62 protein-coding genes and 1 tRNA gene (2 of these 63 cut by a window edge) are annotated in these 56,936 nt (G+C 45.0%); 50 read left to right on the forward strand and 13 right to left on the reverse strand.

Features of this window, described 5'->3' with window-relative positions; genetic code table 11:
- From WH43_RS09925 to WH43_RS09940, 4 genes are all read right to left on the reverse strand, one after another.
- Window positions 1-885: the beginning of a transglycosylase domain-containing protein gene (locus WH43_RS09925; RefSeq protein ID WP_286049648.1), read on the reverse strand. The gene continues 2,178 nt to the left of window position 1, outside the view; the window shows 885 of its 3,063 coding nt (coding positions 1-885); it begins with the start codon at window positions 883-885; the stop codon falls past the left edge of the window.
- Window positions 886-1,001: 116 nt separating this feature from the next.
- On the reverse strand, window positions 1,002-1,844 hold the full coding sequence (locus tag WH43_RS09930; protein ID WP_053424456.1) for a transporter substrate-binding domain-containing protein: 843 nt from the start codon (window positions 1,842-1,844) through the stop codon (window positions 1,002-1,004).
- Window positions 1,845-1,965: 121 nt separating this feature from the next.
- Window positions 1,966-2,448 carry an FKBP-type peptidyl-prolyl cis-trans isomerase gene (locus WH43_RS09935; RefSeq protein ID WP_053424704.1) on the reverse strand — a complete coding sequence of 161 codons (483 nt, stop codon included), beginning with the start codon at window positions 2,446-2,448 and terminating at the stop codon, window positions 1,966-1,968.
- A 168-nt stretch (window positions 2,449-2,616) separates the two neighbouring features.
- Window positions 2,617-3,327 (reverse strand): M90 family metallopeptidase, encoded by a 711-nt coding sequence (locus tag WH43_RS09940; RefSeq protein WP_286049649.1) that lies wholly within the window; start codon window positions 3,325-3,327, stop codon window positions 2,617-2,619.
- A gap of 280 nt (window positions 3,328-3,607) precedes the next feature.
- Here WH43_RS09940 and upp point away from each other — a divergent pair, with 280 nt between their 5' ends.
- Window positions 3,608-4,261, forward strand: coding sequence for a uracil phosphoribosyltransferase (upp, locus tag WH43_RS09945; RefSeq protein ID WP_053424457.1), 654 nt, complete (start codon window positions 3,608-3,610; stop codon window positions 4,259-4,261).
- Between the two features lie 27 nt (window positions 4,262-4,288).
- Here the strand turns inward: upp and torT are convergent, their stop codons facing one another.
- Together torT and WH43_RS09955 are read right to left on the reverse strand one after the other, a co-directional pair.
- Entirely contained in the window at window positions 4,289-5,323 is a 1,035-nt protein-coding gene (gene torT, locus WH43_RS09950) for a TMAO reductase system periplasmic protein TorT (RefSeq protein WP_053424458.1), read from the reverse strand.
- 59 nt (window positions 5,324-5,382) lie between these two features.
- A complete protein-coding gene (locus tag WH43_RS09955; RefSeq protein WP_053424459.1) occupies window positions 5,383-6,654 on the reverse strand; it encodes a DUF3422 family protein in 1,272 nt (423 codons plus the stop codon).
- A 257-nt stretch (window positions 6,655-6,911) separates the two neighbouring features.
- On the opposite strand from WH43_RS09955, the gene WH43_RS09960 reads away from it, so the two are divergent.
- Window positions 6,912-7,745: a DNA ligase gene (locus WH43_RS09960; RefSeq protein WP_082335740.1), complete on the forward strand. Its 834-nt coding sequence runs from the start codon at window positions 6,912-6,914 to the stop codon at window positions 7,743-7,745.
- A 72-nt stretch (window positions 7,746-7,817) separates the two neighbouring features.
- Complete coding sequence (locus tag WH43_RS09965; protein ID WP_053424460.1) at window positions 7,818-8,441, forward strand: LysE family translocator; 624 nt, start codon at window positions 7,818-7,820, stop codon at window positions 8,439-8,441.
- A gap of 12 nt (window positions 8,442-8,453) precedes the next feature.
- Here WH43_RS09965 and WH43_RS09970 read toward each other — a convergent pair whose 3' ends face one another.
- A complete protein-coding gene (locus WH43_RS09970; protein WP_053424461.1) occupies window positions 8,454-9,701 on the reverse strand; it encodes a hypothetical protein in 1,248 nt (415 codons plus the stop codon).
- Between the two features lie 173 nt (window positions 9,702-9,874).
- Here WH43_RS09970 and WH43_RS09975 point away from each other — a divergent pair, with 173 nt between their 5' ends.
- The 12 genes from WH43_RS09975 (at window position 9,875) to WH43_RS10025 (ending at window position 19,383) form a co-directional block, all read left to right on the forward strand.
- The gene (locus WH43_RS09975; RefSeq protein WP_053424462.1) at window positions 9,875-10,507 is read left to right on the forward strand and encodes a methylamine utilization protein; all 633 of its coding nucleotides are present in this window, start codon (window positions 9,875-9,877) and stop codon (window positions 10,505-10,507) included.
- Between the two features lie 41 nt (window positions 10,508-10,548).
- Window positions 10,549-11,046, forward strand: a complete 498-nt coding sequence (gene tpx / locus WH43_RS09980) for a thiol peroxidase (protein WP_053424463.1) — start codon at window positions 10,549-10,551, stop codon at window positions 11,044-11,046.
- Window positions 11,047-11,098: 52 nt separating this feature from the next.
- Window positions 11,099-11,824: a transporter substrate-binding domain-containing protein gene (locus WH43_RS09985; protein ID WP_053424464.1), complete on the forward strand. Its 726-nt coding sequence runs from the start codon at window positions 11,099-11,101 to the stop codon at window positions 11,822-11,824.
- 110 nt (window positions 11,825-11,934) lie between these two features.
- Window positions 11,935-12,390 (forward strand): GNAT family N-acetyltransferase, encoded by a 456-nt coding sequence (locus tag WH43_RS09990; RefSeq protein ID WP_053424465.1) that lies wholly within the window; start codon window positions 11,935-11,937, stop codon window positions 12,388-12,390.
- 138 nt (window positions 12,391-12,528) lie between these two features.
- Window positions 12,529-13,107: a hypothetical protein gene (locus WH43_RS09995; RefSeq protein WP_053424466.1), complete on the forward strand. Its 579-nt coding sequence runs from the start codon at window positions 12,529-12,531 to the stop codon at window positions 13,105-13,107.
- A 96-nt stretch (window positions 13,108-13,203) separates the two neighbouring features.
- Complete coding sequence (locus WH43_RS10000; RefSeq protein WP_053424467.1) at window positions 13,204-13,485, forward strand: VOC family protein; 282 nt, start codon at window positions 13,204-13,206, stop codon at window positions 13,483-13,485.
- Window positions 13,486-13,776: 291 nt separating this feature from the next.
- Complete coding sequence (locus WH43_RS10005) at window positions 13,777-14,886, forward strand: flavin reductase family protein (protein ID WP_053424468.1); 1,110 nt, start codon at window positions 13,777-13,779, stop codon at window positions 14,884-14,886.
- Window positions 14,887-14,893: 7 nt separating this feature from the next.
- On the forward strand, window positions 14,894-15,547 hold the full coding sequence (locus WH43_RS20645) for a fatty acid desaturase family protein (RefSeq protein ID WP_286049650.1): 654 nt from the start codon (window positions 14,894-14,896) through the stop codon (window positions 15,545-15,547).
- Window positions 15,517-15,972: a fatty acid desaturase gene (locus WH43_RS20650; protein ID WP_286049651.1), complete on the forward strand. Its 456-nt coding sequence runs from the start codon at window positions 15,517-15,519 to the stop codon at window positions 15,970-15,972. The genes WH43_RS20645 and WH43_RS20650 overlap by 31 nt, the downstream gene beginning before the upstream one ends.
- A 41-nt stretch (window positions 15,973-16,013) precedes the next feature.
- Window positions 16,014-16,817 carry an acyl-CoA thioesterase gene (locus WH43_RS10015; RefSeq protein WP_053424469.1) on the forward strand — a complete coding sequence of 268 codons (804 nt, stop codon included), beginning with the start codon at window positions 16,014-16,016 and terminating at the stop codon, window positions 16,815-16,817.
- A gap of 185 nt (window positions 16,818-17,002) precedes the next feature.
- Complete coding sequence (dbpA, locus tag WH43_RS10020) at window positions 17,003-18,379, forward strand: ATP-dependent RNA helicase DbpA (RefSeq protein ID WP_053424706.1); 1,377 nt, start codon at window positions 17,003-17,005, stop codon at window positions 18,377-18,379.
- 161 nt (window positions 18,380-18,540) lie between these two features.
- Complete coding sequence (locus WH43_RS10025) at window positions 18,541-19,383, forward strand: substrate-binding periplasmic protein (protein WP_053424470.1); 843 nt, start codon at window positions 18,541-18,543, stop codon at window positions 19,381-19,383.
- On the opposite strand, the gene mutH is transcribed toward WH43_RS10025, so the two are convergent.
- The gene (gene mutH / locus WH43_RS10030) at window positions 19,380-20,048 is read right to left on the reverse strand and encodes a DNA mismatch repair endonuclease MutH (RefSeq protein WP_053424707.1); all 669 of its coding nucleotides are present in this window, start codon (window positions 20,046-20,048) and stop codon (window positions 19,380-19,382) included. The two genes, WH43_RS10025 and mutH, sit on opposite strands and share 4 nt — an antisense overlap.
- A 381-nt stretch (window positions 20,049-20,429) precedes the next feature.
- On the opposite strand from mutH, the gene rppH reads away from it, so the two are divergent.
- The 8 genes from rppH to WH43_RS10065 all read left to right on the forward strand — a co-directional run bounded on the left by rppH (window position 20,430) and on the right by WH43_RS10065 (window position 27,354).
- On the forward strand, window positions 20,430-20,948 hold the full coding sequence (rppH, locus tag WH43_RS10035) for an RNA pyrophosphohydrolase (RefSeq protein WP_053424471.1): 519 nt from the start codon (window positions 20,430-20,432) through the stop codon (window positions 20,946-20,948).
- A 2-nt stretch (window positions 20,949-20,950) separates the two neighbouring features.
- Window positions 20,951-21,868: a phosphoenolpyruvate-utilizing N-terminal domain-containing protein gene (locus WH43_RS20655; RefSeq protein ID WP_286049652.1), complete on the forward strand. Its 918-nt coding sequence runs from the start codon at window positions 20,951-20,953 to the stop codon at window positions 21,866-21,868.
- A 20-nt stretch (window positions 21,869-21,888) separates the two neighbouring features.
- Entirely contained in the window at window positions 21,889-23,217 is a 1,329-nt protein-coding gene (gene ptsP / locus WH43_RS20660) for a phosphoenolpyruvate--protein phosphotransferase (RefSeq protein WP_286049653.1), read from the forward strand.
- A gap of 96 nt (window positions 23,218-23,313) precedes the next feature.
- Complete coding sequence (gene lgt / locus WH43_RS10045; protein WP_053424472.1) at window positions 23,314-24,129, forward strand: prolipoprotein diacylglyceryl transferase; 816 nt, start codon at window positions 23,314-23,316, stop codon at window positions 24,127-24,129.
- Window positions 24,126-24,959, forward strand: coding sequence for a thymidylate synthase (locus WH43_RS10050; RefSeq protein WP_053424473.1), 834 nt, complete (start codon window positions 24,126-24,128; stop codon window positions 24,957-24,959). The genes lgt and WH43_RS10050 overlap by 4 nt, the downstream gene beginning before the upstream one ends.
- A 168-nt stretch (window positions 24,960-25,127) precedes the next feature.
- On the forward strand, window positions 25,128-25,670 hold the full coding sequence (locus tag WH43_RS10055) for a FlgO family outer membrane protein (protein WP_147905251.1): 543 nt from the start codon (window positions 25,128-25,130) through the stop codon (window positions 25,668-25,670).
- A 3-nt stretch (window positions 25,671-25,673) separates the two neighbouring features.
- Entirely contained in the window at window positions 25,674-26,420 is a 747-nt protein-coding gene (locus WH43_RS10060; protein WP_053424475.1) for a FlgO family outer membrane protein, read from the forward strand.
- Between the two features lie 22 nt (window positions 26,421-26,442).
- On the forward strand, window positions 26,443-27,354 hold the full coding sequence (locus WH43_RS10065; protein ID WP_053424476.1) for a FlgO family outer membrane protein: 912 nt from the start codon (window positions 26,443-26,445) through the stop codon (window positions 27,352-27,354).
- A gap of 45 nt (window positions 27,355-27,399) precedes the next feature.
- Here the strand turns inward: WH43_RS10065 and WH43_RS10070 are convergent.
- Both WH43_RS10070 and WH43_RS10075 read right to left on the reverse strand, forming a co-directional pair.
- A tRNA-Arg gene (locus tag WH43_RS10070) sits at window positions 27,400-27,474 on the reverse strand.
- A gap of 98 nt (window positions 27,475-27,572) precedes the next feature.
- A complete protein-coding gene (locus tag WH43_RS10075) occupies window positions 27,573-28,736 on the reverse strand; it encodes a flagellar assembly protein T N-terminal domain-containing protein (protein WP_053424477.1) in 1,164 nt (387 codons plus the stop codon).
- Window positions 28,737-28,890: 154 nt separating this feature from the next.
- On the opposite strand from WH43_RS10075, the gene WH43_RS10080 reads away from it, so the two are divergent.
- On the forward strand, window positions 28,891-29,346 hold the full coding sequence (locus WH43_RS10080) for an LPP20 family lipoprotein (protein WP_053424478.1): 456 nt from the start codon (window positions 28,891-28,893) through the stop codon (window positions 29,344-29,346).
- A 62-nt stretch (window positions 29,347-29,408) separates the two neighbouring features.
- Here WH43_RS10080 and flgN read toward each other — a convergent pair whose 3' ends face one another.
- The 3 genes from flgN to flgA form a co-directional block, all read right to left on the reverse strand.
- Window positions 29,409-29,843, reverse strand: a complete 435-nt coding sequence (gene flgN, locus WH43_RS10085; RefSeq protein WP_053424479.1) for a flagellar export chaperone FlgN — start codon at window positions 29,841-29,843, stop codon at window positions 29,409-29,411.
- Entirely contained in the window at window positions 29,840-30,181 is a 342-nt protein-coding gene (gene flgM, locus WH43_RS10090) for a flagellar biosynthesis anti-sigma factor FlgM (RefSeq protein WP_053424480.1), read from the reverse strand. The genes flgN and flgM overlap by 4 nt, the downstream gene beginning before the upstream one ends.
- Before the next feature lie 76 nt (window positions 30,182-30,257).
- Window positions 30,258-30,953 carry a flagellar basal body P-ring formation chaperone FlgA gene (flgA, locus tag WH43_RS10095; protein WP_286049654.1) on the reverse strand — a complete coding sequence of 232 codons (696 nt, stop codon included), beginning with the start codon at window positions 30,951-30,953 and terminating at the stop codon, window positions 30,258-30,260.
- Between the two features lie 151 nt (window positions 30,954-31,104).
- Between flgA and WH43_RS10100 the strand changes: the two genes are divergently transcribed.
- From WH43_RS10100 to WH43_RS10225, 26 genes are all read left to right on the forward strand, one after another.
- Window positions 31,105-32,034, forward strand: a complete 930-nt coding sequence (locus WH43_RS10100) for a chemotaxis protein CheV (protein WP_053424482.1) — start codon at window positions 31,105-31,107, stop codon at window positions 32,032-32,034.
- Between the two features lie 7 nt (window positions 32,035-32,041).
- Window positions 32,042-32,881, forward strand: coding sequence for a CheR family methyltransferase (locus tag WH43_RS10105; protein WP_221411454.1), 840 nt, complete (start codon window positions 32,042-32,044; stop codon window positions 32,879-32,881).
- A 62-nt stretch (window positions 32,882-32,943) separates the two neighbouring features.
- Complete coding sequence (gene flgB, locus WH43_RS10110; protein WP_053424483.1) at window positions 32,944-33,345, forward strand: flagellar basal body rod protein FlgB; 402 nt, start codon at window positions 32,944-32,946, stop codon at window positions 33,343-33,345.
- Entirely contained in the window at window positions 33,345-33,761 is a 417-nt protein-coding gene (gene flgC / locus WH43_RS10115; protein ID WP_053424484.1) for a flagellar basal body rod protein FlgC, read from the forward strand. Before flgB ends, flgC begins: the two co-directional genes overlap by 1 nt.
- 10 nt (window positions 33,762-33,771) lie before the next feature.
- Window positions 33,772-34,518, forward strand: coding sequence for a flagellar hook assembly protein FlgD (locus tag WH43_RS10120; RefSeq protein ID WP_053424485.1), 747 nt, complete (start codon window positions 33,772-33,774; stop codon window positions 34,516-34,518).
- Window positions 34,519-34,538: 20 nt separating this feature from the next.
- Window positions 34,539-35,840, forward strand: coding sequence for a flagellar hook protein FlgE (gene flgE / locus WH43_RS10125; protein ID WP_053424486.1), 1,302 nt, complete (start codon window positions 34,539-34,541; stop codon window positions 35,838-35,840).
- Window positions 35,841-36,041: 201 nt separating this feature from the next.
- Window positions 36,042-36,371, forward strand: coding sequence for a hypothetical protein (locus WH43_RS10130; protein WP_152342823.1), 330 nt, complete (start codon window positions 36,042-36,044; stop codon window positions 36,369-36,371).
- 159 nt (window positions 36,372-36,530) lie between these two features.
- Entirely contained in the window at window positions 36,531-37,274 is a 744-nt protein-coding gene (locus tag WH43_RS10135) for a flagellar basal body rod protein FlgF (RefSeq protein ID WP_053424488.1), read from the forward strand.
- Between the two features lie 22 nt (window positions 37,275-37,296).
- Complete coding sequence (gene flgG / locus WH43_RS10140) at window positions 37,297-38,085, forward strand: flagellar basal-body rod protein FlgG (protein WP_053424489.1); 789 nt, start codon at window positions 37,297-37,299, stop codon at window positions 38,083-38,085.
- Window positions 38,086-38,095: 10 nt separating this feature from the next.
- On the forward strand, window positions 38,096-38,776 hold the full coding sequence (gene flgH, locus WH43_RS10145) for a flagellar basal body L-ring protein FlgH (protein ID WP_053424490.1): 681 nt from the start codon (window positions 38,096-38,098) through the stop codon (window positions 38,774-38,776).
- A gap of 13 nt (window positions 38,777-38,789) precedes the next feature.
- The gene (locus WH43_RS10150) at window positions 38,790-39,887 is read left to right on the forward strand and encodes a flagellar basal body P-ring protein FlgI (protein WP_053424709.1); all 1,098 of its coding nucleotides are present in this window, start codon (window positions 38,790-38,792) and stop codon (window positions 39,885-39,887) included.
- Window positions 39,888-40,892, forward strand: a complete 1,005-nt coding sequence (gene flgJ, locus WH43_RS10155) for a flagellar assembly peptidoglycan hydrolase FlgJ (protein ID WP_053424491.1) — start codon at window positions 39,888-39,890, stop codon at window positions 40,890-40,892. It abuts the gene before it with no gap.
- Between the two features lie 86 nt (window positions 40,893-40,978).
- Window positions 40,979-43,006 (forward strand): flagellar hook-associated protein FlgK, encoded by a 2,028-nt coding sequence (flgK, locus tag WH43_RS10160; protein ID WP_053424492.1) that lies wholly within the window; start codon window positions 40,979-40,981, stop codon window positions 43,004-43,006.
- 2 nt (window positions 43,007-43,008) lie between these two features.
- Window positions 43,009-44,235: a flagellar hook-associated protein FlgL gene (flgL, locus tag WH43_RS10165; RefSeq protein WP_053424493.1), complete on the forward strand. Its 1,227-nt coding sequence runs from the start codon at window positions 43,009-43,011 to the stop codon at window positions 44,233-44,235.
- A 17-nt stretch (window positions 44,236-44,252) separates the two neighbouring features.
- Entirely contained in the window at window positions 44,253-45,824 is a 1,572-nt protein-coding gene (locus WH43_RS10170; RefSeq protein WP_152342824.1) for a glycosyltransferase, read from the forward strand.
- A gap of 251 nt (window positions 45,825-46,075) precedes the next feature.
- The gene (locus WH43_RS10175) at window positions 46,076-46,903 is read left to right on the forward strand and encodes a flagellin N-terminal helical domain-containing protein (RefSeq protein ID WP_053424495.1); all 828 of its coding nucleotides are present in this window, start codon (window positions 46,076-46,078) and stop codon (window positions 46,901-46,903) included.
- A gap of 169 nt (window positions 46,904-47,072) precedes the next feature.
- Window positions 47,073-47,897, forward strand: coding sequence for a flagellin N-terminal helical domain-containing protein (locus tag WH43_RS10180; protein WP_053424496.1), 825 nt, complete (start codon window positions 47,073-47,075; stop codon window positions 47,895-47,897).
- 315 nt (window positions 47,898-48,212) lie between these two features.
- Entirely contained in the window at window positions 48,213-49,037 is an 825-nt protein-coding gene (locus WH43_RS10185) for a flagellin N-terminal helical domain-containing protein (protein ID WP_053424497.1), read from the forward strand.
- A 64-nt stretch (window positions 49,038-49,101) separates the two neighbouring features.
- Window positions 49,102-49,509, forward strand: coding sequence for a flagellar protein FlaG (locus WH43_RS10190; protein ID WP_053424498.1), 408 nt, complete (start codon window positions 49,102-49,104; stop codon window positions 49,507-49,509).
- Between the two features lie 13 nt (window positions 49,510-49,522).
- The gene (gene fliD, locus WH43_RS10195) at window positions 49,523-50,980 is read left to right on the forward strand and encodes a flagellar filament capping protein FliD (RefSeq protein ID WP_053424499.1); all 1,458 of its coding nucleotides are present in this window, start codon (window positions 49,523-49,525) and stop codon (window positions 50,978-50,980) included.
- Between the two features lie 12 nt (window positions 50,981-50,992).
- Window positions 50,993-51,433: a flagellar export chaperone FliS gene (fliS, locus tag WH43_RS10200; protein ID WP_053424500.1), complete on the forward strand. Its 441-nt coding sequence runs from the start codon at window positions 50,993-50,995 to the stop codon at window positions 51,431-51,433.
- Window positions 51,433-51,732, forward strand: a complete 300-nt coding sequence (locus tag WH43_RS10205) for a hypothetical protein (RefSeq protein WP_053424501.1) — start codon at window positions 51,433-51,435, stop codon at window positions 51,730-51,732. The genes fliS and WH43_RS10205 overlap by 1 nt, the downstream gene beginning before the upstream one ends.
- A 17-nt stretch (window positions 51,733-51,749) precedes the next feature.
- The gene (locus WH43_RS10210; protein WP_053424502.1) at window positions 51,750-54,581 is read left to right on the forward strand and encodes a 6-hydroxymethylpterin diphosphokinase MptE-like protein; all 2,832 of its coding nucleotides are present in this window, start codon (window positions 51,750-51,752) and stop codon (window positions 54,579-54,581) included.
- Window positions 54,582-54,630: 49 nt separating this feature from the next.
- Window positions 54,631-55,581: a glycosyltransferase family 2 protein gene (locus WH43_RS10215; RefSeq protein ID WP_053424503.1), complete on the forward strand. Its 951-nt coding sequence runs from the start codon at window positions 54,631-54,633 to the stop codon at window positions 55,579-55,581.
- Entirely contained in the window at window positions 55,578-56,756 is a 1,179-nt protein-coding gene (gene glf / locus WH43_RS10220; protein WP_053424504.1) for a UDP-galactopyranose mutase, read from the forward strand. The genes WH43_RS10215 and glf overlap by 4 nt, the downstream gene beginning before the upstream one ends.
- On the forward strand, window positions 56,746-56,936 hold the start of the coding sequence (locus WH43_RS10225) for an O-methyltransferase (RefSeq protein WP_286049656.1). 673 nt of this gene lie beyond the right edge of the window; the window shows 191 of its 864 coding nt (coding positions 1-191); its start codon is at window positions 56,746-56,748; its stop codon lies off the right edge, out of view. The genes glf and WH43_RS10225 overlap by 11 nt, the downstream gene beginning before the upstream one ends.

Below are 56,936 nucleotides of genomic sequence, written 5' to 3' on the forward strand. Positions count from 1 at the left end.
TACACCGTGTACTTCACCAAAACCAGGAGCTGAAGACAGGGGGACTGAATTTAAGTAGTCCAGTATAACTTCGTGCCGGGTTAAGGATGTATCAGCGCCGTAGCGATAAGCACGGACCGAACCAGAAACCATTTGTAGAAACTTATCGGTAAAACTTTGAGTTAAGCCCTGAGGTGAGTGGCGGTATTTCTCAATCTGAGTCGCGAGGGTACTGCCGCCTGCGGACTGCCCTTCCAGATTTAATACCTTAGTCACCTGAGAAACCGCGGCCATAATAAAACGTGGCCAGTCAACAGCGGGGTTGGCGCGGGAAGGCGAGGTTAACAGTTTACGGTTTTCTATAAATAATAAGCTGTTACGCACTACAGCTGGGACGTCAGCCGGATGGCTGTAGACGCGTTGTGGATGAGAGAAGGAAAACAACTCTTCGTTGCGGCAATCACCAATTAGTAATCCGCCCTGAGCTTTTTCACGATAAGGCGGAAAAAAACCGAGCTGGGTATAAAACAGCAATTCAGGTGAGAAGGCGGCTTGTTGTTCAATCACAAAGTTATTTTGAGTCAAACGTGGAATAAATTTGGATAACTTCGAATACCCTAATCGTTGGTCAAAAGGTCCGGCTATAGGATAAGACACCTGTTCAGTCGCACCTGACTGCAGTTGGTAGGTCAGTTTTTTGGCATAAAGACTAATTTCTGTCGACTGATAATGAGCTGTATGCAGCTCATAGGCCACCAATGCAGCGCCAGAAAGCACAAGCAGAACTAACAGCGATGGGATAAGGCTGCGACGGCGAGGTTTACCCTCTGGTGCTGGTTGTGCTGACGGTCGTTCGCCACGGTAGTTATCAAATTGCATTTGATTCAAATCTGATGGGGATGACAAGTTCTTATCCATGAGTTCAGGCATCTGCCATGTGGCACGATTTTAACTGGTCTAAGAGGGATTTGCAGCTGAATTTTGTTGAACTTTGTTGAGCAAACATACTGATTTGTTTCCATTTAATGCTTTTTCTCTGCTTTGACCTCTGTATCAGGCAACAAGACCTGGCTATCAAACCATAGTTCAAGACTTTTTCTAAACTCCGGGTCAGCTTTCACTTTGGGCAATATTGTATTGATAAGTTCAACCTGTTGTTGTCCCCATTTGCTGTTACTACAGCCGACAGCTCCGGCAACAGGCTGCTTTAGCTCAGCTAAAGGCACGTGAACTAAACCTTTTGCCTGCTCTGGTGCGGTTTTTTTCAGGTAGGTCAGAATAATGTCGTAATCAAGAGTGAAATCAATTCGGCCACTTTGGATCATTTTCAGCAATGCCACAGGGCCATCATCGCCAGAGCGCACTAAACCATTGTTGCGGTAAGGCTCCAGTATAGATTCCAGCTCGCCGTATCGGCGACCTGCGGCTAAACCCAATTTAAAAGTTTCATTTTCCAACAACCTCGCCAGCACCAGCGGGCTGCCAAATTGTTCAGAAAAATGATTCGCTAAGGCTTTACGGGTGATCACACCCTGTGGTCTGTACCAATGGGTCGGCTGACTGAATACTGCTGTATCGGTCGGGGTATTTCTGTGGATCATACAAGGAAAACACAGAGGCTCTTTATTGTTCAGTGCCTGATGGATGCGGGTTTGTGGCATCAGAAAAACTTGATGTCTGACCTGAGGCAAGTGTCTTTGAATGCTATGTACCAGTGCATCACAGATCCCCTGCTGGTCAAAGGCTCCACCGACAATATGAAAAGGAGGCGCTGTATTCGTTGCCCAGTTCAACAAAGGTTGGGTTGTACTTGCTAAGCTGTTACTGCTCAACAGCAGCACCAGCAGCGCCAACACAAATCGCATCCGCACTATGCCTTGGTTTCTTTAACATATTGTTAATCTAACCAATGCATCGTGTCAGAACAAGGTTTAATTCAGTTCAGCCTCAAATCGGCTGAACTGAATTTATTAGCGCAAAGCCTGATTAATGGTGGTGATGACCACCGACACCATGGGCATGACCGTGTTCAATTTCTTCTGCAGAGGCTGCACGAACATCTATCACATCGATATCAAAACTTAAGGTTTTACCTGCTAATGGGTGGTTAGTGTCTACTTCTGCTTTAAACATACCGACTTTAACTACAGTGACCTGACGCTGACCTTGTTCTGTGTTCACCACAGCCACCATACCTGGTTTCCACTTTTTAGCGCCCATCAGGTGTTTAACCTGAACACTTTGAATTGCATCTTCAGTGCGTTCACCATAGGCGTCTGCCGGAGCTAAAGTCACCTGAAATTTATCACCAGCCTGATGACCTTCCATCGCCTTTTCTAAACCTTCAATCAGGTTGCCATGACCTTGCAGATATAAAACCGGGTCCTGACTTCTGGAGTTTTCTAACACAGCTGTTTCGTCTGATAAGGTGTAGTGGAACTGAACCACGGTATCTTTAGTGATTTGCATTGTTTGTTTATCCGCTGCTTGCTCAAAAATGGCCGTCATTATTACGCAATGGCGCTATCGGGTCGACTTTTTTATGTCAATAAGGGGCTGTTATGCCCAAAGTCAGAGGCGTTGCAGGCAAACGCCAGTTGAGTAAGCCCAGAGCATGTAGTCAACAAAGCCACTACTTCAGGGACGAGGTGCATTGACAGGATGAGTCTGAGCCCAGCTTAACGGGTCCAATGCGTAGAAAGATCGTAACTGCTGGTACAAGGCTGCATGCTGTGCGGCAAATAAATCAGGTTGTTCAAAAAACACCTCGGAAATTACCGCAAAAAATTCGGCCGGATTGGTCGCTGCGTACGCATCAAACAAGGTTGGTAAGCCCAGCGCCAGTTGTTTTTGTAATTGCTCATATTCGCGGGATAACACCAAAGACCACTCTTTATAAGCCTGAGCGCTGCTGAGTTGAGGTGCTCCGGTCGCTTGACCTTTGAGTTGATCCAATTGATGCGCAAATTCATGGATCACCAGATTATGTCCATCGTTGCAAATAGCGGCAGATTTTAAGGTATCAACCCAGGACAAAATAATCTGACCCGTTTGCCAGGACTCCCCCAATCGCACTTGTGTCATTTCACTGACGACACCAGCGTTATCAGCCTGCTGTGTTGGTACCACAAAAGCGGCGGGATAAATCAGAATTTGCTTGAGTTTAGGGTAATAATGAGCGGGTTTATTTAATAACAACAAACAAGCCTGGGCCGCAATGGTCACTCTCATCTCGTCAGTAACAGTGAGGCCGGCACAACCGACAAATTGCTTCTCCGCGACAAAAACCTGGATCAACTTTTTCAGTTGCAGCTGCAAGTCAGCGGGTAAAGCACGAAAATAAGGCATGCGGTGTTTTAAAATTTGTCGCCATGCAGCAGGAAAGGGCTGCTGCTGAATTTTTTCCGGCGATATTGCCTCCAGACAGGCGGTAAAAATATCGCTGCTAACACTATTAACGTCAGCACAATTAATAACAATAAAGGCACCGCTGCTGCTCCAGTCGCTTTGTCATTGAGCAGTTATGGCGCCACTATTAATAAATTCAAGGCCAGACTGGCAGAACAGGTTGCGTCCTGGCGGAAAAAAACTATACCCTTTGCAGACGAATCAACGATCGGGTCTGCGAATGAATCTGTTTCAACTGAATTTATATCCTGGGTTAGTGCACAGCATTTTATTACAACTGCGTGATCCGCACGTACAAAAGGACAGACTGCGTTTTAAGTTTAATTTAGAACGCCTGGGTTTTTTACTGGCTGCAGAACTGGCAAAAACTTTGCCTGTGCATCAGGTTGAAGTTCACACTGTGCTGGGCTCAACCCAGATAGAGGTGCCAACCCAGTCTCCTGTACTGGTGACTGTGCTAAGGGCTGGTTTGGCTTTTTATCAGGGCTTTGCCAACGCTTTTGATGAGGCGGACAGCGGTTTTATCGGTGCTTATCGGGTTGAGGGCGACAATGCAGAACACCTGGAGATCCGCATGAACTACGCTGCTTTGCCGGATTTAACTGGCCGGGATCTGATTTTAATAGACCCTATGCTGGCGACAGGCGGATCGTTACTTAAGGTCTGGCAACTGATCGCAAGTCAGGCCAGTCCTCGCTCAGTTCATGTAGTTGCAGCTATTGCTGCGCCCGAAGGGGTGGATGCCTTGCGTCAGCATTTACCGCAAAACAGTTATCTGTGGTTAGGTGCCCTGGACCAGTGTCTGAACGAGCAAGCTTATATAGTGCCGGGCCTGGGCGATGCGGGCGATCTGTGTTTTGGACCCAAACTCTGAGTTGAGCACTTCAGTCAAACCCTGGCATCATGGCGTTTTAGCTGCGAGTGGCTGGCGGATCATCCATTGTTGTTTGGGGGCAATGATCTGCTGCAGTGGTAACTGACTGATACTGTGCTGGTCTAAAATTCGTATAAGTGGACTCACCTGGCGGGCATAAGGTTGTTTTTCCAGCACACGCAGCGCCAAATCAATACTGATGCGAGCCTGGATCACCGGTGAATCCGTCACTGCTGCCAGTAATTGGCCACTTTGGATAAGCTGTACTACTTGTGGATTGGCGTAGTAAGCCATCACTTGGGTTTGTGTCAGATTTTCGGCGGCAATAAAGTGCTGAGTCACATCTGCAGCCACAGCGTTGGCCAGCACATAGTGGGGCTGTTGCCGGCCAAAGAGTTGCCTGACTAAGGTTGCTTGCGAAAAATTGTCGGTAGCAGCGTAACCGCCATGTAAAAGCCGCATCTGACTTCCAATTAATTGCTGATTTAAACCCCGTTCAGCATCCTGTACCCACGCGGCTTGAGCCGGGCCCGGAAACCAGGCCAGAGTGACAGCTTGGTGTTGACTGTGTTTGAGCAGATAGCGAACGCTTGTCGCAGCCATATCGGCAAAAGAGACTGAAGAGCGGGCTGCTATCGCGTCACTTTTCATCCCATTGATCAGATCGATGACCGGAATACCCGAAGCTTTTAACTGCAGAATTAAGTCGTTTAAATCTTCGCTGGATATTGCACCTATAATCAGAGCGTCCGCTTTATTCTTCACGCAATCCTGCAGCTGTTGGCGTTGGCGAGGTAAGTTCTCATAACCCCCGGCTTCATAAATTCCAAGTTGGACCCCCTGGCGTTTTGCCTCTTCTGCCAAGCCCCAGGACACGCCCCACCAGTAATGATCTTTACCATGAGGCAACAGAGCACAAAGCCGCCAGGCTTTACTGACCTTTTGTAGCGGCTGATACTGTATCGTCTTGCCATCGGCTTGCACGTCAACAGGAAACCAATATGGTTGCGCAGAGAGTGAATTACTGATAAGCAGACTGATGGCGAGCAACACTTTTGGCATGAAATCTCCTTTTTAACTCGTTAAAATTAGAGGAGATTTCAAAAATATGCGACCTCTGTTTAATGCTGATCGAACTTTTTTCGTAAATGCCAGAAATACCATAGCACCATAGCCACCACCAGCGGGATACTAATGGACTCTATGGTTTTAGCTGGCCATTGTGGCAACCAGTGCAGTATGGCTTGCTGAGCTTTGGTTAATAGTTGCAATGAGTAGTAGCTGATGGCAACCACTGACAAACGTTCAACCGCACTTTGTAGTTTTAGTTGCAAATGCGCTCTTTTATCCATCGAAGCCAGCAGCGTTTGGTTTTGCCAGGCCAGCTTTAAGTTGATTTGAGTACGGAGTAATTCGGTGGAACGGCCTAAACGCTCTGCCAGGTGCTGCTGGCGTTTCAGCACGGACTGAGCGGTACGCCAGGCCGGTGTTAAACGCCGCTCGGTAAAGTGCTGTAATGACAGCAGTCCTTCGACAGGCTGTTCATCCAGACTTTTGAGCCTGTCCAGTGTCAACTGGTAATAGGCATGACTGGCCTGTAATCTGCTGCTGTTTTCCGAGATTTGATGTTCGGTCTGTGCCGCTAACTGAATTAACTCATCCAACAACTGCTCGTCATTGCCTTGTTTTTGCTCTATACGTGAGGTGATCACCGCCAGTTGTTGTTCTTGCTGTGGCAATTGATGCAGCGCCAGCTTGCAATAAGGCCAGGCCAAAAGCGCCAGTTTGCGGTAGTTGCCTAAATCGAACAGTTGCTGAACCAAAGCACCTAGCGCACTGCGGCTCAAACCATGATCCAGCACTAACATGCGACCCGCCCCTTCGTTGTGTTTACGAAAGTCCGTCCAAATCCTGGCTTTGCCGTTAAATACCATACTGCTGATCAAATGTTCACTGACAAAAAGAGTGGCAGGGTCTTGGTGTGCCAGTTGAGCTGGCTGCACTATACTCAGCTGCACCACCCGGAACAGCTGCCCCGGTAAGCTGGCAAACCATTCGTTGTCCGGTACTAAGTCCTGCGGATCACAAAATAAGCTGGCCGCTACACCACTGCGAATAAAAGTATAAGTCGAAAATTCGTTGTGCCTCTCCCAGCGTAACCAGCTAGTGCCCAACTGCAGATTGCAGTCTTGTTCATGTGGTTCTAGGGTTTTGCCATGTTGCTGAGCTAACTGGTGCATAGCCTGGTATTCAGCAGTACGTGAAACACTGGATAGGGTCAGTACAAACTGGCAGAGCTGGCAAGGGGAATCCAGAGCCGGGAAAAAACGCTGTTGCAACTCTTGCTCCAGCAGGTCACGTTGTGGATGTTGGCGTAAATAAAGCTGAACCATACTCGACTCCCAAACGGCTTCACGAACAATTCAAATACCAGAAGCAGTATCTGTACCCAGCTATGACAGTCTGATGTCAATTATTTGATTTTATTGGTAAATCTAGTGTGGTTGCTTCAGTTTTTTCTGGCTGATCAATACCTTAATGTACTTTTCCTGTTCAATTCAGCACTAAAATAGTGCATTTTTGTTAACACTTTATTTTCAAATAAAACGAGCTACAGTTAAAACCGGAACACAACAAGGAGGGCAAACCAATGCGAACTTTGTATTTGTCACTGTGTTGTACGGCTATGTTGGCGACTGTGCCGGCTTTTGGCCTTGAAACCTTACCCCAGTTACAGTTAGCTAATTCCTATCAGCAGCAAGACGCAGTGGCTGATTTTTGGATCAGTGAGAAACTGGACGGTGTGCGGGCCTTTTGGGATGGCCATCAATTACGTAGCCGCAGCGGGCAATGGATTAAGCTGCCAGAGCCTTTACGAAAACAGTTACCTGCTTTTGCGCTTGATGCCGAGTTGTGGGCTGGGCGGGGGCAGTTTCAACAGGTGATGCAGGCTTTACAGCACAGTTCAACAGACGTTCACTGGCAAACGATTCGCCTGATGGTATTTGATGCGCCAGAACATCCCGGCACCTTTACCGAACGCTTGCAGTTTTTGCAGCAGCAACTACCGGATTCGACTTTTCTACAACTGGTCCCCCAACAGCAACTGCAGAGCAAAGCAGAACTTGAACAGCTGTTAAAGCAGGTTGTCAGCGAAGGTGGCGAAGGGCTGATGTTGCATCATGTAAAGGCGCTTTATCAAAGTGGCAGAGTCGGTCATCTGCAAAAACTAAAGCTGGTGGAGGATGCGGAGGCTAGGGTTGTGGCACATTTGCCGGGCAAGGGGCAATTTAGCGGCATGCTCGGGGCTTTATTGGTGGAATTACCTGATGGTCGTCGCTTTAAATTAGGTTCAGGTTTTAGTCTGGATGAACGTCAAAACCCGCCGCCAATAGGGCGTTTGGTGACTTTTCAATACCGTGGGTTAACTCACAAAGGAACACCTCGTTTTGCGGTATTTGTGCGGGAGCGGCCAGAGCCTTAAAAAGTAGGTCAGCCACTCTTGTTGTCGTCTGCACAACCAGACAGAATAGCGCTCTTCATTGATGAGGTAGCTATGATCAATCTGGCCTTGATGGGCGCTTTTATTCCAACTTTTTTATTTGTTTCGGTTACGCCGGGTATGTGCATGACTCTGGCTATGACGCTTGGCATGACACAGGGCGTGCGCCGTACATTCTGGATGATGTGGGGCGAGATGTTAGGTGTGGCCTTGGTCGCTATTCTGGCTGTGTGTGGTGTCGCAACTATGATGCTACAGTTTCCGGTTGTATTTCAGTGGTTTAAAATTGCAGGCGCTCTTTTTTTAGCTTATATCGGCTGGCAAATGTGGTGGGCCAAAGGCAAGTTAGCTATTCCTCAGGCCGGTATCAGTCGGGAGCTGATGCCAAGGCGCACTTTATTTAGCCAGGGGTTTGTCACCGCAGTGTCTAATCCCAAAGGCTGGGCTTTTCATATGGCGTTGTTGCCACCTTTTATCGACAGCCAACTGGCGTTTTGGCCGCAGTTGCTGGTGCTGGTGTGTATTATTCTTGTGCTGGAGTTTTTGTCGATGCTGCTGTACGCCAGTGGTGGTAAAGCCTTAGGTGCATTTTTCCAGCAACAAAACAAAGTGCAGTGGCTCAATCGTAGTGCAGCCAGTTTAATGTTTGCTGTGGCGTTATGGATGCTACTGGGGTAAGACGGCTTTTTGTTACCATCGATACCCCAAAATCAAACTACTGGAGCGCTGCTTCGCTTTTGCCAGCCAGTCATCCCACTGGGTCCTGTTCGGTTGAACGCTGGTTAAGCTGCTGTGCTCCAGCGCAATATCAAAATGGTCTGTCAGCTGATAGGTCCAGTTGATAGTCCAGCTATGGCCTTTGCCATTGTTATCGTCTGTTGGAGTCTGGTCTTGATCTATCACTTCAAAACGGTCATAACGGACACTGATACTGTGCTGCTCTGATTGATAGTTCAGCATCAGGTAACTACTGCGATAATCTGCGACAACCACCTTTTGCCCCATAGCGGTATCGCCATTCAGATACTGCGCCAGCAGCCGCCACTGTTCTGTCAGTTGATGTTGCAAAGCCAGACTGACAAAACGGGTATCCCAGGCATATTGGCCATCTTTAAAGGTCGTAGGTTCGCCTCTGTTGTCATACCAATAAAGCCGGGCTTCGGTCTGGTCTTTGTGCTGCCAGTGCACTCCTGTGTAATAGCCGGTTTTATGATCCAACTCGCGATTGGGTTCGACCCAGGCCGGTTGTGGTTCCACGGCCCCGCCTGGCGCTATGCTGAGGTAGTTGGCAAAATCAATGCGTTCGCCGATGCCGCTTTGCAGATTATGCACAGCAAAACCTCGCCAGGTTAAGATAGAACCTGCCGGATCGTTGCCTTGAAATAACGCGCCAACCCACTGAAAACTATGGTCTGATTTAAAAAAACGGCCGGGACGACTGACTGACAATTCAACCGCTCTGGTTTTGATTTCTTCGGCCATCCAGCTGTTGATGGCAGAAAATGAATGGGTATAAGGCGAAGTCCAGGCCAGGTCGGTATTTTCCAGCGACATCGCAGGATAAAATACGCCAGCTCTGCCCCGCACTCTGTAGCCTGAGGCAGGTAAAGGGCTCCAGTTTAGCCAGGCTTCTGTTACTCCAACCCCTGCTTCTGGTGCTCTGTGCCACTGTGCATGCACTACTACCGAAAAATCAGAATCGCCTTCAAGTAAAGCAACCAGATACTGTGGTCCAGCTCCGGCCTTTGTGTTATAGCCAAATTGTCCTGTGCCTTTTTGCCACCAGGGCGCTAAATAATCTGCTGTATCATTTTGTTTATTCAGATAAAATTCGCCTCGACCTTTTAGGCTCAGTTGTTCGGATGCTGCGGTGGTGACACTGAACAGCAGAGCTGGGATCAGGCTGATTAAAAAAGCAGTCGGACGAGTGGGGGACATCCCTGGATTCCTTATTTTTATTCTGCCTTGATAGTAGCAGTTTGCATCAACGGGTAAAAACACGGAGATCTGAAAAGTTTCTGCTGCTTTATCTGGTAGATGATGACAACAGGTCTAAACTGCTTTAGTTTAAGCAGACTTTAGCCAGGTCCGGCTCACGGAGTGATGATTGAATGACCTTTGTAACCCCTGTTTTGTGTCTGGTTTTTTTACTGTCTTTCCATGCCACAGCTGATGTTAAGCTGAGCATCACGGATCAACAAGGCCAGCCACTGGAAGATGCTGTGGTTGAATTGCTTGACCCGGCGAACAAAACTTTTTCCGTAAAAAAGGCAGAAGTAAAACAACAGGACCTGACTTTTATTCCTTTTGTGTCTGCCTATCAAATAGGTACCGAAGTCGACTTTCCGAATACGGATAAAACCCGGCATCATGTTTATTCTTTTTCTCCTGCCAAAGTCTTTGAATTAAAGTTGTATGCCAACAAACCTGAGGCTCCTGTGTTGTTTGACCAGGCAGGTATTGTCGCTTTAGGCTGTAATATTCACGATTATATGCAGGCTTATATTTATGTAGGGCAAAGCCCGTTTTTACAGGTGACAGATACTAAAGGGCTGGTGACTTTTATCGATGTTCCTGATGGCAGCTATCAGCTCAAACTCTGGCATCCATGGCAAAATGTCGACTGGGTGACACAACAAATTCAGATTAAACAAGGCCAGATGATGAGTTATCAACTGGCTATTACCGCTCAGGAAAAACCCAAAAAGCCGAAAAAAGGCTTTGGTGCTTCCTATACGCCCTGATTTTTAACTAACCCGATTTTCTAACCTAAAGGAGCCGACTCATGGCCACAGTAACATTAAAAGGTAATCCATTTCAGACCGTAGGCGAACTGCCGGCAGTGGGCAGTAAAGCCCCTGATTTCACCTTAACAGGTGCAGGTTTAGCGGATGTGAAACTGTCAGATTTTGCCGGACAACGTTTGGTACTGAATATTTTCCCGAGCGTGGACACTCCAACTTGTGCTACCTCTGTCCGTACTTTTAACAAAGCCTTATCAAGCTTAAGCAACACCACAGTCTTGTGTGTTTCTGCTGACTTACCTTTTGCTCAGGCTCGTTTTTGTGGTGCTGAAGGTTTAGAACAAGTGAAAAACGGTTCAAGTTTCCGCAGCTCTTTTGGCAAAGACTACGGTGTAGCTTTTTCTACGGGTCCTCTGACAGGGTTACTATCCCGTGCTGTAGTTGTCATTGGCACTGACGGTTCAGTGTTGTACACAGAGCAAGTGGCTGAAACTGCAGATGAACCTTCGTATGAAGGTGCTTTGGCTGTGTTAGCTTAATAGTGTTGTGGGTCAGAGTCGCGCACTCTGACCCTCATTTAAAGAGTGCTTGATGCGATACAGACTTCTTTGTGTTTTAGCTTTGCTGATACAGCCTCCTGTGGTGGCCGATCTGCCAATTCTGTCAGACAAAGTGCTGCGCATGGGGGTCCATAATTTTCCACCTGATTTTGTTGTCAGTGCTGATGGTAAAACTTGTGCCGGAGATGGATATCTATTGGCTCAGCGGCTTTTTGCACAAGCAGGCTTTAAGTTAAAGGCCGTTTGTACCACCCCGGCTCGAATGTATCTGTTACTGGATCAAGGCGAGGTGGATTTTAGTATCAATGTAAAAACCACAGCGGCTATCAGTAAAAAACATAAATTTGTTGAACCCGCCTATATGCCGATGCAGTTGATGCTATACAGCCATCAGTTGAGCTCTGCTGCGCCACAAGATAAAACTGTGGCAGCGATCCGCTCCTTTGATTACTTAGGTCAGCGTCAGCAATTACTGCAACAAGGCTATCAGTTAGTCGATATGCCGGACAGTATTAGTGCGATTCAGTTATTTTTGCATCAGCGTACCCAACACTTAATTAGTTACCAAGGCCCTTTTGTGGCTTATGCTGATAAGCAATCCACTGATGTTGTCGCTGGCTTAAAACAAAAGAAGCTGGCAGAAATAGATGCCTATTTTGTTGTCTCTGCAGCGTCACCTGATCATCAGCGGATTATTGAAGTGTTGCAGCAGCATGCCAAAACTCACAGTTGCAGTTATCTTAAAGGTTGTCGTTAATCCAATTGTCCGGCTGGCTGATTTTTGCTTTTTAGACAGTCAAAAGCATTGCGTGGGTAGCGTTGTTTTTGTTTGAATACTACTTACTTTTATCCCTGCAGAATCTGTTTATGTATATTAAAACCCTAGATCCTTTATCTGCACCGGCTGCACATTTGTTGGCATTGTCTGATGCGTATATGGCGTCTTTATACCCGGCTGAAAGTAATCATATGGAAAGCCCAGCGGCTTTGGCATTGCCCAATGTCCTATTTTTAGGGGCTTATCTGGATGGTGACTTAGCAGGCTGTGGTGCTGTTAAAATAATGAATGATGATGGCAGTTATGGTGAGATCAAGCGGGTTTATGTGCTGGAGTCTTTCAGAGGCCGTGGTGTGTCAAAGCAGCTGATGCAAGCGTTGGAAGCTCATCTTGTGGAACAACAAGTCCCGCTGGTCCGGCTTGAAACAGGTATTTCTCAGCCCGAAGCATTAGGACTTTATGAAAAGTTAGGATATCACTACAGGACTCCCTTTGGCTCTTATCAGCTAGATCCCTTAAGTGTGTTTATGGAAAAGCGTCTTTAACTCAGCCAGTTTTTCTCCGGGAAAAATGCTTACTTACTGATCAGTCGTGTGTTTTTGAGCTAAGCTGTTCCTTGTTCCTGATTAATGTACTTTAATCAGGCATCCCCCCGATAACAAAGGATACAAGGAACAGGATTTATGCGTGTTTGGACTACCCAATTATGGATACTGCTGGCGGCGTCTCTGCTGGCAGGTTGTAGTGCTTTACCTTCTTCTACCTCATCACAAGCCAATTCATCTGTTGCAGCACAACCAAGTGATTGTATCGGCATAATTCAGGCTCCAGCTGCAGGACTCAAAGCCATTTCGGATCCAGATCTACTGCAATCTGCTTTAGGCCAGCCTGATAAAGGCCAGCTTTGCATGGGGCAGGTGTTTGTCGCTACAGCGCCAGTAAAGGTCTATCGAGTCTGGGATCAGAGCAAAAGCTATACGTTATATGGTCGCTGGTGGTCATTTATGCGACCTGAAGGTCCAACAGAGCAGTACAGAGAAGCCAATGCTATTTGTCCAAACTGGAGCGTATTAAACCAAATGAGTAGCTGTACATTAAAAGTGGGCAGTAAAATTGTGGTAGGGCCAGGTCAAAGTGCCGATTGTGGCGACGATCTGGTATATCCTAAGTCTGCTGTGAATCAGGTCTATATCAATAACGATTCCCGTAACAATGTGTTGTGGGTCGAAAACTGTGACGCTGGTAGTAACTGGCCGCAATAGGGGGAGCAGAGCATGCATAAAAGTCGTTTAGCCGCTTTTGTTCTGGATAGCAAAGTGGACAATATTTAGCAGACCAGTGAATTTTAGAGCCAGGCGTTGGGTTATCAGCAGCTGCCTGCAGATCCGGAGTGGGCCGAGCGTTATGCCTACCTGAACAATCCATCCACTGAGCCCAAACTATTGCTGCAAAAAGTTGAACACCCAAGCCATATTCACCTGGATAGTGAGACTGACAATAGTGCGGCTGAAGTGGCTCGCTTGAGCAAATTGGGCGCTTTTGTTATCAAACAAATGCCACTCTTTAAACTGATCGGTGCTCTTCGGCCATCGATTTTGTCTGGTGATGCCACAACGCGCCGATTTTGCCCAAAGCCCTGATGTAAAGCTCTAGCCCTAACCTCAGTTTGCTTTTGTTTTTCTGTTATCGCCTTTGTCCAACTCCAAAGAGCTTGTGTTCAACTTTCCCTCCTTAAAGTGTTTTATTTTTAAAAGTTAACATCTGTTCACTCACTTTTGTATTTTCGCTCAAATTATAAATATAAATAACTTGTTTAAATTCATTGGTTTGATTGTTTTGTTTGTTGTTTTTAAATCCTGAAAGTGGAGTTTCATTTATTTTTAGTGTACAACTGTGCGCTGAATTTAAGTGGAAGGACCAGTGTGAACGAAATGATCTCTTTATGGGGCCAGCGCCTCTATCGCCAATTTAGCTTAATGCTGGCCAATCAGCCGAAGCTGAGTTATTACCTGCAGCCTTTGCTGCGCTGGAACAACGCTGAGCTGCATCCGGACTATTACAGTGCCCGCATTGTCGATTCTGGCTGGGAAACCGAACAGATATTGAGTGTCTGGTTAGAGCCAGAACCCTCCTGGACTGGTTTTACGCCAGGTCAGCATCTGCTGGTGACTTTGTTGCATCAGGGGCGTTATATCAGTCGTAGTTTTAGTATCAGCTCATCATCCGGGTTATTTGCACAGCAAAAGCAAATTCGTATCAGTTGTCGAATTCAGCCTCAGGGTCAGTTCACGAAAGCCTTAGCGGCAGACATTGCTAAGCTGACTCATTTAAGTATCAGCGCTGCAACAGGCGACTTTGTGCTGGCGCCCCAGACGGATGGTGCGCCGCAACAAAGTATAGTGATGGTGGCTGCAGGCTCTGGCATAACGCCACTCTGGTCCATGTTAAATAGTTTGCGTTGCTGGACTTCGCCTGTTGTGTTGTTTTATTGCGTTAAAAATGCAGCACAGGCCGCTTTCTTGACTGAGCTGAGACTACTGGCGGCAAAACAACCCCTGTTTGAACTGCAGCTGATTGAAACAGCAAGCACGGGCCGGCTGAACTTAGTTCAGCAGTTAAAAGAAAACACTAAGGTTTCTCTGACCAATGCTCTTTACTACCTCTGTGGTCCCGCTGCTATGAGTCGTCAGTACAAGGATGACTTGATACAACAAGGTGTGCCATCAGATGCTGTTCATGCAGAGCTGTTTGGCTTAGAACTGGCTGCAACACAAGGAGCTGTTAAGCAAGCCTTGCTCATAGAGCAGGGAAAAGTCACAACAATAGAAGCCGCTGCCGGAGTGCCGTTATTGCAGGCTGCGGAACAACAAGGCTTGAGTCCGCGTTTTGGTTGCCGTATTGGCGTGTGTTATCAGTGTGTGTGTCAGAAAAAATCAGGACAGGTACTGAATTTACGTACAGGGCAAATTTCAGGTGATGGCCCTGAGCAAATTCAGTTGTGTATCAGTGCTGCGCACAGCGATCTGCAAATCGAGTTATAGGATCACGATGAAACTTACAGAACAACAATTATCCGAACTGGCTGCTGAGCTGGATCAGGTGAAAGCCAATGTGATGAACCAATTGGGTGACAAAGAAGCACGCTACATACGCCGCATGCTGCTGACGCAGCGCTTAAGCGCTATTTCAGGTCGCATCCTGATGGTGTTGGGTTTTGTTACGCCATGGTTGTGGGTATTCGGTGTTGCCCTGTTGGCACTGGCCAAAATTCTCGACAATATGGAAATAGGCCATAACGTTTTGCATGGTCAGTACGACTGGATGAATGACCCTGTGTTGCATTCAAAGCGCTTTGAATGGGATATCGCCTGTGATGCTGGCTCCTGGAAACGCACCCATAATTTTGAGCATCACACTTACACCAATATCATCGGAAAAGACCGCGATTTTGGCTATGGCTTATTACGCTTAAGTAACGACTTCCGCTGGCGTCTGCGTAACTTATGGCAGTTTGTCACGTATCTGCTGTTAAGCACTTTGTTTCAATGGGGTGTGTCTTATCACGAGCTGGCGGGGGAGCGGGTATTTTTTGGTAAAAAGAAAGCTGATCGGGTCAACAGTGTTAGTCACAGCGATTTGAAAAAGCTTTTTTTGGTAAAGGCGCGCGTCAGTTGTTTAAAGATTATGTATTTTTCCCTTTAATCGCCGGGCCTATGTGGTTATGGGTGTTGGCTGGCAATTTACTGGCGAATTTGATCCGTAACTTATGGACATCTACTGTGATTTTTTGTGGTCATTTTACTGCTGATGTTCATACTTTTACTCAGCAGCAATGCGAAGGTGAAAGCCGCGGTCACTGGTACTACCGGCAAATTCTGGGGTCGTCCAATTTTACCGGGCCACGCTGGTTTCATATTTTGACGGGGCACTTAAGCTGCCAGATTGAGCATCATCTTTATCCAGATATGCCAGCTTTGCATTATCTGACAGTGGCACCGCAAGTGCAGGCTATTGCTAAAAAATATGGTATTGCTTATAACAGCGGCAGTTTTTTACGTCAGTACGCTACCGTAGTCGGGCGGATCATCCGATATTCGTTCCCTGGCGGTAAAGCCACTCCAGCTTAAGCTAGTGCCGAACTACTCCAGTATGAAATAAGGAAGGAACAATGTTATTTGCCGATGTGATGCAACAGTTTAAAGCTGGACAGCCAGATACACTGCAGATTGAAGTACCTGAGCAATGGGGCCAGGGCCGCGCTGTGTTTGGGGGGATGGCATCGGCTTTAGCTTTAGCGCATTTACTGACAGAACTGCCGACGAAGATCCCGCTGCGCTCAGTGTCCGTGTCTTTTGTTGCGCCGTTAAATGCTGGACCTGCTGTTGTATCGCGGCGTATTTTGCGCCAGGGCAAATCAGTTATTCAGGCGATGGTGGAAATTACGCAGCAGGATCAGGTGGCATTAGTACTGCTGGCGAGCTTTGGGGCGGAGCGGTTCTCGGAATATAAAGTGGCCAGCGATACCGCGCCGGCTTTTGTCGAAACCGCTTTAGTGATGCCCAAAAAGGGGCCTGTACCAGAATTTACCCACCATTTTGATTACCACATCACTCGCGGTGTTATGCCTTTCTCTGGTGGCACAGGCACAGAGTTAGGTGGACTAATCCGTTTTGCTGAAGGTCAACGTTGTGCTGTAGGCGTGCTGGAGTTACTGGCTCTGGTCGATGCCTGGCCACCGGTCAGTTTAACTTTACTGAGTCAACCCGCTCCTGCCAGTTCCTTAACCTGGACTATTGAATTTATTCAGCCGCATCAGAGCGCTGAAACTAAAGCTCTGACAACAGACTGGTGGTCTTATTTGGCCAATATTGAGCATGGCGCAGATGGTTATCACCATATTGAAGCCAAGTTATGGCAACCGGATGGTCAGTTAACGGCGATCAGTCGCCAAACGGTCACAGTATTTGCATAGGCTCAGAGCTTTGGCTCTGATCCACATATCGGATATCGAATACTTACCAGGATCAGACATATTGCAGACTTTTGATTGAAGGTCAGAGCTGGTTAAAATTTATACTCGCTGAGCACGGACGCTTCTGTTATAGTGCGCGCCCTTTTTCCCGTGCCAGTTTCTGTGTCAATAGAGAGTACCCATTTTTGAGCAATACCACTTTTAGCAGTCTGCCTTTAGCAGAACACTTATTACAAAGCCTTGATAGTCTTGGTTACAGTCAGATGACGCCTATTCAGCAACAGGCTTTGCCTGTGCTGCTGGAAGGAAAAGATATGCTGGCTAAAGCCCGCACCGGCAGTGGCAAGACAGTGGCTTTTGCTTTGACTTTGCTACATAAACTGGCGGTGAAGCGTTTCCGTATCCAATCGCTAGTGCTTTGTCCTACCCGTGAATTGGCTGAGCAGGTTGCGCAGGAAATCCGTCGTTTAGCCCGCAGCCAGCACAATATCAAAGTCTTGACCCTGGTCGGTGGTGTTTCTATAGGTCCCCAAATTGGCTCGTTAGAACATGGCGCTCATATTATTGTCGGCACACCGGGCCGTATTCTTGAGATGATCGACCGTAACCTGCTAAACCTGTCTGATGTTGAAACGCTAGTGCTGGACGAAGCAGATCGTATGCTGGATATGGGGTTTGCTGATGATATTGGTGTTATTCTGAACGCCTTGCCTGCTGATCGCCAAACCTTGTTGTTTTCCGCCACTTATCCGGACAAAGTCAACGACTTAAAACGCCACTTAAAAGCCGATGCTGTGCAGGTTTTTGTTGAAGATGCTGAACAAACTGACATAGAGCAAAAGTTTATTGAAGTAGAAGCGCAAAACAAAATAACGGCCTTAAAGCAACTATTATCCTGGCATGGTGCCAAGCCCACGCTGATTTTCTCCAATATGCGCAAGGATACTCAGGACATTTGTGATGAATTATCTGCTGCCGGTTACAGTGTAATGCCGTTGCACGGTGACTTAGAGCAGCGAGACCGTGAGCGGGTATTGATGCAGTTCACCAACCAAAGTTGCCTGATTATGGTGGCCACAGATGTAGCAGCCCGTGGTCTGGATATCAGTGCTTTGCCTTTGGTCATTAATTACGATTTAGCTAATGATCCTGAAGTGCATGTACACAGAGTAGGGCGTACTGGCCGTGCCGGTAGCGAAGGTCTGGCTTTAACGCTGGTGACACCCGCGCAAATGGGTCGTCTGGCGGCACTGGAAGATCAGTTGGCTCTGACAGCCCAGTGGGCAGAGTTAACTGCTTATCCTGCGAAAGACGCTGTACCAGCTCGTGCTCCTATGCGTACCATCATGATCGATGGCGGTAAAAAAGACAAAGTACGACCAGGTGATATAGTAGGTGCCTTAACAGGAGAGCTGGGTTTGTCTTTCGAGCAACTGGGTAAAATAAACGTGCTGCCTATGGTCAGTTTTGTTGCCGTGCGTAACGATATGGCAAGTGCTGCCTTGAAACGCTTAAGCGAAGGCAAAATCAAAGGCCGCCAATTCCGCTGCCGTTTTGTCTAAGAAAAAAATATGAAAATGGGGTCAGATCACATTGTTAACTGTTAACAATGTGATCTGACCCCATTTTTACTTATGGCTACAAAAAGTATTTGATGTAAGAGGAAAAATCAGCCGAATGCACTAAGCTCAAAGCGGATAGACACTAAAAAAAGAGGCCGCTTATGAACGTTCAATACTTTCTATGCAGCGCTGTAGTTTGTCTGCTGTTGTTTGGCTGTACACCTGCTGAAACACAAAATTCTGCCGTTATGACTCCTGATGCTGTCGCTAAAGTGGCAGAAACGCCTTCTGAACCCAAAGCTGCGCCTTGTCAGCTAAAACTGGGTTTTGAATCTTGGGAACCCTACCAATATGTCGGACTTGAACAGCAAGCCAGCGGACTGGATATTGAAATAGTGCAAGCCGTTGCCGGACGCATGAATTGCAGCTTGGTGCTGCAGCATGGCACCTGGCAGGAGTTGCTAGGACAGTTTAGGCAAGGGCAGTTGGATGTGCTGTTGGGCGCATCCAAAACACCAGCTCGTGAAGAGTTTGCTTTGTTTTCAGAGCCTTACCGTGCTGAGCAGTTTCAGCTATTTGTCCGCAAGGATGACGCCAGTAAATACAACTTTGCTTCTGTGGCAGAAATGGTCGCCGCTAAGCATAAGGTGGGGCTTATCAGTGATTATTACTATGGCGAACAAATCAGTGCCTTGTACGATGACGATCAGATGCGCCCCCAGTTTGTTGAATCAACCATGAGTGAGCAAAACATAGCTGTGCTGTTGGACGATCAGGTTGATGCTGTACTGGAAGATAGTTTTGTCGGCGCCGCTATTATCCGGCGTAAAGGACTAGAGCAACAGATTCAGCCACATCAGGTGAAACTCCCTGAAACTCCCATTTATGTGATGTTTAGTAAATCAACCGTTCAGCCAGAACAGGTTAGCTCCTTTAACGAGGCGCTTAAACAACTCAAAGACAGTGGCGATTATCAGTTACTGATAGGTAAGTATCAAAGCTAATCACCAAACTGGCGAGCCAGCAACGATGCAGTAAAGCTGGCTTTGAGATAAAAACCTCTGGGCAGGGTTTGAATAGGTTGCCCATCAGCGCCAATAGCAGCAGTTAAAGCTTTGCTATTGGCCGCTTTAGGTCTCAACTGCAGTACTTTACCGTGAGCGCCTTTAATTCTACCTATGCCACCTAACACAATCAGTTCCATCAGCTCTTCCCAGTCTTGTTGCAACAGAGCCTGCTCCTGAGTATCCGGGCTCCAGAAAAAAGCTGTGCCTATCTGGCGTTCTGCCAAAGGGATGCCACGCTCGGCTAGCACTGGCACAAACAGCACTCTACTGAGCTTGCGGCAGACCCATGAGTCCTGCCAGCGCAGACCTGCAACATCTGTTAAAGGTGCCACACAAACATAAGTGCTTTCCAGAGGTTTACCAAAGCTGTCCACAGGCAGGGTTTTCAGTTCAACTCCTAAATGTGGAAAATCAGGTTCAGCTTTGCTGCCACTACTGGCGCCTAACACCAGTTCAAGCAGTTGGCCCACTGTGCCTTTGTCGCGCTGCAGATTAGCAGGCAACTGCAGCTGGCATTGTTCTGCTAATTGGCCCAAGGTCAGGCCAGCGATCATGGCGCAGCGTTCCGCTAATTCTTCGATGTTTTTCGGGGGCTGGCTCATAAAAACTTCTTCTATACAGCGGTGTTTCAGGTCTTTAAAAACATTACCATTTTTTGCTTTGGTTTGCTGCTCAAAAAGCAAGCAAAGCAAGTTATGCACAGTTGTAACACTGCTTAAATACCAAGCTTTTCGATATAACTTACTGTTTTTTATAAATATTTATCAATACTGGTTTGGCTGTTATTCCAGCATTTGCAAGTTATTCAAGAATAAAAACACCCTTATGCACAGCTTTATGTACAGAGCCTGTGTAGAAGTTCACAGTGAGCGCTAATTAATCAGTTAAATTGTGGATAACTCTGTAAAAAATACAATTTGCCGAAGTCGTGACTTTATGAAAGAATCGATGAAACAACAGCTGTAACTAAGCTAGAGGTTTTTGTGATCGACGCTGAAGGCTTCCGGGCCAACGTCGGCATTGTAATATACAACCACCAGGGACAGGTGTTTTGGGCAAGGAGATACGGTCAGCATTCCTGGCAGTACCCACAGGGTGGCATTGATGAAGGGGAGACTCCTGAGCAAGCCATGTACCGCGAGTTAAACGAAGAAGTTGGTTTACAGCCGCACGATGTAGAAATTATTGCGGTCACCAAACACTGGCTAAGGTATAAGTTACCCAAGCGTTTAATCCGGCGTGACAGCAATCCTGTGTGTATAGGGCAAAAGCAAAAATGGTTTTTGTTGCGCCTGACCTGTAAGGATGAAGACGTAAATCTGTTAAAAACTTCGCATCCGGAGTTTGATGACTGGCGTTGGGTTAGTTATTGGTATCCGGTGCGTCAGGTCGTCGCCTTTAAGCGGGAAGTGTACCGCAAGGTGATGAAAGAGTTTGCCCCTATTGCATTGCCGTATCTTCGTAGAGATGGAAAAAATGACAAGTTAATCAGAAGGGGTTAAGAATGCTGAGCCAGTTAAGGCGCATAGTGCAGGATGTGGCGCAAGAGCCGGTACTGAATAACGCATTGGCTGGCTTAGTTTCGAACGTAAAAAATGCTCTGAAAACAGAGTGTTGTTCTGTTTATTTAGCCGACTATGAACAGCAGCACTTTATGCTAATGGCCACAGACGGTTTAAATCCTGAAGCTGTTGGCCATATTGCGATAGGTTTCTCCGAGGGATTAATTGGCTGGGTTGGTCAGCGTGAAGAGCCGATTAACCTGGCGCAAGCCCATCTGCACCCGCGTTTTAAAGTCACCCCTGAAGTCAGTGAAGATCGTTTTTCGGCTTTTTTAGGCTGCCCTATTATTCATCATCGCAAAGTGCTTGGCGTCTTAACCATACAGCAGGGTGAATCACGGGTGTTCAGTGAAGATGAAGAATCTTTTTTGGTTACTCTCGGAGTACAGCTGGCCTCTGTGTTAGTCAACGCCGAGATGCGCCAGGTTGCCAGTCAGAATTCGAAACAACAAAAAAGTACAGGACAGCTGCAGGGCTTACCAGGTGCTCCCGGCATAGCCATTGGCGAAGGTTTTGTGCTGGAGCCCTCCAGTGACTTCGATGCGATATCACTGAAAAAGGTCGATGATCCGGAAAAAGAGCTGTCGCGCTTTTACAAAGCCGTCAAAATCACCAAAGCAGAATTTAATCGACTAGCCGAGCGCATGGCCGGGCATTTGCCAGCAGACGCTTTGGCTATTTTTGATGTTTATCATCAGTTGTTGGACGCAGCCAGTCTGGGTAGCGAAATTGAAAAACAAATCCACGAAGGCTGGTGTGCTAAAAGCGCACTGAAACGTGTGGTTGAAAAGTTTGCCCGCCAGTTTGACGATATGGACGATCCCTATCTTCGCGAGCGCGGTACTGATATCAGGACTTAGGCCAGAGGGTGCTGAATCATTTGCTTGATACTGAACAGCGCCATCATAAATTGCCGGAAAAAGTGGTGTTAGTGGCCGATAATGTCACCGCCACTATGCTGGCAGAAATCCCTCGTGCTCAGCTTGTCGCGATAGTGTCGCTCAAAGGCTCTGTCAACTCACACGCCGCTATTATGGCCCGTGCTCTGGGTATTCCTGCTGTGATGGGGCTGGACGAGCTGCCACTATTCCACTGGCAAAGTCAGCGTTTAATTGTCGATGGCTACCGTGGTCAAATTTTAGTAGGTCCTGCTGAGGCCATAGTGGCTGAATACCAGGCCTTGATCAGTGAAGATGCGCAGCTCAGCGCCCGTTATCAGTCTGAGATGCATTTAAACGCCCAGAGCGCTTGTGGTGCACCTTTTAGCTTAATGATCAATGCTGGTCTGGCGATAGAGCTTGAGAGTGCTCAGCCATCCTATACAGATGGTATTGGTTTATACCGTACTGAATTCCCTTTTATTATGCGCAACCGTTTCCCGACCGAAGCGGAGCAAATCGAACTTTATAAAAAAGTGCTGGCTTCTCACCCCACCAAAGCCGTGGTGATGCGTACTTTGGATGTGGGGGGGGATAAAGCGCTGCCGTATTTCAGCATCATCGAAGAAAACCCCTTTTTAGGCTGGCGGGGGATTCGTTTAACGTTGGATCATCCGGAAATTTTCCTGGTACAAATCCGCGCTATGCTCAAAGCCAATATAGGCCAGGGCAACTTACATATTCTGTTGCCGATGATTTCTGATTTGGCTGAAGTGGATGAATCGCTACGCTTGATTAAACAAGCAACTTTCGAGTTGACGGATGAATTAGCAGGCACAGAAGTGCAGCTGCCGAAAGCTAAAGTCGGCGTGATGATTGAAGTGCCGTCTATCATGTATCAGTTGCCTGAACTGGCCCGTAAAATTGATTTCTGCTCTGTCGGCACCAACGATTTAACTCAGTATTTATTGGCGGTAGACAGAAACAACCCACGAGTCGCGGGTTTGTATGATGCGATGCATCCTGCTGTACTGCGTGCTTTGCATCAAATGTCATTACAGGCTCAGGGTTTACAGTTGCCTATGAGTATTTGTGGTGAGTTGGCAGGTGAACCTGCTGGTGTGCTGATTTTAGCAGCTATGGGTTATGACAAATTCAGTATGAACAGCAGTAACCTGGCAAAAATTAAATGGTTATTACGCAGAGTGAATATGTCAGAGCTGCACTTACTGCTGCCAGAAATTCTGGCGTGTCAGTCACCAAAACAAGTTCGTCTGCACGTACAGCGATTCCTTGATCAAAAACAGCTGTTGAACCAATTGCGTGCCTAAAAGGACCAAGGGCTGTTACAATGTTTGACCTTATCAAGATGAGTGCATCCTGGTGGATGCACTACTGATTTATTGATTAGAACAGGACTTTTCATAGTGGATTCTTATTTCTTATTCCCGCAAATTGACCCGGTGATCTTCAGCATAGGGCCAGTGGCCGTGCGCTGGTATGGTCTTATGTATGTGATTGCTTTTTTACTGGCGAACTGGCTGGCGAACCGGCAAGCCGATAAACCAGGTTCAGGTTGGACCCGCGATCAGGTCAGTGACTTGCTGTTTTTCGGCTTTTTAGGCGTCATTGTTGGTGGCCGGGTGGGTTATGTACTGTTTTACAGTTTCAGTAACTTTATTGCCGACCCACTGTATTTATTCCGTACCTGGGAAGGCGGCATGTCCTTCCATGGTGGTGTGTTAGGTGTGATGGCCGCTATGGCCTGGTTTGCCTGGCGCAATAAAAAACGCTATCTGGAACTGGGTGATTTTGTTGTGCCGCTGCTGCCTTTAGGTTTAGCTTTTGGTCGTTTGGGGAACTTTATCAACGGCGAATTATGGGGGCGCACGACAGACGTGCCATGGGCGGTATTGTTCCCTAATGCGGGTATGTTGCCACGCCATCCGTCTCAGCTGTATGAGCTGTTGGCTGAAGGCATCATCCTGTTTATTTTGCTGCAATGGTACAAACGCAAAAATCCACCAGCCGGTAACGTCGCGGGTTTATTCTTGCTTGGCTATGGGACAGCGCGTTTTATTATCGAATTCTTCCGCGAGCCGGATGCGCATTTAGGCTTGTTGTCGCTTGGTATGTCGATGGGGCAGTGGCTCTGTATTCCAATGATTATTGCTGGTTCAGGCCTTATTATCTGGGGCTATAGCCGTCAGAATAAAATTTCAGCTAAAGAGAGCAAGGCATGAAGCAGTATTTAGACTTAATGCGCCATGTGCTGGAACATGGCCATAAAAAATCAGACCGTACTGGCACTGGCACTATCAGCGTGTTTGGTTATCAGATGCGTTTTGATTTAAGTCAGGGCTTTCCGTTGGTGACCACCAAAAAGTGTCATCTGCGCTCCATTATTCATGAGTTGCTATGGTTCCTTAAAGGCGACACCAACATTCAGTATCTGAAAGACAATAAAGTAACGATTTGGAATGAATGGGCGACAGAGCAGGGCGATTTGGGCCCTGTCTATGGTGCACAGTGGCGCAGCTGGCAAACACCGGATGGTCGGGTGATTGACCAAATCAGCCAACTGATTCATGACATTAAAACGAATCCGGATTCGCGCCGATTAATTGTCAGCGGCTGGAATCCTGCAGTATTACCAGATACAAAGTTCAGCCCAAAAGACAATGCGGCTATGGGCAAACAGGCTTTGCCTCCTTGCCATACTTTATTTCAGTTTTATGTGCACGATGGCAAATTATCCTGCCAGTTGTATCAGCGCAGCGCTGATATTTTCCTGGGCGTGCCTTTTAATATCGCAAGCTACGCGTTGCTGACCATGATGGTAGCGCAAGTCTGTGATTTAACGCCCGGTGATTTTGTGCATACTTTTGGGGATGCGCATTTGTACAGCAACCACCTGGATCAGGTGAATGAACAGCTCAGCCGTACTCCACATCCGTTGCCACAGATGAAACTCAATCCTGCCATTAAAGATATTTTTGGTTTTACTATAGACGATTTTGAGCTGGTCAATTATTTGGCGCATCCTGCGATTAAAGCGCCTATAGCTATTTAAAATAGCTGTTAAAAACACTCGGTGTAGCGTTGTGCAAAAGTCCGCGATTCATGGCACTAATTTTGCTGTGTATCAGACAGAGACCAACAATCGACAGCTACACCGGGGGCCAGAGTGCGGATAGTCGGATTAGTAATTACAGTTCTGCTGTTATGCAGCTGCAGTTTTTTGCCGCAAGGGCAAGAAGTTGCCGAGCCGGCGGAACTATCACAGAAAGATCAGCATCCGCCTCTGTTGTATTACACTGAGCGTTTAGCGGATCAACTTTTTTATCAACTCCAGCCTCTGGAATCCGGCGCTATTGCGGTCACTACTTTTGCTGACGTGCAACTGATGGCGCCGGATACTAGTCGTCATTCCAGCTACAATGCGTCTTTGCAGCTGCAAGAAAGTATGCAGACTGTCGCGACTCAGTTGGGCTATCAAGTCAGTGAGATCCGTTTAAACGACGCTGTACTGGTACATCCTGGTTTTGAAAATACCTTAGGTCGTGACGTCAGTCAGCTGGCGCAGGATCAGCAAGCGCGTTATGTAATTACCGGCACTTTGACGGAAGGCGAAGTTCATATCACAGTCAATGCCAAATTAATTGACCTGAAAAGTCAGCGCGTACTCGCCGCTGCATCCAGTGTTATTCCTGTCGCCGTGTTATGGCCCAACGAGCAGTTGCAATTGCGCCATAATAAGTTGTATCGCAATTCGGAGTCTTAATTTATGACTACATTTCGCCAGCTTATTCTTTTATGTGGCATGACGGCTACAGTTGCTGTTTCTGGTTGTGCGCCTTTGATTGATACTGATCCGCAAGGAAAACCTGTTGTGCCCGCCAATAAAGTTGAACTGCAACAAGGCCGGGTGACTTACAGCAAAGATGATGCTGTTGTTGAGCCTGATCAGCTGTTTGTGAATCAATATGACAGCGCGACAGCACAACACGCCCGTATGGCGGGGATGAATCCAACCAGTTACAAACCTGAACCTGCTGTGACCGTGAATCACTATGTACAAAGTATGATGCACGATTTAGCGGCCAATCTTGAAGTGTTAAGTACCACCTTTAGCCTTGGAGTCACTAGTTTTGTTTATTTGGATGGCGATTATCAGCAAGGCGATTTATTAGGCAATCAGCTGTCGGAAGCTTTTATGCACGAAGCGACTCAGTTTGGTATTGCGGTGACAGATTTTAAAACCACAGATTATATCCGGGTTACACCCACAGGTGATTTTACGTTTAGCCGTGACTTCCTGGAACTGACCCAACAATACCCCATCAGTGTGGTATTGGGTGGCACTCTGGTTCGTCATCAGAACGGTGTATTGGTCAATGCCCGTATGATCAATGTGAATGATAAAAAAGTATTGGCAACGGCTCAGACCTTTATTCCACAAAATGTGGTTCAGGCCTTAAAGGCGACTCAGAGTGCGCCTCTGTTACAGCTCAAAGCCGCTGAAACTCCCTAGTACCTTGACACTGGATCTTTTTATGAACTCATTGAATTCAGCTATGACCGCCGCATCAGCTAAAGCCTTGCTGATAGCTGCAGCCTTGGTGTTATCCGGTTGCGCGACCTCATCTGCCCAACACTCAGAAGCAGCAGCCAGCCAGTCTGATACCACGGACACCCATCAGGTCTCTGATAGCGGTTCTGTCGAGTCCTCTGTTGTGGCCAGTGCATCCGGTGAGCTTTGCCGATGTGATTCCAGTTCGTCCTCCGAATCGTCGCAAACCCAGGGCGCAACGACACAGAACAGAGATACCGAATGGTTTGGTTTAACTCAACCTTATCAGGAAGCAGAGCCTGCTATGGGTATGGAGCGCAGCTCGCAACTAGACAGTGCAGCAGTTAACAATGGCCAACCTATTCCTGGTTTGGCGATAAAACAAATGAGCCGCAGAACCTTGCCATCTGAATTGGCCGCTGTAGGTGCTGAACCACAGCTGTATCAATCCGCAGCTATGTTTCAGCAAAGTCGCAAATCTTTGAGCGATTATGTGGCTCAGCTTGCCTTTAAACTGGCTGGAAACCAACAATTACATGGAGTTAAGGTTGGAGTTGCGAGTTTTGTACTTTTTGATTCCCAGCTCGAGCAAACCAGCGCTATCGGGAACCAACTGGCTGAAGAGCTCAGCACAGTATTGCCAGGCTATGGCGCCGCAGTGATTGAATACAAGCTCACCAAACATATTACTGTGGGACCAACAGGCGATTTGTCTTTATCCCGCAGTACCTCAAAGCTCAGAAATCCGCAGGGAATGGACTACGTATTGACGGGCACTATGACGCCAACGCGCCGTGGTTTACAAATTACCAGTAGGGTCGTGTCAACCAGAGATAATGTCGTGATAAGTTCAGCGAGCACTCTGATCCCTGCTCTGGTCTTACAGCAACTTTAACTCCTGTTTAGTTGGGAAACGCGAAAGGGAATATCAGCAGGAAAATGGCCGCCCCAACAGGAATCGAACCTGTAACTGCCCCTTAGGAGGGGGCCGTTATATCCATTTAACTATAGGGCGGATTTCAGAAGGCCTTAAACTAGCACAGCTGATGATTTCTGTGAACTCTAGTTGAATCAACAGGTTCTTTATTGAACAATCCAGAGGCTTTGGTTTTATCAAGGCTGTTCTTTGTTCGTGATCAACGTAGCTGCGTCACCCACCTGGACATTAGCCAGTAAATCCATATTGATGCTTTCAGCCCAGGCATTCTTGTGGTTCAGTTCAGTGATTTTAACTTTTAGCTCACTGACGGTCAGTTGATCCTGTAGCTGGCCAAAACTATCTTTATGCTGGCGACGGAACAAAATAGTCAGCTCATCCCCCAGTTTTAAACCTTGTCGACTGCCAAGATTGAGCAGCACTTTGTGTTGTTGTACCAGGGTAATATCCGCCAGTATAGTTTCACAGCGCAATGCTTCTTCTACATCCTGAGCCGCGGCATTGAGTACTCGCTCTATCGACTTACCATAGTCGGTTTGCCAGAAACGTTGGGTTTTGGGGCTGATCACTGTCGTGCTGTTAAACCCCCAGACCGCAGAGGTTTGGTATTTTTGGCTGAACAGCACTTTCTGCTCCTGAATATCAGTGAGTTCCAGTTGCAGCTGATAAAAACGTTCTCTGTCTTGATCGGACCAAAACGACCAATTGGTACCGACTCGCTCACCCAGCGAGACATCTCCAAGGCTGGCTTTGAGTAAATAGCGACCACCGTAATTACGCTGTAAAGCACCACGCTCGGCATAACTCAGCTCTGGTTGCCGGATGGATTGGGGCAGTAACTTGATCAGACTCGAGCCTGAAGACTCTTCCAGTTTTTGAATAAACAAACTAGTGCTCGCTTCATCCAGTTCGTACAGTTGCCCTACAATAGCCTGCTCTCTGTTTTCGATAAAAAATGGGCTGATCAACAGCTCTTTTTTTAATTGCAGATTGGCGCATTGATTTTGATCTGGGTAAATATCCGCTCTGATGGTGACGTTGATGTAGCCATTTTCTTCGGTCTCAGAGACGATTTGCACATTGTGTACTTCGCCCTGAGTTTGTAAAAACATCGACTCCTGAGTCAATAAACCGTCGGTGACCTGTTGTACTGTGCGGATCGAAGCCCCTGAATACAACAAGGCTTTACGTACCGCATCTTCTGTAGCTGCAGCTCTGGCTGACGTCATGTCGCCAGCACGCAGCACAGCCTGGCCTGTGGCCTCATACCAATCCGCGTTGGCGTAGCTGCAAAGCAGTGGCCAAGCCAGCAGTGATATGCGAAACCCGGTTAGACGCATAACGAACCCTCATTAATAGAATTAAGACTACCGTAGCAAAAGCTATGCCTGAATGCAGAGCCTGAGGCAAAAACAAAAATAATGTAGAAGAGGCATGAATTGTGCATCGTTTACCACAATGAATTGATGCAGAAAAGGGCAGAGGCACGCCATTATGAACAAACTGACCATCAGCGCCTTATTGCTAACCTTGTTACCTGGTTGCAGTCTGGTCGCGGATCGCCACGTGGAGTGGGAAACTGTAGAGCCCCAGCGTTTTCCTATTTTAAAAGCTGTTGGCTATGCTCCTTTGAGTCAGCAGCCAGGTGCCACTGAGCAGGAACGTATGCTGATGGCGATGAAAGCTTCGAAACTGGAAGCGTACAGAGAACTGGCCGAACAGGTCTATGGCCAAAGAATTGACGCTAAAGCCAATATGCAACAAATGATGGTTGGAAATGATCAGTTGACCTCATCCGTCAGTGGCATTATTCGTGGTGCCCGCGTAGTGAAAACTTATCCTGTCGGTGATGTATATGCGACAGAGCTGGAGCTGGATTTTAAGCAAGTCTATGATTTGTATTTAAATAGCCAACCGGCCCGTCGGATAAAAAATGTGAAGTATTACTAAACACTTCTTACATCAGTGCACAAAAAAACCGTCATCAGACGGTTTTTTGTTGGATAAGGAGCTTAGGCTTTAATGCCTGGCCCTTTATCAACCTGAGCTGCTTTGCCTTTATTGGTATAGGTTAAACCAGCTCGACCACGGCTTTGCAACAGCTCAGTTTTAAAGCGTTCTATCACCAGTTGGCTTTGCTCGACGCTTTGACTGTTGACCTGGTTTTGGAATTTACATTGAGCCAGTTTCTCTTCAAGACGTTGCAACTGCTCTTTAAACCAGTCCTGTTGTTTAGCTGCGTCAAGCTCAGGCGATGCTGTTAATTGCTCGTCTGTGGCCTGAACTAAGTCAAGAATGTGGATTTTTTCGTTAGTATTAGATTTTAATGCTTCAACATCACGGCTCCGGATGGCGTCCAGTTCCTTGTGAAGCAACAAAAGCAGCACATCCAGCTGCTGCTCTTGCTCGTTTAACAAAGTGAGGATAGAAGAGTAGGCGTTACTCATTTTTTGTTGAAGAACTCGCCTTCAAACTGAACGATACGGCGTGCCAGTTGCTCTACATTGACTTTGTATTTGCCTTCAGAGATCTCTTGTTTGATCTTATCCACTTTCTCTTGATCAATACCTGAGCTCGCTTTCGCTTTTTCCTGGGCCTTACTAAATTGCTGGGCCTGAGATGTCAGCGAAACTGAATCCTGTTTTTGTGCAGCTGTGCCTGTTGTGCTTTGCTGCTGAACGGCCTGTTGTTGTACAACCTGCTGTTTTTGAATGTTTTGTTGTTCGGCTTTATCTGCTTTCACCTGTTGAGTGACTGGCAGGCCAGTGTTTACATTAATCGCCATTTCTCTATCCTCTTCATCCGGTTTCGGATCCCTTACTCTGTATAACGGCATCGACTGACAAAACTTTAGGCATTATTTAAAGTTTTATTGCGACTTTTTTCACTGCAACTACTTCTGCAACAACGATTCGGTTGGATTGCCTGTTGCTGACCCTGATCTGGTCACCCAAAATGCCGTCCATTTGTGCTATGCCAGCGGTTCTGACCTCAAGGCCGTTATTTAACCCACTAATTGTAACTATATCGCCTTTACATACAAGACAAAGATCCTGCAATGTCACCACTTGTCCTGCTGATAAGCTTCTTTTTACTCTGGCTCCAATCACTGAAGCTGGTTCTTTAATTAAAGAGCCTCGCGCCAAACGTAAATCAGCTTGCCCCACGGTTAACATATCGGCACTGATCAGCGAACCTAGAGTCATATTTCGCAGGCTAATCACAGCTTCAGTTTGCTCAGAGAAGCGAGCAGAAACAAAAAGCTGCCAGGGTTTTGGACCTGGACAGCGGATCTGTACTGTTGCTTGATTGTTCACCGGCCCTGCAAAGCTAAACTGCAAAGGCTGATCGCACTCTTTATCCGGGAGCCGGGAGTCCAATGCTGAAATCTGGCTGTGGGTACCAGCCGGTACTTGGTCTTGCTGTTTTAACCAGTCAGAGGTTGCAGCACTCAACTGAGCAGGGCTAAAACTTGCCGCTTGTAGTGAAAATACCGCACAAAAAGTGCTGGCTGCAAAAGTGCAGAGCAGCGAGTATTTCGAAAATTTATCGTACATTTTCATATGGTTTCAGCTATGCTTTATCGGCAAAGGGTTATAACATACTTAAGTATGTCAATTTTCAGTCATTTTTCATTCTAGAGTGGTCCAAGCAAGAATCGTTCCCGATTTTTAGGTTCACGAATTCGTTTAGGTAAGGGAGTCTTCAATGGCGGGTATTCTGGATTCAGTCAATCAGCGCACTCAATTAGTAGGCCAGAACAGACTGGAACTTCTATTATTCCGCTTGCAGGGTAATCAACGTTTTGGCATTAACGTATTTAAAGTACGTGAGGTGTTGCAATGTCCGCCCTTAACCGCGATTCCTAAACGCAATAAATATGTCAGAGGTATTGCCCATATCCGGGGACAGACCATTTCAGTGATTGACTTGAGTTTGGCTACAGGTGGTCGTGCAATAGAAAACACCAAAGACTCTTTTATCATCATTGCTGAATATAACCGCTCAGTGCAGGGTTTTTTGGTGCAGTCTGTTGAACGCATTATCAATATTAACTGGGCTTCTATTATGCCACCGCCAAAAGGCACAGGTGGTAAACAGAGTTATTTGACTGCTATTACCGAAATAGATAAAGAGCTGGTTGAAATTATTGATGTTGAAAAAATTCTCGAGGAAATTTCGCCCTCTCCAACGGCCATTAGCAGTCATGTCGTCACTTCGACCATCAGCGCAGATTTAGGCGACAGATTAATTTTGATTGCTGATGACTCAGTTGTGGCCAGAAATCAGGTGAAAAGGGCGTTAGAGGGCCTGGGTGTTAAAATGCACCTGGTGAATAATGGTCGGGAAGCTTTAACCTTTTTGCAGGAAACGGCGACAGCTTGCCAGAACTCAGTCACGGATAAAATAGGTCTGCTGATCTCCGATATCGAGATGCCTGAGATGGATGGTTACACTCTGACTGCTGAAATTCGCCTGGATCCCAAATTGAAACCATTGCATGTTATTTTACATACCTCGCTTAGCGGTGTATTTAACCAGCAGATGGTGCAGAAAGTGGGCGCTGATGATTTTATTGCGAAATTTAACCCGGATGAATTAGCCGAATCCGTGCGCAAATGGTTGCATACTGATTAGAGGTTTTATGTTAGTGGCAAACAAAGAGCTGCAGGAAAGTGAGTATCGATTGTTTCGGGATTTTCTCGAACAACAGTGCGGTATTGTGCTGGGTGACAACAAACAATATCTGGTGAAAAGTCGCCTGGCGCCTTTGATGCAGCGTTTTGGTTTATCTTCACTTTCAGAGTTATTAAACAAAACGTTAAGTCCTTTTGAACGGCAACTACGTTCGGCTGTTATCGATGCCATGACGACCAATGAAACTTTATGGTTTCGCGATAATTACCCTTATGAACTTTTAAAGAAGCAAATTCTGCCTGAGTTTGAGAAAGACCATAAAACTGTCAAAATTTGGTCGGCGGCAAGTTCTTCCGGACAAGAACCTTATTCTATCGCAATGACAGGGCTGGAGTACCAGCAAAGTCGGCCTTCTGCTTTCCCTATGGGTTTACATATTTTAGGCACTGATATATCTAATGCGATGCTGGAACATTGCCAGCGGGCTGAATATGACGGCTTGGCTTTATCGCGGGGCTTATCACCTGAGCGGCGCAGTAAATTTTTTGACGATTCAGGCAACGGCATGATGCGGCTAAAAGATGCCGTTCGTAAAAACGTGTCTTTCCGGCATTTGAATCTGTTAGACAGTTATACCTTGCTTGGCAAGTTCGATATTATTTTCTGTCGTAACGTACTTATTTACTTCTCCCCTGAAGTGAAAATGAAGATCATCAAACAGTTCTCTCAAGCCCTAAACCCGCGTGGTTACTTGTTTTTGGGCGCTTCTGAGTCTCTCTCCAGCCTGAACAACGACTTTGATATGGTGCGTTGTAATCCAGGCATTGTCTACCGCAAAAAAATCTGACTATAAATTCTGGCCTGAGTTTTGCTTAGTATTTGCCATCTCTGAAAAACAGGATGGCAATAATGGCAATCAGCTTCGATAAAGCATTCGGGCTTCACCCTGATGCACTACTGATCCGTGATAAACGCTCTCAAGTCTTGGCCGAAAATATCGCAAATGCCGATACTCCGGGTTACAAGGCAAAAGACATGGATTTTCAAACCGCATTAGCGGGTGCTCAGTCGCGCCAGTCAGGTTCGCTTGGCCGGACTGACCCAAAGCATTTTGAAATTTCTACAGCCCGCCATGCTGATTCTCAATATCGTATTCCTAATCAACCTGACACAGGGGATGGCAATACTGTGGATATCCATGAAGAGCGGAATGCTTTTACCCGCAATAGCATGGAGTATCAAACTACGCTGAATTTCCTGAACAGTCGCATAAGCGGCCTGAAAAAAGCTATTACCGGAGGTACTCAATAATGAGTCTTTACAACGTTTTTGATATTGCCGGGAGCGGAATGTCTGCGCAACAAGTGCGGCTGAACACCACTGCCAGTAATATGGCGAATGCCAATAGTATTAGTAGTAGTGTCGACCAAACTTACAGAGCGCGCCACCCTGTGTTCGCCACTGCATTAGAGCAAGCTCAGCAGGGCCAGGAAGGCGCCAAGGTCCAGGTATTGGGTATTGTTGAATCCGATGCACCGCTGAATGTCGAGTACGCACCACATCATCCTTTGTCTGATGAAAAAGGTTATATCTATAAACCCAATGTCAACATCATGGAAGAGATGGCAAACATGATTTCTGCCTCACGCTCTTACGAGACCAATGTGCAGGTGGCTGATGCGGCTAAACAAATGGTGAGCCGTACGCTGATGCTAGGCCAACGCTAGGGAGTAGGCTATGAGTAAAGTAGATAATACGACGAATCCGCTGGATGGTATGTATTGGGGAGATAAACCCACTACAACAGAAAATAATAATGGCGCTTTAACTCAATCTGATTTCTTTGCGCTGTTGACTCAGCAGTTGGCCTATCAGGATCCGACCAAACCGGTCGAGAATGATCAGATGATTGCTCAAATGACCAATTTTACTATGGCCGATGGTATCTCTTCGCTGAATACCAATTTTAAAGATTTTGCTACCACCATGAATTCCAGTCAGGCGCTGCAGGCGTCATCTCTGGTTGGACAGTATGTGTTGGTGAAATCAGATGACATCGTATTTGACGGAAAAAATGAAGTCGTTGCTAGTGCAAACTTCCCTGAAAATGCAACTAACGTCAAAGTGCAGATCAAAAATGCTGAAGGTGTTGTTATTCGCTCCGTCAGCTTACCTGACAAAGATACAGTAGCCGGGCGTTTACAGCTGCCTTGGGATGGAACTACGGATACTCAGGTATTGAATGAAGATGGCACACCTAAGGTGGATGATAAGGGCAATCCTGTGATGGAGCTCGCTCCTAAAGGCGTTTACACCATATCGGTGGAAGGTTCTATCGCCGGGAAAAACGAAGCTATTGTGACTTCTATCTATGCCCCTGTGACCAGTATTACTTTAGGCAACGGCACCACACAAGGCCTGTTATTGAATGTGTATGGCCAAGGCCAGAAAAAATTATCTGATATTGAAGAAATTGCTACCTAATCAACGAATTGAGGTGATCTATGAGTTTTAATATAGCGTTAAGCGGCCTGGCTGCAGCTCAAAAAGATATTGATACCACGGCAAACAACATTGCTAACGTCAATACCACGGGCTTTAAAGAATCCCGCGCTGAATTTGCTGATGTGTATGCGGCTTCGGTATTTAGTTCGAATAAAACTAAAGTAGGGGATGGTGTGACCACCTCTAAAGTGGCACAACAGTTCTCGCAAGGCTCGTTAAAATTTACCAATAACTCACTGGATTTAGCCATTACCGGTGATGGTTTCTTTGCTATCTCTCCTGAGATTGGTAACCGTGATTATTCCTACACCAGAGCTGGTGCTTTTAAGTTAGATAAAAACAACTTTATTTCTGATAACAATGGTGGGTTTTTGCAGGGTTTTCCGGTGAATCCAGCCAATGGTGAAACGACTTCAGTCAGTTTAAGTACCACTCAGCCTATTCAGATCCCGAACACGGCTGGTGCGCCTCGTGCGACACAAAACGTGTTTCTGACGATGAACCTGGATTCACGTCAGCAACCTAAAGCAAACCCTTTGCCGGCTTTTGATGCCACTAACTCGGCAACCTATAATAACCAGACTTCTACCACTGTCTATGACAGTTTGGGGGAGCCGCATATTTTATCTATGTATTTCCGCCGTACCAACCCGGTGACAGATAATGACTGGGAAGTGTATGCGGTACTGGATGATAATACAGGCACACCTTTTACATTACCTGCGGCAACCCCTGTACTGGATTTTGACTTAAACGGTAACCCAACTACTATTCCTATGCCTTCTTTGGTGATGCCAAAAGCCACCTTGGATGGTTTATTGGCGAACGGTGCTCAGTTCACTACTGATGTCTCTATCAACTTTACAGATCAGGGCAATACGAAAAACCCAACACAATACTCATCCAAGTTTGAGCTGGGCAGCTTAGATGGCGACGGCACTACAGTGGGGCGTTTAACCAGCGTAGATATTGATGCAGCAGGTAAAGTGATGGCGTCTTATTCTAATGGTGATCAAACCTATTTAGCTCAGGTAGCTATGGTGAAGTTTGCTAACCCACAAGGTTTAACCCAGTCTGGCAATACCTCATGGCGTCAAAGCCTGTTGTCAGGTGAAGCTTTAGCTGGTGAGGCCAATTCTGGTACTTTTGGAGCTATTAACTCGTCCGCTTTGGAAAGTTCAAACGTCAACCTGACCAATGAGCTGGTCGATTTGATTGCGGCTCAGCGTAACTTCCAGGCCAACTCCAGGGCGCTTGAAGTCAATAGTACCTTACAAAATACTGTACTGCAGATACGATAATAAGATCCTTAAAAAGCCCAAAGTCTTGTTACTTTGGGCTTTTTTATTCCCTGTATTTTACGTTCTCTGTGAGTGCTCAGGCGAATTTATCCGTCCAAGGCTCACTGAGGGAATATGGAGGTTATAGTGAACTTCAGAATTCTTCTGTTCTCTTGCACGCTCGCGACATTTTCTTGTGTGGCGTCTGAGCAGGAAGTGCTGTTGACGACTGATTTCGTGCTTAAGGCTGGTGCATCTGAAATCCGTACTTTGTCTATACAGAAACCAGAACATCTGGAAAAGTTGGTGATGATTGGATTCAATCCGGTCAAAGCTTTGGCCGTTGATTGCGTAGTGCGGTTGTACACAAGATCCGATGTACTACTGGGCAGCTATAATTGTGCTGAACGTCAGAATCATAGTCTTACACAGTCATTACCCGCTACAACTCAGTTTAAGGTGCAAATTGAGGTGAGTAATAATAATTTCACCCAAGCTACGACCAGGTTTTCCGTGATCAACAGATTTAAGTTTGTCTCCTCAGTCCGCTAGAGGCTGTCATTGTCATGGCCACAAATCACAAATAATCCCCATTGTAATTTTTCTATTAAATACAGACATATAGTTTTTGAGTCTCTTTCTAAATATTCTGATTTTCCTTGTTGGCATCAGTCTTGCTTTACTTAACTTATCTCAAGTGGAGGCCAGACTATGGACCATTTACTCTATATCGCAATGAGCGGTGCCAAAGAAAATATGAATGGCATCAGCATCAAAGCGAATAACCTTGCAAACAGCACTACGACGGGCTTTAAAGCTGATTTAGAGCAGGCTCGTGCTATGCAAGCTTTTGGTGAGGGGTTGCCGACTCGGGTTTTTTCACTGACTGAGCGACCAGGTCAAAATTTTGACGATGGCTCTTTTATTATCACTGAACGTGAGCTTGATGTCGCAGTGCAGGGAAAAGGTTGGTTGTCGGTGCAGGATGCAGAGGGTAATGAAGCCTACACCAGAGCCGGCAATTTACAGCTAAGTCCGACTGGAGTACTGCAAACTGCCTCAGGCTTAAATGTGATAGGCGAAGATGGCCCTATTCAGTTGCCTTTGCCTATAGCAAAAATGGAAATTGGTGGAGACGGTACCATCAGCATCCGACCTCAAGGCGCGCCAGCAAATGTAATGCAGGATGTGGGGCGACTAAAGCTGGTTAAACCAGAGTTTCAGGATATTGAAAAAGGCACGGACGGTTTGTTTCGTCGCAAAGATGGTGAAGTTGCAGAATTAGATGCAACGGTCAGGGTGCTCAGCGGTGCAGTTGAAGGCAGTAATGTCAATGCAGTGGGTGAAATGACCCAGATGATCAGTTTACAACGTCAGTTTGAAGTTCAAGTCAAAATGATGAAAACGGCCGAAGAGATTGATCGGCAACACAACCAAATTATGAGAATAATCTAAGGCTTGAGCCTGGGAGGTTAGCATGCATCCAGCTTTATGGATCAGTAAAACCGGTTTAGACGCGAAGCAGCGTGATATTTCGGTGATTTCCAATAATCTGGCCAACGCCAGTACTATAGGCTTTAAGAAAAGTCGCGCGATATTTGAGGACTTGTTGTATCAAAACATTAACCAGCCAGGCGGACGTTCTTCTCAGAACTCAGAGCTACCGAATGGTTTGATGTTAGGTGCAGGTACCAAAGTGGTCGCGACCCAGAAAAGCTTTACTCAGGGCAATATGATCACGACCGAAGGCAGTCTGGATGTGATGATTCAGGGCCATGGCTTTTTTGAGGTGCTGATGCCGGATGGTACTACCTCCTACAGCCGTAATGGCCAGTTCACCACGGACAGTGAAGGCAATCTGGTCACCTCAGGGGCTGGTTATCAAATTCAACCCAACATCGTTATTCCTGAAGATGCCCAAAGCATCACTATTTCTCAGGATGGTGAAGTGTCTGTGCGTTTACCTGGTCAGGTCGACCAAGCTGTCGTAGGGCAGTTAACTGTGACTAACTTTGTGAATCCGGCAGGTTTAGAACCTGTGGGTCAGAACTTATTTACTGCCACTGCGGCCAGCGGTGATCCGGTGCAAGGTATTCCTGGTCTGGAAGGTCGCGGGATCTTAGTTCAGGGCGCTCTGGAAACTTCGAACGTCAATGTGACTGAAGAGCTGGTCAGTCTGATTGAAAGTCAACGTGTGTATGAAATGAACTCCAAAGTGATATCAACTGTTGATCAGATGCTGGGTACTGCGATTCAGCAGCTGTAGGAGTAAGTGGATGAACAAGTTAATTCTGCTGGTACTGACACTGCAACTTTGTGTGGGTTGCGCTGGTGGTTTCAATGAGCCGGTGCCGGACGACCCAAACTTTGCGCCTTTGCCACCTGAGCCACAGGCCGTTCCTTTGTCCAACAATGGTTCTTTGTTTGCACAAGGTTTGTCGAACGGTCTGTACTCGGATAACAAGGCCCGTCGTCCTGGTGACATTATCACTGTGGTGTTAAAAGAAAATACTCAGGCGTCCAAAACAGCTAAAACTGAGTTTGGTAAAGACAGCTCCGCCAGTTTTGACCCTATGGTGGGGTTAGGTGGCCGTGATGTCAGTGTACTTGGAAATACACTGCAATTCGGTGCCAACTCAGCGTCAGATTTTAAAGGCGATTCTAAAGCAGATCAGAGCAACAGTTTAGTTGGTGATATCTCTGTCAACGTGTTGCGGGTCATGGCCAATGGTAATCTGGTGATCCGTGGCGAGAAATGGTTAACGCTCAATACGGGTAAAGAGTTTATCCGTTTAACTGGGGTGATTCGTGCCGAGGATATTGATTCGAGAAATACAGTGGAATCGACCAAAATTGCCAATGCCCGTATTGAATACAGCGGCACTGGTGCGACTCATGGCGGCCAGGGGCCAGGCTGGTTAACCCGATTCTTTAATGGCGTATTGTGGCCGTTTTAACGCAGGTGACATGATGAAACTTATCCAAAGCCTTTTTGTAGTGCTGTTATCCGGTGCTTTTTGTTTGCCGGCTTCAGCTGCCCGGATTAAAGATTTAACCAGTGTACAAGGGGTTCGCAGTAACCAATTGGTTGGCTACGGTTTGGTTGTCGGATTGCCTGGTACAGGCGAGCAAAGCCCCTTTACTGAACAAAGCTTCAGAACTATGTTGAGTAACTTTGGCATTAATATGCCGCCTGGTATGAAATCACAGATTAAAAACGTGGCTGCAGTGGCAGTGCATGCGGAGTTACCTGCGTTCAGTAAACCCGGGCAGACTATTGATATTACAGTGTCGTCTATGGGCAGTGCGAAAGGCTTACGGGGCGGCACGTTATTACAAACCTTCCTCAAAGGTTTAGACGGCAACGTTTATGCTGTCGCCCAAGGTTCGCTGATTGTCAGTGGTTTAGGCGCGGAAGGGGCTGATGGCTCAAAAATTCTGGTGAATACTCCTACCGTAGGTCGTATTCCGAATGGCGCTACTGTTGAACGCGAGGTGCCGTCTCCTTTTGCTGACGGTGACTTTATTACCTTTAATTTGAACAGTTCAGATTTTACCACCGCCAAAACTTTGGCTGAAACGATCAATAATTTTATTGGTCCAGGTACAGCCCAATCGCTGGATGCGTCGTCTGTCCAGGTTCGGGCCCCACGTGATATCGATCAGCGTGTGTCTTATTTGTCGACTTTGGAAAATTTAACCCTGGAGCCTGCCAGTCAGTCAGCTAAAATTATTATCAACTCCAGAACCGGTACCATAGTGATAGGTAAAGATGTGCGGTTGTTTCCGGCTGCTGTGACTCATGGTGGTTTAACTGTGACTATCGCTGAGAATCCAACTGTAGTGCAGCCCAATGTTTTAGCAGGCGGCGATACCGCAGTAGAGCAAAACAGCATTATCGATGTGCGCCCGGATCAGTCACGTATGTTTAAGTTTGATCCAGGCACAACACTGGATGATTTAGTCAGCACCATCAACGCCGTTGGCGCAGCGCCGGGGGATTTGATGGCCATTTTAGAAGCCTTAAAAGAAGCGGGCGCCATTCATGGCGAGCTTGTGGTGATCTAAATGAGTCAAGTTGAGAACAAGGTCAATTATCATGACTTAACCGGGCTGGCGCAGCTAAAACATAGCTCAGGCGGTGATGATGATGCTGCGCTAAAACAAGCAGCTAAACAATTCGAATCAATTTTTATGGGCATGTTGCTCAGCAGCATGCGCAAAGCCAACGAAGTATTCGAAGATGACGGCGTTCTCAACAGCAATGCGACTAAGTTTTATCAGGATATGTACGACAAACAGCTATCGACTGAACTGTCAGAAAAAGGCAGTTTAGGTTTGGCTGATTTGCTGGTGCAACAACTAAGACCTACCAAAGGCAAAACCACGCCAGCATCTATGTTGAAATTACCAACAGAAGCCGCGCCTGTACCAGATAAAACAGCCAGTGCAGACACCTCGGTTCCTGTCGTAGCTCCAGTTAAAAATACAGCTGAAGTTGTGCAACCTGCAGTCACAACAGCACCACAAGTGATTACTGAAACTTTGGCTTCTGAACCGGATCCAGATAATGAAGACTGGAGCTTTGAAAGTCCGGGGGAGTTTATTCAAAAACTAATGCCAGCCGCCAAACAAGCCGCACAGAAATTGGGGTTAGAACCCTTAGCACTCTTAGCTCAGGCAGCGCTTGAGACAGGCTGGGGGCAACGTACTTTTAAAACCGCAGACGGCAGCAACAGCTTTAACTTTTTTGGCATTAAAGCGCACAACAGCTGGCAGGGGGATGTGGCTGTGGTTGATACTCTGGAGTATCGTCAGGGCGTTGCGCAAAAGGAAAAAGCTAAATTCCGTGCCTATGAGTCTCCAGAGCAAAGTTTGGGTGACTATGTCGATTTTATTAAGTCGAACCCTCGTTATCAGCAGGCTGTGGCGATGGCGGATAACCCTAAAGCCTATTTCCAGCAATTACAGGCTGCAGGTTATGCCACAGACCCAAACTACGCTCAGAAAATTTTGGCTGTATTTAACAGTGAAACATTCAAACAGGCACGAAACCTGCTTGTTAATAAATAATAAAGAGTAGCGAATACATATTAAAGATAGAGTCGGGGCTACCGACTCGCAAAGCTAAGATGCGCTAAGCATTACTGGAGATGGAGATGTCGGATAATTTACTGCGGATTGGAACTTCTGCCATACTGGCAAGTACAGCGTTGCTTTCGACCACAAGTAATAACATCGCTAACCTGAATACCCCAGGCTACTCTAGGCAGCGTACTGAATTTGAATCGAATATACTGGGCTTAGGCGTTGGACGTGGCACAACCGAACGTCTGGTGAACGATTTTGCGCTGAAACAAATGTGGCGTGATACCTCGTCCGTCAGTTATGCCAATCAATATTTATCTGAAGCAAGCAGGGTTGATACCTTGATGTCAGATCAATCGAATAGTATATCCACTGGTATGTCGTCCTTTTTCAGCCAACTACAAACCGCTATCAATGACCCAACTAACTCCTCTTCACGCCAATTAGTGATGGGCGGAGCTCAAACTTTATTAAACAAATTCAATACGCTATCTACTCAAATGACAGCGCAGAATAAATATTTAAGTCAACAACTGGAAACCGATGCAGCAGATGCAAACGAGCAAATCGGTGTGATAGCTCGTCTGAATCAGGAGATTCTGGCTTATGGAACCAATCCAGCTAAGCCGCCACCGTTGGATCTGCTAGACAAGAGAGACCAGGCTATTAAAGAATTGTCCGCTCTGGTGGACATTAATGTGCTTGACGCAGAAAATGGCGATAAACAAGTGTTCCTAGGCAGTGGCCAATCTTTAGTACTTGAAAATGGTAAGTTTAATTTATTTACCGTTGCAGGTGAGCCAGACCCAAATCGTAAGACTTTACAGCTCAAGGCTGGTACCAATCAGAATGTGGTGATTAACGTTGCTGAAACTGATTTGGGTGGAAAAATAGGCGCCTCGCTTGAGTTTCGTACTAAAGTGCTGGACCCTGCGCAAAGAGAGTTGGGGCAACTGGCTTTAGCTTTTACCGACGCGATGAATACTCAAAACCGCTTGGGGATGAATGCTGATGGTAACTTAGGTGGCGATTTATTTACGCTGCCAAATTTTACTGCTTTGCCTTTTACAAGCAATACTGGTACCGGGGCAATTACTGCCTCCGTAGCGCCTGGACAAGGCAAAAATGTTCCGGCCAATGATGTGCGTATCACTTTTACTGCCGCCGATGCGTTTACGGTCGAGGCTTTAGATGCGTCCGGTAATGTGATACCCGGCACCGCGATCAGCCGCACTGGTGTGACTTTTCCTGCGACTGTGACTTCTGACGATACCAATGATTTTTTCGGCTTAAGTATTACACTAGCTAACGGTGCACCGGCTTTTGCGGCAGGGGATAAATTTGACTTAAAACCTTTGGGTATTGCAGCTCAAAATATCAGTCTGGCAACCAACAGGCCTGAGGCTATAGCGCTGGCTTCGCCACTTAAAGGTGAAAAAACGCTGACTAATTTGGGTAATGCAGAAATTGATAAGCTGACGATCAGCAGTGTGGGTCAGGCCGGTAACAGATTATCGCAGCCCGCAAACTTCACAGATGGTCCTATTTCTATTACGTACTTAGGGAATAATCAGTTTCAGATAGAGGATTCTGGTACACCTGCTATCAGTGAGACCGTCACCTTCGCAGGCACTGATTATCAGAACCTGTTAGGCGCTTCAGTTAACTTTACTAATGCTGGTTTTGATTTTTCTGTTAAAGGTGTGCCGCAACTGGGCGATACATTCAGTATCAGCTATAACACCGGTGGTTTTGAAGACAATAGAAATGGTCTGTTACTGGGTAATTTACAAAATGCAGATATGGTGCGTATTAATGCCGCAACCACAATCAATGCAGATAAATACCAGACCTTTAATCAGGCCTATTCTGAATTGATAGGGACTGTGGGTACTCAAACCAGTCAGGCTCGTGTTGCTGCAGCATCCTCTAAGTCCTTGTTAGAGCAAACTACGGCATGGCATGAATCTCTATCTGGCGTCAGTCTGGATGAAGAGGCTGCAGATCTGGTCAGGTTTCAGCAGACCTATGCAGCAGCAGCCAAGATATTGTCAACGTCACAAACCATTTTTGACACGCTGTTGCAGGCGGCGAGGTAATAATGCGTACCACTTTTAATATGAAATATGCCCAGAGTCTGGATTCTATTATCAGTACTCAGGATAAATTACAGACTGCAAGTTTAATGATAAATAAGCAGACTAAAATTTTAACTGCAGCGGATGATCCATCTGGTGCCGCCCGAGCTGTTGGTCTGGAAGCGAATATTCAGCAGACGACTCAATATCAGAATAATAACGCTGCGGCTCGTAATAGTCTTGAACTGCAGGAAACGGTCCATAAGAGTATTCGCGGAGCTATGGACAGAGCTCGTGTTCTTACTTTGTCTTTGGGCAATGGTACTTATGATGAAGATGATCGTAAAGCTATAGGCGCACAGTTAGGTAACATCCGAGACGAATTATTTGATCTGATGAATCGACGCGACGAGTTGGGTGGCTTTTTATTCTCTGGCTTTCAGGACCAGACTCAGCCTTATAGCCTTAATGCAACCACTGGTAAATACGAATTTAATGGTGATGAAGGTCAGAAATCTATTCAGTTGTCCTTGTCTATATCCATAGCCGCCAATGACAGTGGTCGTAGTATTTTTGATAGTGTCGACAAGAGATTCCAGACAACGACTCCAACAGTGGGGGCACCAGTGACTTCAGCCTCAGTATCTGTGGCGAATCAAAGTGTATTCGATAATTTTTATAAGCAAAATTATGACGGTTTAACGGCAGGGAATAATGATTACACTGTAGTCTTTTCTGCGCCTTCTAACTATGAAGTTCAGCGTAATGGAGCATCGCAGGTCCCTCCTGTAACCGGTACTTATACTGCGGGAGAACCTATTAATTACAATGGTTTGAGCATCGATGTAACAGGTGCGGCGCCTGGAGGTACAGTGGATTTTAGTCTTCAGCCACCGGAAAAAACCAATATTCTCAATTCTTTAACTGACTTAATAAATGGTATTAACGCCGGGGACAGTGGCAATCTGTTAAATGAACGTATTCTGGATGCAACTGTAGAAATTGATAATGCTTCATCAAAAGTTGATTCAGCTATGTCCTCCATAGGCGGACGTTTAAATGTCATCGAGAGTATTTTTGGTAGTAATGAAGATGTGCTTATTGCGACTAAATCACACAAGGCAGATGTAGTAGAACTTGATTACAGCACAGGCATTACTGAATTAGTCAAACAAGAAACTGCTCTACAAGCCGTACAGGCAACCTTTAGCAGAGTCACTGGTATTAGTTTGTTTGATTATATTAATTAGAGTCGAGATTATTAAGGATGATAGATAATACTCAATTGCTGCATGAACTTGAAACCTTTGATCGCTGCTATCTGGATTCAGACTCCAAAACTTGGCGTGTTATTGATTTTCATCATTGGGATACACTACATTTTGAACCTCTCTTAGCTACGCAGAAAATTGAACTGCTGCTGGCATTTAGGCCCCAATCCAATGCTGTACAACTGTGGTACTGGATGCAATGGAATTTAGTTGACCCTGAAAAGGTAGATAAGGCTGAGTTCTACAGGTTATTTACCATACTACCTTTAAGCCAGAAATACATGGTTTATACCCAGTTAATCAGAGCTAGTTTTGTTGGCCGTTCACAAGGTTTTGACACCTATCCGTTGTTTTTACTGATCTGTAAAGAATTTGCTACTGTTAGCAATACATTCGGACAAGTGTCTCCTTTAGTTGCTGGTGCGAATGAAGGTATTGTGCTTATTCTTACCAACCAGTTTGTTGGTTCCGCTCACGGGCCGACTTTAACTACTCTAAATTATGCCAGTGCTCTGAAAAAAATGGGAAAACACCCCATAGTTATTTGTACTACTTGTGTACCAAAAGTGGGTTTATACAATAATCCACTTCCAGCTCCGGTGTTCTTTGGTAATGTCAGAGATGAGTATTTCAAAAATAATACGTTATTCAATATTGATCACAGAACCGAGACCGAATTACCTGGTAGGGTTATGGTTGAGTGTTGGGGCGAACAATTCGATTTCGTTCAATTGGCTCCCATGGATGCTCATGAACATTTACAGGAGTTGATCCAATTAGTAAACAGTCTCAATGCTCGTTATATACTTGGGGTTGGAGCTATGAATCCTGTGCTGGAGCTGATCGCTGCGGCTCGGCCAGTATTAAATATTCCCTGCGTCACATCTCTGGATACTACCCCACATTCGGTTCCCGTATTACATAGGGAGCTGACAAAGAGTGATGAGCTGCGTCTTCAGCACATTGATTATAAAAAGCCAGTATTAATTAGTCGTTTACCTTTTAGGTTGAGAGAGAATAAAGGTCTTCGCACTAGCTCAATAGAGGATCGCGCTTTAAATTTCGTTGTCGTGGGTCATCGATTGGAGCAGGAAATTAAAGCTGATTTCATTCAGACGTTAGTGACGTTAAAGACAAATTTTCCCCAAGCGGCATTTGTATTTATTGGGCCTGACAACTTGCCTGCATTGCCAGCTATGATCCAACAATGTAGCTATTTTACCGGTTTGGTCAGCAACGCTATCGAGTTAATAGGTAGCTGTCATTTCATGTTGAATCCAAAACGCCAGGGAGGAGGGACGTCTGCAATAGAAGCGATGAGTTTGGGCATTCCAGTCTTAACCGAACCTTTTGGAGACGTTTATCAGTATATTGGCGATGCTTTTGTTTGTTGCAATGACGAGGAACGCGTTGAGTTTATTCGCACCTATTTAAATGAATCTGAATGTCGTAATTTTTACGATGAGCACTGCCGTGCTGTCTATGACGCTGCTACTGATACAGCCAGCCTGCTTCAGCACTTATTACTTGATTTTGATCAGTACATTTATCAGCATTTTGCCGTCTGAGTACTCCTGAAATCTAAGCCTATCTACCGGAATTAGATTTGCTTAGAATTTTTCTAAAAAAGATTAAACTTTTTCTCTTCAATGCCGATATACAATAATTATGCTGAATGAATATAAGACTCCTTCTGATTTATCACTAATAAAATAAAAATTCTCCTAAAGAAATTTTTCTTTTGTCCGATACATTAATTAAGCAGAGATTAAAAATAATAAATACTCTGCATATACTGTAATGCTCAGGAGAAATGAAAATGGCTTTATTTGTAAATAGTAATATTTCAGCATTAAATGCTCAAAGACAATTAATCAATTCGGGTAAATCATTAGATACAGCGTTTCAGCGTTTATCTTCAGGTTTTCGTATCAATAGTGCTGCAGATGATGCTGCAGGCTTGCAGATTAGTAACCGCCTGACGTCACAGATCAATGGTCTGAACCAAGGTATAAGTAATGCTAACGACGGTATCTCGTTAGCTCAGACAGCTGAAGGTGCGATGGAAGAGATTACAAATTCACTGCAACGTATTAGAACTTTAGCTATTCAGTCACAAAATGGTATCAATAGTTCAGGTGATAGAACTGCGCTTCAAAAAGAAGTGTCAGCGCTACAAACTGAAATTGACCGAATTAAAGACACTACTCAGTTTGGTGGTGTTGACTTATTAAAAGGGGCATTTTCCGCGAACTTTTTAGTAGGTGCAAATGCTGGTCAGAATATTTTAGTGAAAATGTCTAGAACTGATGGCTTTGGTACAAAGGGCCTTGGTATAGATACATTAAGTATTAAAACTGTCGCTGGCGCATCTCGGGCGATCAGTCTTTTAGATAGCGCTATTAAAGCAATAGACAGTACGCGAGCAGATTTAGGCGCGATACAAAATAGATTTCAATCAACTATCCGAAATCTATCTAATATTGTAGAGAATATTTCCTCAGCCCGTAGTCGGATCAGAGATACAGACTTTGCAAAAGAGACTGCAGAGTTAACCCGTGCCCAGATTTTACAGCAGGCTGGCACCACTATTTTATCGCAGGCAAATCAGCGGCCACAGGCAGCGCTGTCGCTGTTAGGCGGTTAATAGAGCTCTCCTGATTTTATAAAAATGACTTCATATGTGGTCGGTGAAAAACTTCACTACCACTGATCACTGACTTTATGACGTCGCTTGTTCAGGTCAATCCGACACGACGTTAAAGGAAAAAGGAAAAGATAAATGGCTACATATACACTAACCGGAGGATGACCCTATGTCATTATTTGTAAATACCAACGTATCGGCGATCAATGCACAACGTCAGTTAATCAATTCTGGCGGCTCGCTTGATACAGCTTTTAAACGTTTATCATCAGGTTTTCGTATCAACAGCGCGGCTGATGACGCGGCAGGTCTACAAATCAGCAACCGTTTATCTTCTCAGATTAACGGTTTGAACCAAGCGATAAGTAATGCCAATGATGGTATTTCTTTAGCACAGACTGCTGAAGGTGCAATGGAGGAGATCACGAACTCGTTACAACGGATTCGGACCTTAGCCATTCAGTCACAAAATGGTATCAATAGTTCAGGGGACAGAACGGCGCTTCAGAAGGAAGTATCAGCACTTCAAACTGAAATCGATCGTATAAAAGACACCACTCAATTTGGTGGCGTTGATTTATTAAAAGGTTCATTTTCTGCAAACTTTTTAGTTGGCGCGAATGCTGGTCAAAATATTTTAGTAAAAATGTCACGAGCAGATGGATTTGGTACGAAAGGTTTAGGTATCGATACATTAAGTATTAAAACTGTTGCTGATGCATCTCGTGCGATAACACAGATAGACAGCGCTATCAAATCTATCGATTCAACTCGAGCTGATTTAGGTGCAATACAAAACCGTTTTCAGTCGACTATTCGTAACTTGAGTAATATAGTTGAAAACGTATCTTCCGCCCGCAGCCGGATCAGAGATACAGACTTTGCCAAGGAAACTGCAGAACTGACTCGTTCGCAGATCCTGCAGCAGGCCAGTACGACGATTCTGTCACAGGCAAACCAGCGCCCGCAGGCAGCCTTGTCACTGTTAGGCTAACAGCAGCGTTAATCAGGCAGCAAAAAAAGCGGATCCTTACAGGATCCGCTTTTTTTAATGGAGTCTATTTCGTTCTGTCAGAACTAGTTTTTTATTTATTTTGAAAATAATTTAAATTTTAACCATATGAAAAATAAGGGAAAGTGAAAATAATTGCCGCTTGGTGGAAAAAAATGCCTTTTTTTATTAAAGTTCTGAAGTTGGTTGCCGATAGCTAGTTAAGCCAAATTGCAGTTTGGCGAAATTTGCGGGGTTCCGCTTAACAATAAAGTTGTTTCAGGGTTTGCAGACTCGTGACAACTTAAGGAGTGACTTATGGCTTTAGCAGTAAACACCAACGTATCCGCGTTAAATGCGCAACGTCAGTTATTATCCTCTGGTAGTTCTTTGGATACTTCGTTCAAACGTTTATCTTCAGGTTTTCGTATCAACAGTGCGGCAGACGATGCTGCAGGTTTGCAAATTAGTAACCGTTTATCTTCTCAGATCAATGGTCTGAACCAGGCTATTAGTAATGCCAATGATGGTATTTCTTTAGCTCAGACTGCTGAAGGTGCGATGGAAGAAATTACTAACTCTTTACAACGTATCCGTACTTTGGCTGTGCAATCGCAAAACGGTATCAACAGTTCAGGTGACCGTGCCGCATTGCAGAAAGAAGTTTCGGCACTGCAAACTGAAATAGACCGTATTAAAGATACTACTCAATTTGGTGGCGTAGACTTATTAAAGGGCTCTTTTTCAGCGAATTTTTTAGTTGGCGCGAACGCCGGTCAAAATATCTTAGTAAAAATGTCCAGAGCTGATGGCTTTGGTACAAAAGGTTTAGGTATCGATACATTAAGTATCAAAACCGTTGCTAACGCATCTCGTGCGCTAACTCAAATTGATAGCGCTATTAAATCTATTGACTCAGCTCGAGCAGATCTAGGTGCTATACAGAACCGATTCCAATCCACCATTCGTAACTTAAGTAATATCGTTGAGAATGTATCTGCAGCACGTAGCCGTATTCGTGATACAGACTTTGCCAAAGAAACAGCTGAGTTGACACGGGCACAGATATTGCAGCAGGCAAGTACTACTATCCTGTCTCAGGCTAACACCAGACCTCAAACTGCACTATCCTTATTAGGCTAACAGTGAAAAAGGCGAGGGCTTATTAAAGTCTTCGCCAATTTTGCCGATAAAGAGGTAGATGCATATGAGTTCAGTAATCACAGGTAATTTTGGTTATCAGCCGACGGCGACTGCCGCTGTGGCTAATGGTGCAGCCGAGCTGAACAAAGTTAAGAATAGTTCTGAGGCAATTCAAATACAGGGTACAACAAAAGCAGAACCTCAAGAGCAGGTACAGCAGAATGTTACTCTGGATGAATTAGGGGAAGCCGTTGAGAATATCAATCAATTTGTGAATTCTCAGGGGCGTACTTTAAATTTTTCTGTCGATGAAGAATCAGGCAAGCCTGTAGTTAAAGTCATTGATTTTGAAACTAAAGAGGTTATTCGTCAGATCCCATCTGAAGAAGTACTTACTATGGCAAAGGCAATCAAGAGATTACAGGAAGATCTTGGTTCTGCGACAGGTTTGATGTTCGATAAAACGATATAAGAGAGGATGAATCATGGCAATCCGGTCGTTAGGTGCTGCATCAGGGCTTGACCTAGAAAGTCTTGTAACACAGTTAGTTAAAGTGGAGCGGGATAGTAAAGTAAGCCGTCTGGACACAACGAAAAAGGAGCTTGATTCAACTCTTTCTGGTTTCGGTAAATTAAAGTCCGCCTTGACTAAGCTCAAAGATGCTTCAGTTGCGTTGGGCGAAGATAAGCTCAGATCCAGAACCACAACAATAAAACAACCCACTGACACTAAGACCTACCTGGAAGCGAAATCCAGCGGTACAGCTGCTGCCGGTAATTTCGACATCAAAGTAAAGTCTATAGCCACAGGGAGCAGAATCGAAAGTCCTGATAACGCATACAGCGGCGCCAATGCTGTAATCAGCACCACTGCAGGCAAGTTAACTTTTGAAGCTGGTGGTAAAAGCTTTGACGTCGATGTTAAAGCAAACATGACCCTAGATGACTTTCGTAAAGCGTTAAACAGCGCGACAGGAAATTTTGGTGTAACGGCTAACATTATCAATGCAGGTGATGGAACCGGTACAAAATTAGTTTTGAACTCCTCTATCACCGGTGAAGGTAATGATCTTAAGATCAGCAATAACAATGCTGCACTGGATGCATTATCAACTGTAGCTAATGGTAGTACGATAGATGGCTCTGGTGGGCTAGAGGTTGCCATTGGTGCAGGTGACGCTGAAGTTGAGATTGATGGTATCAGTGTAAAAAGTAAAACCAATACTTTTACTAACGCTATTCAGGATACTGAATTAAAAGTGCTAGCTGTGACACCCACAGACAACAATGCCACTTTGACTATAGCGACTGACAAGAAAGCAGCGGAAGAGAAAATTCAGGCATTTATCACGGCCTATAATGCGTTGATCACTGAAGTAGATAGTTTAACCAAGAATCGTACTCTGGGTGACGATGGCAAAACAGTTCTCTCCGAGGGAGGAGCTTTAAGCGGTGACCCTATGGTTCGTAGTATTATGAATCAAGTTACAAAAAGCTTAGGTGGTGTTTTTTCATCTGGCGGCGCAGCGCTTAATAACTTGTACGCTTTAGGAATCACACTGAATGATCAGGGCAAGATGGAGATTTCCACATCTACTTTATATGGTGGAGACTCGGGTCGTACACGTTTTAATAACGCACTTGAAAATAATTATGACACAATTGCAGATTTGTTTGGGGGCACTAATGGTATAAGTGAATCACTAGATGACCTGATTTCTCAGTTCACGGCTCGAGACGGTCTATTAGTGAATAAAGAGGACTCACTTAAAGCACAATTAAAGAAAAATACTAAAGATCGTGACGCCTTTGACCGATATATAGAAAGTTACGAAGAAACATTAAGGCAGCGTTACGGTGCTCTTGATTCGACACTAGGTCAGTTACAAAGCACTTCAAGCATGTTGGTATCGCAACTTGCATCGTTACCTAAATATAATTAACAGGAACTTTCTATGAGTTATGGCATTAAAGCTTACAAATCCGTTGGAATTAAAGACGATTTGGCCGTTGCAGATCCGCACCGCATCATCCAGTTATTGATGCAAGGCTCACTTGAAAATATGGCTAAAGCTAAAGGAGCTATGGAGCGTAAAGATTTTGCAGAAAAATCCAAAACGGTCTCAAAGGCCATGAGTATTATCTCTGCATTACAACATTCACTAGATATGGATGTAGGCGGGGAGGTTTCAGATAATCTCTGGGCTTTATATGATTTTATGGTGAATCATTTGATTGTTGCTAGCAGAGAGAATAGTCCCGCTAAAGTGGATGATGTTATAGAGATAATGCTAAAAATTAAGTCTGGCTGGGACTCTATCCCAATGGAAGAAAGACAGAAAGGTTTTCAGCTGTTGGCTGAACGACAAGAGCAAGTACCTCGGGCATCTGCTTAATGTGTGACCTTAAAGCTCATATAGATAGTAAACGTGAGCAAATATCTGCCATTCTTTTAACCGAAAATTACTCAGTTGAAGAGTTTTCGGTTTATTGGCAGGAGTTTCATTCCCTCCTTGCTGAGCTCTGTATTCAACTAGCACAAACACCTGAATTAGAAATTATATTGGCAGATAACTTGCAATGGGTTAGCCTTGTTACTGAGAAAATCAACTTTGAACGAAATCGAGTTGCTAAAGCAATATTGCAATTACGAAAGGGAAAAGTTGCTAACCAGCGCTATGGCGATAATAACTAAGCGGGTTCAAAGCCTTTATGTTGAAATATATAAATTATCAGATCCTGGATAATGCCGAAGAGCAAAATGAGCTGGAAAAAAAAATGTCCGGGATCATTGCTAGAAATATTCGTCAAAATGTTGACGCATTCCGAACATATATACCCAGCATGGTTAGCGTTATTAATCAGCATAAAATTCAGCAATACTCATTGTTTTGTACCAAAGACTTTGAACTTAACATAGTAGACTTTGCAACAGGTCGTGTATTTTATAGTAGTGATGTTAAGCAAGATGTTTTGCAGGAAGTCGAACAATTCTATACTCATGCATCTTACTTCAATATTAAAACTAATCCTGATTCTAAGGGGTGGAATAGTCAGTGCCTACCTCACAATATAGATGTATTAATTGTATTCGGTTTAGGTCTGGGTTATCACATAAATGAGCTTTTACTTAATTGCAAAATAAAATATCTAATTGTTTATGAGCCGAGTGCAGATATTTTATTATGTTCTGTCCAATCGAATGATTGGTTACAGTTACTTGAGCGAGCTCAAAACACAGAGACTCGTGTCTTCTTGCAAATTGGATCCGATGCAACCTCATTGCCAGCTGAGTTAGAAGAATTATTAGCATTTGAGTCTGATCTTGACCAGATTTTTGTCTACAGGCATCAATTTCATCCTGTTATGGATGATGTTATCCGTTACTTGTTTAGCTCTTCTGGTAATAAATCAAAGCTTTTACAGAAGTCACACCTATTTGACTCATACACTAATTATAATGATTATGTGTCCGAACGTTCAAGTAATACAATAGGGTCATATAGTCCAACTGTTTATGAAAAGATTTCAGCTCAGAAACTTTATGAAAAAAATATCGCGGCACTTGAACGTTTTTATCCAGAAGTTCATAAAGCAATGCTTAACTATAAAGCGTCATCTTGGTCATTGGTGCAAGATGGCAAAGGTGAGCCTAATTTGTATCATGAAAAACGCAACGCGTTGTTCCATCATGATTCTATTTCTGAATATTCTCACCTAGTAGATTATTTTATAAATCACCCTTTTAGAGACGATATTATAGTAAACCAGTCTCCTGGCGGAAAGCTTTATAAATATTTGCATTATAAAACTGTAGCTAGGATACAACCACTTATTGGTGAGGCTTTAAATAGACAAGGGAAACTACCAAAGGATGTTGATAATCTAATAATTTTTGGTGTGGCTTTAGGTTTACATATCCAGAGCTTAACTGAGTCGCATCAGATCAAAAACTTATTCATATGTGAGCCTAACTTAGATTTTTTTGCTGCAAGTCTATATGTCACTGATTGGGATAGTATTTTTAAAAAAGCGGACGAAAATGAATACAGAATTTATCTCAATCTTGGCGGTGATGGAAGTCACTATTTCTACGATCTTATGTCGCAATTTTATCAAGTAGGTGCCTATTCGATAGCAAACACTTACATGCTAAGCACCTATTACAACACAGGGATGCAGAAGGCTATTGGCAATCTGCGCTCTGAGCTTAAAGTTGTTCTTGCGCTTGGAGAATATTATGACCATGCCCGATACGGTATTGCGCATACATATCATGGACTGAAGTCTGACAATCGATATTTAAAAGATAATAATGAAGACTATGGAAAAAGTCTTGCGTTATCTTTACCTGTTTTTATCGTGGGAAATGGGCCTAGCTTAGATGCTAACTTAGACTATATTAGAGAATATAGAGAGCACATAGTTCTCATAAGTTGTGGAACAGCGTTGCGTTCTCTATACAAAAATGGAATTAGACCAGACTTTCATGCTGAGATTGAACAAAATAGAGCTACATTCGATTGGATTAGTTTGATTGATGATAAAGACTATCTCCGACAAATCCGTTTGCTTAGCGTCAATGGTATACACCCTGATACATCTGCGCTATTTAAGGAAACATTGCTTTGTTTTAAAGATGGTGAAGGTTCGACTTATGTATTTAATAACGGATTGAAAAAGATAGGCCTACAAAGCGCCTCTTTATCATACGCATACCCTACAGTAACTAATTTAGTTTTAAATTACTGCTTGAAATGGGGATTTGAGTTATTTTACTTGTTTGGTGTTGATCTTGGCTTTACAGATATTAAGCAGCATCATTCTAAACACTCTGCTTATTACAAAAATAATGGTGAAGAGATATATGACTATCAAGTCCACCATGGAGGTGGTATTCCTTCACCAGGTAATTTTGAGTCATTTGTATACACCAAACCTGAATTCGATGTGTCTAGAAAGCTGCTTGAGCAAGCTATTGATAACGTCGGTAGAAAAGTTTATGTATTTAATTGCAGTAATGGCGTTAAGATAAAAAATACATCACCACTTAAGGCTGAGAATATACTTTTAACACACCAAGTTTCTGGCATATCTCAATTAATTGATGATTTAGTTTCATCGTCGTTTCATACGATGCCTGATTTTGCTGCTGATCAAATTATAAGTGACTTTAGTGTTGATGCTTTCAAACAAACTATATCAGAGTGGTTGGCTTTATTAAAGAAGGATATTAATAATCAGCACGAAGCTAAAACATTATTATCAGAACAATGGAAGCTACTTAGAACGAAAGGTACTGCTAGTGATGATATAACTTTTTTCTTGTTCCATGGTAGTGCCAATTATATTTCCGGTGTATTGACAAAAATAGCAGCTAATATAAGTGATGATGTGAAATCTAGCCAAAAATTTGTTGAGACTTTTAATAAGGTGCTTGCAATCTGGAGAGATTATTTGAATGAAGGTGCAGAGGACTACGTTGCAAGACCACTTATTTGCGATAAAACTGAAGTCGCATCAATGTTTGCAGGCGTGTCATAGATTTTCTAATCTGTAATTTTTTTAGTATACAATCCAAAGAGGCTGCTCAATGAAGCTTAGTGTGATAATACCAGCATACAAGTTAGCACCTTACATCCATGAATGTTTATTGAGTCTTCTTGCCCAGCGGACAAATTTTGATTTTGAAGTTGTGGTTTGTGACGATGCTTCACCAGATAATACCTACGATTTAATCAGTTATCTGCAATCAGCCTTCAGTAACCTGATTGTACTACGCAATGAGGTAAATCTGGGGTTAATAGGCACTATGCGCCGACTGCTAGAAACAACTAAGGGGCAGTATATTGCGTATGTGGATGGCGATGATGTCGCCTTACCAGGAAAGTTACAGCAGCAGGTCGATTATCTGGATGAACACCCAGGTTGCAGCATGGTTTATCATGAGTCAGATATGTTCGATAGTGCAACAGGTCAACGTTTGAAGTTGTATTCCCAAGATTACTACAACTATCACTATATTCCGCAGCAAGCTGATATTACTCATTTGATTCGCTATACAGTCTTTTTGCAGGCCAGCAGCGTCATGTTCCGTCGCCACGCTTCTTTAACACAAGCGTTACAGCATGACTGCAAGATTATTTGTGATTTCCCATGGCATATTATGAATGTTGGTTTATTGGGGGGGAGCATAGATAGACTGGATGCAGTATTGGGGCGTTACCGCATTCATAGCAATAGTTTTGGTGCACAGACACAACAGAATCATCAGCGTCGATTAAAAGTTACTGAAGAATTGGCTTCAGCCTGTCGTCTGGGTGAGCAGTTTGGCGTAGCAGAAGACATTGTTCAATTTGGTGTCAATCATGTGTATTTTTCTGCTGCATTGTATTTTTTGAGAGCAGATGAACCAGAGTTATTTGTGCAAATGTTAGAATTATCAGCGGTAAACTCTCAGTTTTTTGACGAACGTCATAGCCTTATTTATAAACAGCGTCATCAGCTTGATCAAGTAAAACAACTGCTGGGATGGTCATCATGAGTAATTATGATGCTATTGTCGTTGGTGCTGGCTTTTCTGGCGCAGTGATGGCTGAGCGACTTGCCAGTCAGTTAGGCTGGCAGGTGTTAGTTCTGGAGCAGCGTAATCATCTTGCCGGTAATTGCTTTGATAAGACTGATAACAATGGCATTCGCATTCATCAATATGGTCCGCATTTATTTCACACAAATAAGTCGGATGTTTGGCAGTATTTGTCACAATTCACAGAATGGCAGCCTTACGAGCACAAAGTGCAGGCTAGGGTTGGTGATATGCTGTTACCGCTACCCTTTAATTTAAATTCATTGTATCGGTTGTATCCTGCAGAGACTGCACAGAAGTTGGAGCAGCTTTTAATACAACGTTATGGTGCTGGTAGCAAAGTATCTATTCTGCGTTTAAAGCAGACTGATGAACCTGAATTGCGTCAACTGGCTGATTGGATTTATCAGAATATTTTTGTTAATTACACCATGCGGCAATGGGGCATCAAGGCTGAAGATATAGCACCAGAGGTACTTGAAAGGGTTCCAGTAGTGCTTAGTCGTGACGACAGGTATTTTCACGATCAATATCAAGCTATTCCTATTGATGGTTATACGGCTCTGATTGGTAAATTATTGTCGCAGCCAGGCATTGATATTCAATTACAACAAAATGCACTGCAAAGGCTAAAGCTGGCGCAAGGGAAAATTTGGCTGGACGGGGAGCCTTTTAAAGGCAAGTTGATTTATACGGGAATGCTGGATCAGTTGTTTTCTTATCAATTTGGTGAGCTGCCTTATCGCTCTTTACAGTTTGAGTTTAAGCAATTGGATTTTCCATACTTTCAGACTTCGACCACAGTTAACTATCCAAATGAAGATTCTTTTACCCGTATTACTGAGTTTAAACATATCCTTGGCGAGCAGTGCAGCAGCACTACTATTGTTACTGAATACCCTCAGGATTACGATAAAAACGATCCGAAGAAAAACATACCTTATTATCCGGTATTTACTGCGGATAATGAAGAAAAGTTTGGACAATACAAAGTGCTGGCAGCTCAATACCCTCAGCTAATCCCGCTTGGCCGACTGGCAGAGTATAAGTACTTTAATATGGATGATGCTGTATCGAATGCTTTGCAATTATTTAATCAACATATAAAAAATGACAGCCAATATGCAAAATAAAAAAGTGAAGCTTTCTAGATTTACTCGTGACTTAGACTTGAGCGATGCTGAGGTAAAATCACTAATTGATGCCTCTATCAAGGATGAACAACGGGAACATTGGCTTACGCAGGAAGACATCGATACTTTTCTTGAAAACTATAGGGTTAAAAGAAACATTACTTCAAATAAGTGTTATAT

This window comes from Rheinheimera sp. KL1 (assembly GCF_001275035.1).
Classification (GTDB): Bacteria; Pseudomonadota; Gammaproteobacteria; order Enterobacterales; family Alteromonadaceae; genus Pararheinheimera; species Pararheinheimera tangshanensis.

What these genes read in the sequence shown, in the direction of transcription:
- flgJ (WP_053424491.1), top strand. Translation starts at nt 39,888, where the DNA reads ATGAGTCAAGTTGAGAACAAGGTCAATTATCATGACTTAACCGGGCTG.
- WH43_RS09955 (WP_053424459.1), bottom strand. Translation starts at nt 6,654, where the DNA reads ATGGTTCAGCTTTATTTACGCCAACATCCACAACGTGACCTGCTGGAG.
- WH43_RS10015 (WP_053424469.1), top strand. Translation starts at nt 16,014, where the DNA reads ATGTTATTTGCCGATGTGATGCAACAGTTTAAAGCTGGACAGCCAGAT.
- WH43_RS09940 (WP_286049649.1), bottom strand. Translation starts at nt 3,327, where the DNA reads ATGCCTTATTTTCGTGCTTTACCCGCTGACTTGCAGCTGCAACTGAAA.
- WH43_RS20655 (WP_286049652.1), top strand. Translation starts at nt 20,951, where the DNA reads ATGCTGAGCCAGTTAAGGCGCATAGTGCAGGATGTGGCGCAAGAGCCG.
- WH43_RS09970 (WP_053424461.1), bottom strand. Translation starts at nt 9,701, where the DNA reads ATGTCCCCCACTCGTCCGACTGCTTTTTTAATCAGCCTGATCCCAGCT.
- WH43_RS10205 (WP_053424501.1), top strand. Translation starts at nt 51,433, where the DNA reads ATGTGTGACCTTAAAGCTCATATAGATAGTAAACGTGAGCAAATATCT.
- flgB (WP_053424483.1), top strand. Translation starts at nt 32,944, where the DNA reads ATGGCAATCAGCTTCGATAAAGCATTCGGGCTTCACCCTGATGCACTA.
- WH43_RS10105 (WP_221411454.1), top strand. Translation starts at nt 32,042, where the DNA reads ATGTTAGTGGCAAACAAAGAGCTGCAGGAAAGTGAGTATCGATTGTTT.
- WH43_RS10215 (WP_053424503.1), top strand. Translation starts at nt 54,631, where the DNA reads ATGAAGCTTAGTGTGATAATACCAGCATACAAGTTAGCACCTTACATC.
- glf (WP_053424504.1), top strand. Translation starts at nt 55,578, where the DNA reads ATGAGTAATTATGATGCTATTGTCGTTGGTGCTGGCTTTTCTGGCGCA.
- WH43_RS09930 (WP_053424456.1), bottom strand. Translation starts at nt 1,844, where the DNA reads ATGCGATTTGTGTTGGCGCTGCTGGTGCTGCTGTTGAGCAGTAACAGC.
- WH43_RS10100 (WP_053424482.1), top strand. Translation starts at nt 31,105, where the DNA reads ATGGCGGGTATTCTGGATTCAGTCAATCAGCGCACTCAATTAGTAGGC.
- flgN (WP_053424479.1), bottom strand. Translation starts at nt 29,843, where the DNA reads ATGAGTAACGCCTACTCTTCTATCCTCACTTTGTTAAACGAGCAAGAG.
- fliD (WP_053424499.1), top strand. Translation starts at nt 49,523, where the DNA reads ATGGCAATCCGGTCGTTAGGTGCTGCATCAGGGCTTGACCTAGAAAGT.
- WH43_RS10075 (WP_053424477.1), bottom strand. Translation starts at nt 28,736, where the DNA reads ATGCGTCTAACCGGGTTTCGCATATCACTGCTGGCTTGGCCACTGCTT.
- WH43_RS09985 (WP_053424464.1), top strand. Translation starts at nt 11,099, where the DNA reads ATGCGATACAGACTTCTTTGTGTTTTAGCTTTGCTGATACAGCCTCCT.
- WH43_RS09965 (WP_053424460.1), top strand. Translation starts at nt 7,818, where the DNA reads ATGATCAATCTGGCCTTGATGGGCGCTTTTATTCCAACTTTTTTATTT.
- WH43_RS10120 (WP_053424485.1), top strand. Translation starts at nt 33,772, where the DNA reads ATGAGTAAAGTAGATAATACGACGAATCCGCTGGATGGTATGTATTGG.
- WH43_RS10170 (WP_152342824.1), top strand. Translation starts at nt 44,253, where the DNA reads ATGATAGATAATACTCAATTGCTGCATGAACTTGAAACCTTTGATCGC.
- WH43_RS10175 (WP_053424495.1), top strand. Translation starts at nt 46,076, where the DNA reads ATGGCTTTATTTGTAAATAGTAATATTTCAGCATTAAATGCTCAAAGA.
- tpx (WP_053424463.1), top strand. Translation starts at nt 10,549, where the DNA reads ATGGCCACAGTAACATTAAAAGGTAATCCATTTCAGACCGTAGGCGAA.
- flgK (WP_053424492.1), top strand. Translation starts at nt 40,979, where the DNA reads ATGTCGGATAATTTACTGCGGATTGGAACTTCTGCCATACTGGCAAGT.
- WH43_RS09960 (WP_082335740.1), top strand. Translation starts at nt 6,912, where the DNA reads ATGCGAACTTTGTATTTGTCACTGTGTTGTACGGCTATGTTGGCGACT.
- upp (WP_053424457.1), top strand. Translation starts at nt 3,608, where the DNA reads ATGAATCTGTTTCAACTGAATTTATATCCTGGGTTAGTGCACAGCATT.
- flgC (WP_053424484.1), top strand. Translation starts at nt 33,345, where the DNA reads ATGAGTCTTTACAACGTTTTTGATATTGCCGGGAGCGGAATGTCTGCG.
- mutH (WP_053424707.1), bottom strand. Translation starts at nt 20,048, where the DNA reads ATGAGCCAGCCCCCGAAAAACATCGAAGAATTAGCGGAACGCTGCGCC.
- WH43_RS10080 (WP_053424478.1), top strand. Translation starts at nt 28,891, where the DNA reads ATGAACAAACTGACCATCAGCGCCTTATTGCTAACCTTGTTACCTGGT.
- torT (WP_053424458.1), bottom strand. Translation starts at nt 5,323, where the DNA reads ATGCCAAAAGTGTTGCTCGCCATCAGTCTGCTTATCAGTAATTCACTC.
- WH43_RS09990 (WP_053424465.1), top strand. Translation starts at nt 11,935, where the DNA reads ATGTATATTAAAACCCTAGATCCTTTATCTGCACCGGCTGCACATTTG.
- WH43_RS10210 (WP_053424502.1), top strand. Translation starts at nt 51,750, where the DNA reads ATGTTGAAATATATAAATTATCAGATCCTGGATAATGCCGAAGAGCAA.
- WH43_RS10065 (WP_053424476.1), top strand. Translation starts at nt 26,443, where the DNA reads ATGAACTCATTGAATTCAGCTATGACCGCCGCATCAGCTAAAGCCTTG.
- WH43_RS10150 (WP_053424709.1), top strand. Translation starts at nt 38,790, where the DNA reads ATGAAACTTATCCAAAGCCTTTTTGTAGTGCTGTTATCCGGTGCTTTT.
- fliS (WP_053424500.1), top strand. Translation starts at nt 50,993, where the DNA reads ATGAGTTATGGCATTAAAGCTTACAAATCCGTTGGAATTAAAGACGAT.
- WH43_RS10185 (WP_053424497.1), top strand. Translation starts at nt 48,213, where the DNA reads ATGGCTTTAGCAGTAAACACCAACGTATCCGCGTTAAATGCGCAACGT.
- WH43_RS09995 (WP_053424466.1), top strand. Translation starts at nt 12,529, where the DNA reads ATGCGTGTTTGGACTACCCAATTATGGATACTGCTGGCGGCGTCTCTG.
- flgH (WP_053424490.1), top strand. Translation starts at nt 38,096, where the DNA reads ATGAACAAGTTAATTCTGCTGGTACTGACACTGCAACTTTGTGTGGGT.
- WH43_RS10135 (WP_053424488.1), top strand. Translation starts at nt 36,531, where the DNA reads ATGGACCATTTACTCTATATCGCAATGAGCGGTGCCAAAGAAAATATG.
- flgM (WP_053424480.1), bottom strand. Translation starts at nt 30,181, where the DNA reads ATGGCGATTAATGTAAACACTGGCCTGCCAGTCACTCAACAGGTGAAA.
- WH43_RS20645 (WP_286049650.1), top strand. Translation starts at nt 14,894, where the DNA reads ATGAAACTTACAGAACAACAATTATCCGAACTGGCTGCTGAGCTGGAT.
- flgE (WP_053424486.1), top strand. Translation starts at nt 34,539, where the DNA reads ATGAGTTTTAATATAGCGTTAAGCGGCCTGGCTGCAGCTCAAAAAGAT.
- WH43_RS09975 (WP_053424462.1), top strand. Translation starts at nt 9,875, where the DNA reads ATGACCTTTGTAACCCCTGTTTTGTGTCTGGTTTTTTTACTGTCTTTC.
- WH43_RS10190 (WP_053424498.1), top strand. Translation starts at nt 49,102, where the DNA reads ATGAGTTCAGTAATCACAGGTAATTTTGGTTATCAGCCGACGGCGACT.
- flgL (WP_053424493.1), top strand. Translation starts at nt 43,009, where the DNA reads ATGCGTACCACTTTTAATATGAAATATGCCCAGAGTCTGGATTCTATT.
- WH43_RS10060 (WP_053424475.1), top strand. Translation starts at nt 25,674, where the DNA reads ATGACTACATTTCGCCAGCTTATTCTTTTATGTGGCATGACGGCTACA.
- WH43_RS10050 (WP_053424473.1), top strand. Translation starts at nt 24,126, where the DNA reads ATGAAGCAGTATTTAGACTTAATGCGCCATGTGCTGGAACATGGCCAT.
- flgG (WP_053424489.1), top strand. Translation starts at nt 37,297, where the DNA reads ATGCATCCAGCTTTATGGATCAGTAAAACCGGTTTAGACGCGAAGCAG.
- WH43_RS10005 (WP_053424468.1), top strand. Translation starts at nt 13,777, where the DNA reads ATGATCTCTTTATGGGGCCAGCGCCTCTATCGCCAATTTAGCTTAATG.
- WH43_RS10180 (WP_053424496.1), top strand. Translation starts at nt 47,073, where the DNA reads ATGTCATTATTTGTAAATACCAACGTATCGGCGATCAATGCACAACGT.
- flgA (WP_286049654.1), bottom strand. Translation starts at nt 30,953, where the DNA reads ATGTACGATAAATTTTCGAAATACTCGCTGCTCTGCACTTTTGCAGCC.
- WH43_RS10025 (WP_053424470.1), top strand. Translation starts at nt 18,541, where the DNA reads ATGAACGTTCAATACTTTCTATGCAGCGCTGTAGTTTGTCTGCTGTTG.
- WH43_RS09935 (WP_053424704.1), bottom strand. Translation starts at nt 2,448, where the DNA reads ATGCAAATCACTAAAGATACCGTGGTTCAGTTCCACTACACCTTATCA.